The organism is Bradyrhizobium sp. BR 10289 (assembly GCF_019455385.1).
Classification (GTDB): domain Bacteria; phylum Pseudomonadota; class Alphaproteobacteria; order Rhizobiales; family Xanthobacteraceae; genus Bradyrhizobium.
In genome coordinates, this window is sequence record NZ_JACOFR010000022.1 from 56,185 (window position 1) to 112,339 (window position 56,155).

At 63.9% G+C, this 56,155-nt stretch carries 52 protein-coding genes and 1 tRNA gene (2 of these 53 running past the window's edge); 23 read left to right on the forward strand and 30 right to left on the reverse strand.

Going from position 1 to position 56,155, the window contains the following annotated elements; translation table 11 throughout:
- Positions 1-506: the 3' portion of an SRPBCC family protein gene (locus HYH08_RS28780; RefSeq protein WP_220013205.1), read on the forward strand. Its footprint begins 7 nt before the window's first position; 506 of the gene's 513 nt are visible here — the last part of the coding sequence; its start codon lies beyond the left edge, outside the window; the stop codon is at positions 504-506.
- Between the two features lie 137 nt (positions 507-643).
- Here HYH08_RS28780 and HYH08_RS28785 read toward each other — a convergent pair whose 3' ends face one another.
- The gene (locus HYH08_RS28785; protein ID WP_220013206.1) at positions 644-1,414 is read right to left on the reverse strand and encodes a DUF2189 domain-containing protein; all 771 of its coding nucleotides are present in this window, start codon (positions 1,412-1,414) and stop codon (positions 644-646) included.
- 227 nt (positions 1,415-1,641) lie between these two features.
- Between HYH08_RS28785 and HYH08_RS28790 the strand changes: the two genes are divergently transcribed.
- Complete coding sequence (locus HYH08_RS28790) at positions 1,642-3,873, forward strand: ATP-binding protein (protein ID WP_220013207.1); 2,232 nt, start codon at positions 1,642-1,644, stop codon at positions 3,871-3,873.
- A gap of 47 nt (positions 3,874-3,920) precedes the next feature.
- On the opposite strand, the gene HYH08_RS28795 is transcribed toward HYH08_RS28790, so the two are convergent.
- The 4 genes from HYH08_RS28795 to HYH08_RS28810 form a co-directional block, all read right to left on the reverse strand.
- The gene (locus tag HYH08_RS28795) at positions 3,921-5,531 is read right to left on the reverse strand and encodes an acyl-CoA synthetase (protein WP_220013208.1); all 1,611 of its coding nucleotides are present in this window, start codon (positions 5,529-5,531) and stop codon (positions 3,921-3,923) included.
- A gap of 10 nt (positions 5,532-5,541) precedes the next feature.
- Entirely contained in the window at positions 5,542-6,678 is a 1,137-nt protein-coding gene (locus HYH08_RS28800) for an epoxide hydrolase family protein (protein WP_220013209.1), read from the reverse strand.
- A gap of 131 nt (positions 6,679-6,809) precedes the next feature.
- Positions 6,810-7,265 carry a GatB/YqeY domain-containing protein gene (locus HYH08_RS28805; RefSeq protein WP_220013210.1) on the reverse strand — a complete coding sequence of 152 codons (456 nt, stop codon included), beginning with the start codon at positions 7,263-7,265 and terminating at the stop codon, positions 6,810-6,812.
- A 60-nt stretch (positions 7,266-7,325) separates the two neighbouring features.
- On the reverse strand, positions 7,326-8,027 hold the full coding sequence (locus tag HYH08_RS28810) for an alpha/beta fold hydrolase (protein ID WP_220013211.1): 702 nt from the start codon (positions 8,025-8,027) through the stop codon (positions 7,326-7,328).
- Between the two features lie 146 nt (positions 8,028-8,173).
- Between HYH08_RS28810 and carA the strand changes: the two genes are divergently transcribed.
- Positions 8,174-9,364 (forward strand): glutamine-hydrolyzing carbamoyl-phosphate synthase small subunit, encoded by a 1,191-nt coding sequence (gene carA / locus HYH08_RS28815; protein WP_220013212.1) that lies wholly within the window; start codon positions 8,174-8,176, stop codon positions 9,362-9,364.
- 37 nt (positions 9,365-9,401) lie between these two features.
- On the opposite strand, the gene HYH08_RS28820 is transcribed toward carA, so the two are convergent.
- Positions 9,402-9,617: a hypothetical protein gene (locus HYH08_RS28820; RefSeq protein ID WP_220013213.1), complete on the reverse strand. Its 216-nt coding sequence runs from the start codon at positions 9,615-9,617 to the stop codon at positions 9,402-9,404.
- Positions 9,618-9,764: 147 nt separating this feature from the next.
- Between HYH08_RS28820 and HYH08_RS28825 the strand changes: the two genes are divergently transcribed.
- Entirely contained in the window at positions 9,765-10,286 is a 522-nt protein-coding gene (locus HYH08_RS28825) for a cupin domain-containing protein (RefSeq protein ID WP_220013214.1), read from the forward strand.
- Positions 10,287-10,408: 122 nt separating this feature from the next.
- On the opposite strand, the gene HYH08_RS28830 is transcribed toward HYH08_RS28825, so the two are convergent.
- Entirely contained in the window at positions 10,409-10,933 is a 525-nt protein-coding gene (locus HYH08_RS28830) for a Dps family protein (protein ID WP_220013215.1), read from the reverse strand.
- Between the two features lie 104 nt (positions 10,934-11,037).
- Here HYH08_RS28830 and HYH08_RS28835 point away from each other — a divergent pair, with 104 nt between their 5' ends.
- The gene (locus HYH08_RS28835) at positions 11,038-11,739 is read left to right on the forward strand and encodes a class I SAM-dependent methyltransferase (protein ID WP_220013216.1); all 702 of its coding nucleotides are present in this window, start codon (positions 11,038-11,040) and stop codon (positions 11,737-11,739) included.
- Positions 11,740-11,982: 243 nt separating this feature from the next.
- Here the strand turns inward: HYH08_RS28835 and HYH08_RS28840 are convergent, their stop codons facing one another.
- Positions 11,983-12,354, reverse strand: coding sequence for an ArsR/SmtB family transcription factor (locus HYH08_RS28840; RefSeq protein WP_220013217.1), 372 nt, complete (start codon positions 12,352-12,354; stop codon positions 11,983-11,985).
- A gap of 113 nt (positions 12,355-12,467) precedes the next feature.
- Between HYH08_RS28840 and HYH08_RS28845 the strand changes: the two genes are divergently transcribed.
- From HYH08_RS28845 to greA, 3 genes are all read left to right on the forward strand, one after another.
- Complete coding sequence (locus tag HYH08_RS28845; protein WP_220013218.1) at positions 12,468-13,637, forward strand: MFS transporter; 1,170 nt, start codon at positions 12,468-12,470, stop codon at positions 13,635-13,637.
- 149 nt (positions 13,638-13,786) lie between these two features.
- Complete coding sequence (gene carB, locus HYH08_RS28850; protein WP_220013219.1) at positions 13,787-17,251, forward strand: carbamoyl-phosphate synthase large subunit; 3,465 nt, start codon at positions 13,787-13,789, stop codon at positions 17,249-17,251.
- A 207-nt stretch (positions 17,252-17,458) separates the two neighbouring features.
- Positions 17,459-17,932, forward strand: coding sequence for a transcription elongation factor GreA (gene greA, locus HYH08_RS28855; RefSeq protein WP_018643807.1), 474 nt, complete (start codon positions 17,459-17,461; stop codon positions 17,930-17,932).
- Between the two features lie 400 nt (positions 17,933-18,332).
- Here the strand turns inward: greA and HYH08_RS28860 are convergent, their stop codons facing one another.
- Positions 18,333-18,812 (reverse strand): Lrp/AsnC family transcriptional regulator, encoded by a 480-nt coding sequence (locus tag HYH08_RS28860; RefSeq protein ID WP_220013220.1) that lies wholly within the window; start codon positions 18,810-18,812, stop codon positions 18,333-18,335.
- A gap of 266 nt (positions 18,813-19,078) precedes the next feature.
- On the opposite strand from HYH08_RS28860, the gene trxB reads away from it, so the two are divergent.
- From trxB to HYH08_RS28885, 5 genes are all read left to right on the forward strand, one after another.
- Complete coding sequence (trxB, locus tag HYH08_RS28865; RefSeq protein ID WP_220013221.1) at positions 19,079-20,044, forward strand: thioredoxin-disulfide reductase; 966 nt, start codon at positions 19,079-19,081, stop codon at positions 20,042-20,044.
- A 5-nt stretch (positions 20,045-20,049) separates the two neighbouring features.
- Complete coding sequence (locus HYH08_RS28870) at positions 20,050-20,973, forward strand: LysR family transcriptional regulator (protein WP_026312114.1); 924 nt, start codon at positions 20,050-20,052, stop codon at positions 20,971-20,973.
- A gap of 447 nt (positions 20,974-21,420) precedes the next feature.
- A complete protein-coding gene (locus HYH08_RS28875) occupies positions 21,421-22,329 on the forward strand; it encodes a 4-hydroxy-tetrahydrodipicolinate synthase family protein (RefSeq protein WP_220013222.1) in 909 nt (302 codons plus the stop codon).
- Positions 22,330-22,500: 171 nt separating this feature from the next.
- Complete coding sequence (locus HYH08_RS28880; protein ID WP_220013223.1) at positions 22,501-22,647, forward strand: hypothetical protein; 147 nt, start codon at positions 22,501-22,503, stop codon at positions 22,645-22,647.
- A gap of 97 nt (positions 22,648-22,744) precedes the next feature.
- Positions 22,745-22,942 carry a hypothetical protein gene (locus tag HYH08_RS28885; protein WP_220013224.1) on the forward strand — a complete coding sequence of 66 codons (198 nt, stop codon included), beginning with the start codon at positions 22,745-22,747 and terminating at the stop codon, positions 22,940-22,942.
- Positions 22,943-23,076: 134 nt separating this feature from the next.
- Here the strand turns inward: HYH08_RS28885 and HYH08_RS28890 are convergent, their stop codons facing one another.
- Both HYH08_RS28890 and HYH08_RS28895 read right to left on the reverse strand, forming a co-directional pair.
- On the reverse strand, positions 23,077-23,754 hold the full coding sequence (locus HYH08_RS28890) for an AAA family ATPase (protein WP_220013275.1): 678 nt from the start codon (positions 23,752-23,754) through the stop codon (positions 23,077-23,079).
- Between the two features lie 391 nt (positions 23,755-24,145).
- Positions 24,146-24,496 carry a hypothetical protein gene (locus HYH08_RS28895; RefSeq protein ID WP_220013225.1) on the reverse strand — a complete coding sequence of 117 codons (351 nt, stop codon included), beginning with the start codon at positions 24,494-24,496 and terminating at the stop codon, positions 24,146-24,148.
- Positions 24,497-24,986: 490 nt separating this feature from the next.
- Between HYH08_RS28895 and HYH08_RS28900 the strand changes: the two genes are divergently transcribed.
- Together HYH08_RS28900 and HYH08_RS28905 are read left to right on the forward strand one after the other, a co-directional pair.
- Complete coding sequence (locus HYH08_RS28900; RefSeq protein ID WP_220013226.1) at positions 24,987-25,931, forward strand: AEC family transporter; 945 nt, start codon at positions 24,987-24,989, stop codon at positions 25,929-25,931.
- A gap of 199 nt (positions 25,932-26,130) precedes the next feature.
- The gene (locus HYH08_RS28905) at positions 26,131-26,943 is read left to right on the forward strand and encodes a class I SAM-dependent methyltransferase (RefSeq protein WP_220013227.1); all 813 of its coding nucleotides are present in this window, start codon (positions 26,131-26,133) and stop codon (positions 26,941-26,943) included.
- Between the two features lie 5 nt (positions 26,944-26,948).
- Here HYH08_RS28905 and HYH08_RS28910 read toward each other — a convergent pair whose 3' ends face one another.
- Together HYH08_RS28910 and HYH08_RS28915 are read right to left on the reverse strand one after the other, a co-directional pair.
- Positions 26,949-27,119 carry a hypothetical protein gene (locus HYH08_RS28910; RefSeq protein ID WP_220013228.1) on the reverse strand — a complete coding sequence of 57 codons (171 nt, stop codon included), beginning with the start codon at positions 27,117-27,119 and terminating at the stop codon, positions 26,949-26,951.
- A 281-nt stretch (positions 27,120-27,400) separates the two neighbouring features.
- Complete coding sequence (locus tag HYH08_RS28915) at positions 27,401-28,336, reverse strand: hypothetical protein (RefSeq protein WP_220013229.1); 936 nt, start codon at positions 28,334-28,336, stop codon at positions 27,401-27,403.
- A gap of 245 nt (positions 28,337-28,581) precedes the next feature.
- Between HYH08_RS28915 and HYH08_RS28920 the strand changes: the two genes are divergently transcribed.
- Positions 28,582-28,926: an AEC family transporter gene (locus tag HYH08_RS28920; RefSeq protein ID WP_220013230.1), complete on the forward strand. Its 345-nt coding sequence runs from the start codon at positions 28,582-28,584 to the stop codon at positions 28,924-28,926.
- Here the strand turns inward: HYH08_RS28920 and HYH08_RS28925 are convergent.
- The 4 genes from HYH08_RS28925 to HYH08_RS28940 form a co-directional block, all read right to left on the reverse strand.
- The gene (locus tag HYH08_RS28925) at positions 28,871-29,836 is read right to left on the reverse strand and encodes a right-handed parallel beta-helix repeat-containing protein (protein WP_228748128.1); all 966 of its coding nucleotides are present in this window, start codon (positions 29,834-29,836) and stop codon (positions 28,871-28,873) included. The two genes, HYH08_RS28920 and HYH08_RS28925, sit on opposite strands and share 56 nt — an antisense overlap.
- 353 nt (positions 29,837-30,189) lie before the next feature.
- Complete coding sequence (locus HYH08_RS28930; protein ID WP_220013231.1) at positions 30,190-31,155, reverse strand: right-handed parallel beta-helix repeat-containing protein; 966 nt, start codon at positions 31,153-31,155, stop codon at positions 30,190-30,192.
- A 281-nt stretch (positions 31,156-31,436) separates the two neighbouring features.
- A complete protein-coding gene (tenA, locus tag HYH08_RS28935) occupies positions 31,437-32,099 on the reverse strand; it encodes a thiaminase II (RefSeq protein ID WP_220013232.1) in 663 nt (220 codons plus the stop codon).
- A gap of 224 nt (positions 32,100-32,323) precedes the next feature.
- A complete protein-coding gene (locus HYH08_RS28940; RefSeq protein WP_228748129.1) occupies positions 32,324-33,082 on the reverse strand; it encodes an alpha/beta fold hydrolase in 759 nt (252 codons plus the stop codon).
- Between the two features lie 875 nt (positions 33,083-33,957).
- On the opposite strand from HYH08_RS28940, the gene HYH08_RS28945 reads away from it, so the two are divergent.
- Positions 33,958-34,713, forward strand: a complete 756-nt coding sequence (locus tag HYH08_RS28945; RefSeq protein ID WP_220013233.1) for a DUF5131 family protein — start codon at positions 33,958-33,960, stop codon at positions 34,711-34,713.
- Here HYH08_RS28945 and tcmP read toward each other — a convergent pair.
- The 3 genes from tcmP to HYH08_RS28960 all read right to left on the reverse strand — a co-directional run bounded on the left by tcmP (position 34,680) and on the right by HYH08_RS28960 (position 36,640).
- Positions 34,680-35,570 (reverse strand): three-Cys-motif partner protein TcmP, encoded by an 891-nt coding sequence (tcmP, locus tag HYH08_RS28950; RefSeq protein WP_220013234.1) that lies wholly within the window; start codon positions 35,568-35,570, stop codon positions 34,680-34,682. The two genes, HYH08_RS28945 and tcmP, sit on opposite strands and share 34 nt — an antisense overlap.
- Before the next feature lie 219 nt (positions 35,571-35,789).
- A tRNA-His gene (locus HYH08_RS28955) sits at positions 35,790-35,866 on the reverse strand.
- A 336-nt stretch (positions 35,867-36,202) separates the two neighbouring features.
- Positions 36,203-36,640 (reverse strand): phasin, encoded by a 438-nt coding sequence (locus HYH08_RS28960; protein WP_220013235.1) that lies wholly within the window; start codon positions 36,638-36,640, stop codon positions 36,203-36,205.
- Positions 36,641-37,162: 522 nt separating this feature from the next.
- On the opposite strand from HYH08_RS28960, the gene HYH08_RS28965 reads away from it, so the two are divergent.
- Positions 37,163-40,546 carry a PAS domain S-box protein gene (locus tag HYH08_RS28965; RefSeq protein ID WP_220013236.1) on the forward strand — a complete coding sequence of 1,128 codons (3,384 nt, stop codon included), beginning with the start codon at positions 37,163-37,165 and terminating at the stop codon, positions 40,544-40,546.
- Positions 40,547-40,695: 149 nt separating this feature from the next.
- Complete coding sequence (locus HYH08_RS28970; protein WP_220013237.1) at positions 40,696-41,847, forward strand: AI-2E family transporter; 1,152 nt, start codon at positions 40,696-40,698, stop codon at positions 41,845-41,847.
- 12 nt (positions 41,848-41,859) lie between these two features.
- Here HYH08_RS28970 and HYH08_RS28975 read toward each other — a convergent pair whose 3' ends face one another.
- From HYH08_RS28975 to HYH08_RS28985, 3 genes are all read right to left on the reverse strand, one after another.
- On the reverse strand, positions 41,860-43,389 hold the full coding sequence (locus HYH08_RS28975) for an FAD-dependent monooxygenase (RefSeq protein WP_220013238.1): 1,530 nt from the start codon (positions 43,387-43,389) through the stop codon (positions 41,860-41,862).
- A gap of 276 nt (positions 43,390-43,665) precedes the next feature.
- Complete coding sequence (locus HYH08_RS28980) at positions 43,666-44,838, reverse strand: thiolase family protein (protein WP_220013239.1); 1,173 nt, start codon at positions 44,836-44,838, stop codon at positions 43,666-43,668.
- A gap of 141 nt (positions 44,839-44,979) precedes the next feature.
- The gene (locus HYH08_RS28985) at positions 44,980-45,879 is read right to left on the reverse strand and encodes a LysR family transcriptional regulator (RefSeq protein ID WP_220013240.1); all 900 of its coding nucleotides are present in this window, start codon (positions 45,877-45,879) and stop codon (positions 44,980-44,982) included.
- 120 nt (positions 45,880-45,999) lie between these two features.
- Between HYH08_RS28985 and HYH08_RS28990 the strand changes: the two genes are divergently transcribed.
- Genes HYH08_RS28990 through HYH08_RS29005 form a run of 4 tightly spaced genes read left to right on the forward strand, consistent with a single transcriptional unit; the run spans position 46,000 to position 50,461 of the window.
- Complete coding sequence (locus HYH08_RS28990; RefSeq protein WP_228748130.1) at positions 46,000-47,373, forward strand: 2-hydroxycarboxylate transporter family protein; 1,374 nt, start codon at positions 46,000-46,002, stop codon at positions 47,371-47,373.
- A gap of 14 nt (positions 47,374-47,387) precedes the next feature.
- On the forward strand, positions 47,388-48,251 hold the full coding sequence (locus tag HYH08_RS28995; RefSeq protein ID WP_228748131.1) for an HpcH/HpaI aldolase/citrate lyase family protein: 864 nt from the start codon (positions 47,388-47,390) through the stop codon (positions 48,249-48,251).
- Positions 48,248-49,513, forward strand: a complete 1,266-nt coding sequence (locus HYH08_RS29000) for a CaiB/BaiF CoA transferase family protein (RefSeq protein ID WP_220013241.1) — start codon at positions 48,248-48,250, stop codon at positions 49,511-49,513. The genes HYH08_RS28995 and HYH08_RS29000 overlap by 4 nt, the downstream gene beginning before the upstream one ends.
- A 24-nt stretch (positions 49,514-49,537) precedes the next feature.
- Positions 49,538-50,461 carry an amidohydrolase family protein gene (locus HYH08_RS29005; RefSeq protein WP_228748132.1) on the forward strand — a complete coding sequence of 308 codons (924 nt, stop codon included), beginning with the start codon at positions 49,538-49,540 and terminating at the stop codon, positions 50,459-50,461.
- A 39-nt stretch (positions 50,462-50,500) separates the two neighbouring features.
- Here the strand turns inward: HYH08_RS29005 and serA are convergent, their stop codons facing one another.
- From serA to HYH08_RS29040, 7 genes are all read right to left on the reverse strand, one after another.
- Positions 50,501-52,090: a phosphoglycerate dehydrogenase gene (gene serA, locus HYH08_RS29010; RefSeq protein ID WP_220013243.1), complete on the reverse strand. Its 1,590-nt coding sequence runs from the start codon at positions 52,088-52,090 to the stop codon at positions 50,501-50,503.
- Positions 52,091-52,216: 126 nt separating this feature from the next.
- A complete protein-coding gene (locus tag HYH08_RS29015; RefSeq protein ID WP_220013244.1) occupies positions 52,217-53,389 on the reverse strand; it encodes a phosphoserine transaminase in 1,173 nt (390 codons plus the stop codon).
- A gap of 79 nt (positions 53,390-53,468) precedes the next feature.
- On the reverse strand, positions 53,469-53,660 hold the full coding sequence (locus HYH08_RS29020) for a hypothetical protein (RefSeq protein WP_228748133.1): 192 nt from the start codon (positions 53,658-53,660) through the stop codon (positions 53,469-53,471).
- A 174-nt stretch (positions 53,661-53,834) separates the two neighbouring features.
- On the reverse strand, positions 53,835-54,299 hold the full coding sequence (locus tag HYH08_RS29025) for a GNAT family N-acetyltransferase (RefSeq protein ID WP_220013246.1): 465 nt from the start codon (positions 54,297-54,299) through the stop codon (positions 53,835-53,837).
- Between the two features lie 19 nt (positions 54,300-54,318).
- On the reverse strand, positions 54,319-54,909 hold the full coding sequence (locus tag HYH08_RS29030; protein WP_220013247.1) for a glutathione S-transferase family protein: 591 nt from the start codon (positions 54,907-54,909) through the stop codon (positions 54,319-54,321).
- A 75-nt stretch (positions 54,910-54,984) separates the two neighbouring features.
- Positions 54,985-55,872, reverse strand: coding sequence for an outer membrane protein (locus HYH08_RS29035; RefSeq protein ID WP_220013248.1), 888 nt, complete (start codon positions 55,870-55,872; stop codon positions 54,985-54,987).
- A gap of 181 nt (positions 55,873-56,053) precedes the next feature.
- Positions 56,054-56,155, reverse strand: partial view of an outer membrane protein gene (locus HYH08_RS29040; RefSeq protein ID WP_220013249.1) — the 3' end only. It continues 732 nt past the right edge of the window; 102 of the gene's 834 nt are visible here — the last part of the coding sequence; its start codon lies off the right edge, out of view; its stop codon occupies positions 56,054-56,056.

Genomic DNA, 56,155 nt, shown 5'->3' on the forward strand with positions numbered 1-56,155 from the left:
TCGAACAATTCAAGCCGCTCACGGTCTACACCATCTACATCGCGGCGACGCCGGAGCAGGTGTGGGAGGCGCTGACCTCGGCCGAGTTCAGCAAGCATTATTTCTTCGGCAATGCCGTGGAGGTCGAGCCGCGTGTTGGCGGTGCTTTCATCGTCCGTACGCCCGATGGCGCGTTGCACATCAGCGGCGAGGTTCTCGCCTACGATCCGCCGCGAAAACTCTCCGTCACGTTCAACGTGAACTGGCCAGAGCTGATCGAAAAGCTCGGCCCGACGCTCGTGACCTACGAGATCGAAGCGGTCGGCGATGCGGCTCGCCTCACCATGAGCGAAGGCCATGACCGGCCGCTCAGCGACGACATTCTTGCCGGCGGACGGCAGGGTTGGCCCGCGATCCTGTCGGGACTGAAGAGCCTGCTGGAGACGGGCAAGGCGCCGCAGATCAAGATGGCGCCACCGGCGCAGATGCTGGCGGCGCTGAAGGCGATGGGGATCAAGACGCCGTAGGTGCTACAAACTCGGTATCGTAGGGTGGGCAAAGGCGCGTTTGCGCCGTGCCCACGACTTGGCCAACACAGCAACGGGCGCGTGGGCACGCGACGCTTTGCCCACCCTGCGGCACTCCCTACGTGAAGGCGTCGACTTCACACCGGCGTCACCAGCCGCCGGTACAGATGCCAGGTCGCATGCCCGAGCACGGGCAGGGTCACCACCAGCCCGAGAAAATACGGCAGGGCCGAGACGATCAGCAGCATCACGATCACCGCGGCCCACGAGATCATGGGCAGCGGGCTCGTCACCACCGCGCGCACGCTCGTCACCATCGCGGTGACGAAATCGACCTCGCGGTCGAGCAGCAGCGGAAACGACACCACGGTCAGCGAGAACAGGATCAGCGACAGCACTGCTCCGACCGCGTTGCCGATGGCGAGGAACAGCAGGCCCTCATTGGTCGTCAGCACCACCATGATGAATTCCTGCAAGCTCGAAAACGATGCGTGCAGGCCGAGCAGCAGCGCGATCAGCAGCCGCACCTGGTACATCCAGACCACGAACACGAACAACGTGACGAACGCCATCCAGCCGATCTCGCTGCGCGAGCGGATCGCCGACCAGATCGCGCCGAACGAGACCGGCTCGCCACGCTCGCGGCGGCGGCTGACCTCGTAGAGACCGATTGCCACGAACGGGCCGATCAGCGCGAAGCCCGCGGCCAGCGGATAGACGAGGTAAACCATCCCGAACGCGGTGAAGCACAGCATGATGGCGATGCCGCCGGCGGCGTAGAGTCCGCCGAAGCAAAGCCCATACAGCGGCAGCGCCTGGAAATCGCGCAGACCCTCGACCATCGCCTCGGCGATGTCGGTCGCCGCCACGGGCCGCACCACCGGATCGACCTTGCCCGAGATGGACATCAGCTTCCTCCGCACATCGGCGCGATCTCTCGTCGCGCTCAGAGCATGATATTAGCGCCGCCGCGTGCACGCGCAACTTAGTGGTTGTGGCGACATCGCAATGCACACGTCGCGAAATCTTAGCCATCGGTACGATTTTCCAGCCGATGCCTATGGACTGCGCAGACGATCGTGCCGCAAATTGTACCTCCGAACAAACACGCGCGAAGAGCGGACCCACCCGACACATGAGCTTGCGTACCCGGCTACTGATCCTCGTCGTCGCGGCCATGCTGGTGCCGGCGTGCCTCGTCGGCCTGCGCTTCGTGCAGAACCGCGCCAGCGAGATCGACGCGGCGCGTGCCAATCTGGCGGCATCCGCCGACGACATCGCGAGCGATCTGGACGAGAAGATCCAGGGCACGGCCCAGCTCCACTATGGCCTCGCGCGCGCCCGCGACCTCGACACGCGCGACAAGGCGGCATGCTCGGCGTTCCTGTCGGACGTCCGCGAGGAATACCCGCAGTTCACGGGCATCCTGACTATCGACCCCGACGGGATGCTGTTTTGCGATTCGCTACGGACCAACCGCACACTCGATCTGAACGATCGCGGCTATTTCAAGCAGGTCAAGGGACTGCAAGGCGTCGTCGCGGTGGAGCCGGTGTTCGGCCGCCTGACGGGCCTGTCAGTGCTCCAGATCGCCTATCCCGTGCGATCGGAGGCTGGCGAGCTGAAATTCGTGCTGCTCGCCTCGTTCAACCTGAACAAGTTTGCGGAATTTCACGACAAGCGGCTGCTCGCGGAGAAGGACATCCTGCTTGTCGACAGCAAGGGTACGGTGCTGGTCGCACCCAAGAGCGGTACCTGGAGCGAGCCTGTCGGCACGTCGATCGCGGGCTCCGATCTGCTCCGCTTCGCCGCGAGCCCCGATGGCGAGCCGTTTCGGGAGGTGACCGACCGCGAGGGCCGCACGCAGGTCTGGGCCGTCGCCCGCTCGCCCTCGATCCGCAAGGCGGGGCTCTACATCCTGGTCGGACGGTCCAAGGATGGCCTCGTCGCAGCGGCGAACCGCCGGCTTTACGAGGACATGGCAATCCTCGCAGTGGCGTCGCTGCTGCTGCTCGCCGGCGTCTGGATCCTTGCGACCGTGAGCGTCGGGCGCCAGGTCGGCCGGCTCGCCGCGATGGCGAAGCGGCTCGGGCTCGGCGATCTCAGCGCGCGCATTCCACCGCCCCATCCGCGTGGCGAACTCGGCGGGTTGATGACGCTGCTCAACGACACTGCGGAGTCCCTCCAGCAGCAGCGCGCTGCGATTGCAGAGCTCAGCCAGAAGCTCAGCCAGTCCCAGAAGATGGAGGCGATGGGCCAGCTCACCGGCGGCGTGGCGCACGATTTCAACAATTTGCTCACCGTCATTCTCGGCAATGCGGAGCATCTGGCCGACAGCCTCGCAGGCAACAAGGAACTGCACCGGATCGCCGGCGACATCGCCACCGCCGCCGAGCGCGGCTCCGACCTGACGCGCAGCCTGCTTGCCTTCGCGCGCAAGCAGCCCCTGAGGCCACGCGAGATCGACATCGCCGGCAAGCTGCTCGAGATGGAGCCACTGCTGCGCCGATCTGTGGGCGGGCACATCGAATGCAGCTTCGCGCTCGAGCCGGATCTGTGGATGACCAGCGTCGATCCCGGCCAGCTGGCGACGGCACTGCTCAACCTCGCGCTCAACGCGCGCGACGCGATGCCGGACGGCGGCCAACTGACGGTTGAAGCGCGCAACATGTCGCTCGGCGAATCCGACCTCGACGTCAACGGCGAACCGCGGCCCGGTGATTACGTCATGGTCGCCGTGACCGACACCGGCTGCGGCATGACGGCCGAGGTGGCGAGCCGCGCCTTCGAGCCGTTCTTCACCACCAAGGAGGTCGGCAAGGGGACGGGGCTGGGGCTGAGCATGGTCTACGGCTTCGTGCGGCAGTCCGGCGGGCTGGTGCAGATGCAGTCTGCGCCCGGCCGCGGCAGCGTCGTCAAACTGTTCTTTCCCCGCCTTGCCACGCAGCCGACCGCCGGTCCGTTACCGGCGGAGCGGACCACGACGCCTGATGGCAGCGAGACCATTCTCGTCGTCGAAGACGACGACATGGTGCGCACCTATGTCGAGAACGAGCTGAAGGCGCTCGGCTACAACGTCATCGCGCGGTCGAACGGCCCTGCGGCCCTGGAATTGCTGCGCCAGAGCGGGCCCGTCGACCTGCTGTTGACCGACGTGGTGATGCCCGGCGGCATGTTCGGGCCGGAGCTTGCGCGGCAAGCCGTCGAGCTGCGGCCAGGGCTGAAAGTGCTGTTCACCTCCGGCTACACCCAAAATCCCGTCAAGATGCCCGACGGCGTCGGCGATGCCCGCATCCTGACCAAGCCGTTCCGGCGGAAGGACCTTGCCGCGATGCTGCGGTCCGCGCTGTCGACGCCGGAGCGTTGAGCTCACGAGCCGAACGTGAGCCGGAGCGCCTTTGGCATTGTAGGAAGCTAACCCTTCGCCCGCAGCTCGCGTCGCAGCACCTTGCCGGTCGCCGTCATCGGCAGTGTCTCGGCGAACTCCACGAAGCGCGGATATTCGTGCGCGGCGAGCTGCACCTTGACGAACTCCTGGATCTCGCGCGCGAGCTTGTTGTCCGGCGCAAAGCCGGGACGCAGCACGATCCACGCCTTGATCGATTCCGTGCGGATCGGATCGGGGATGCCCACCACGGCCGCCATCGCCACCGACGGATGCTTCATCAGCGTATGCTCGATCTCGGAGGGGCCGACGCGATAGCCGGCGGTGGTGATGACGTCGTCCTCGCGGCTGACATACCAGAAATAGCCATCCTCATCCTGCACGCCGAGATCGCCGGTGAGCAGGAATTCACCGGCATGTTTCTTCGCCGTCGCCTCCGGATTGCGCCAGTATTCGAGCATGGTGACGGGGCATGGCTGACGGACGCCGATGATGCCGCGCTGGCCACGTGGCTGCTCTTCGCCCTTGTCGTTGACGATGCGGACATCAAAGCCCGGCGTCGCCTTGCCCATCGCGCCCGGGCGGATTGGAAACAGGTTTGAATTGCTGCCGATCACGAGATTGCACTCGGTCTGGCCGAACACTTCGTGCGCGTCTACGCCGAACGTCTCTCGCACCCAGCCCAAGAGTTCGCCGCCAAGGGACTCGCCGCCGGTGAAAATGCTGCGCAGCTTGACACCCGCATGTTTCACGCCGGCCTGCCGCATCAGTTTGAGCGCAGTCGGCGGCAGGAAGACGTTGCGGACGCCGAGATCGGCCATCATCTGCATCGCCGCCTGTGGCTCGAATTTTCGCGCGCGGTGCCCGACCAGCGGAATGCCGTGATACCAGAATGCGAGCAGGCCATTGATGAGACCGCCGATCCAGGCCCAGTCCGCCGGTGTCCACATGAGATCGCCGGGCCTGGGCAGGAAGTTGTGGCACATCTCGACATTGGGCAGATGACCGAGCACGACGCGGTGCGCATGCAACGCGCCCTTTGGATTGCCCGTGGTGCCCGAGGTGTAGATGATCAGCGCGGGATCATCGCAGGACGTGTCGACGCGGTCGAAATCGGGCGATGCGGCCTTCACCGCGTCCCAGAACGATCTGGTGCCCGCGGGCGTGCGCTCGCCGACGATGTAGATCGTCTTCAGATCCGGCAGGCGGTCGCGGATCTTTGCGAGCTTCTCCCAGCCGCCCTCGTCGGTGACAACAGCCTTGGCCTCGGAGTTCGACAGGCGGAATTCCAGCGCGTCCTCACCGAACAGCGCGAACAGCGGGATCGAGATCATCCCCGACCTGAAGGCGGCCATATGCGCGACTGGCAATTCCAGTGACTGCGACAAAAACACCGCGACGCGGTCGCCGCGTGCAAGACCGTCAGCCTTCAGCACATTGGCAAAGCGACGCGAGGCCTCCGCGACCTCATCGAAAGAGCTGCGCGTGGTGGCGCCGTTCTCGTCGACATAGACCAGCGCGAGACGGCCGGTGCCGTCGGCATGGCGGTCGCAACATGCCTCCGCGATGTTGAAACGATCAGGGACGTCCCAGCGGAAATTGCGATAGAGCTCGTCGTAGGTTGCGGCTTCGGTCAGCATGGGCTTGATCCTACCGCACCGTCGCGAAAAATTTCCTGACATCGCGCACGAACAGCTCCGGCTGCTCGAAGGCGGCAAAGTGCCCGCCCTTCTCCATCTCGCTCCAGTGGGTGATGTCAGAGAAGTTCGGCTCCATCCAGCGCCGGACCGGCGTGATGATCTCCTTGGGAAACACGGCGACGCCGGTCGGCACCGTCACCTTCGGCGTCGTCCGGCGCTTGCCAAAGCTCTCCCAATAGAGCCGCGCCGACGAGGTCGCCGTCTCGGTCGCCCAATAGAGCATGACGTTGTCGAGCAGCTCGTCCTTGCTGAAGATGTTTTCGGGGTGGCCGTCGCAATCGGTCCAGGCCCAGAACTTTTCAAGAATCCAGGCCGCCTGCCCGCTCGGCGAATCCGTCAGGCCATAGCCGAGCGTCTGCGGCCGCGTCGATTGCTGTTTTGAATAGCCGGAGTCGAGATCGACATAATGCTTCAGGCCGGCGAGCGCGCGCTTCTCCTCCGCCGTCGGCTCGCCCTCGACTTTCGGCGCCGCGTTAAAGGCGAGCGTGATGTGGATGCCGGCGCAATGCTCCGCGTCCTGTGCGCCGAGCGCGGTCGTCACCGCGGAGCCCCAGTCGCCGCCTTGCGCGCCGTAACGCGTGTAACCCAGCCGGTCCATCAGCTTCGCCCAGGTCGCAGCGATGCGGTCGACGCCCCATCCGGTGGTCGCTGGCTTTGTCGAGAAACCAAAGCCCGGCAGCGAGGGACAGATCACGTGGAAGGCATCGGCGGGACTGCCGCCATGCGCGGCGGGATCGGTCAGCGGCGCGATCACTTTCTGGAATTCGACGATCGATCCGGGCCAGCCATGGGTGATGATCAGCGGCAGTGCGTCGGGCTCCTTCGAGCGCGCATGAATGAAGTGGATGTCGAGCCCGTCGATCCCGGTGGTGAACTGGTCGAAGCGGTTGAGCTTGGCTTCACGGGCACGCCAGTCATAGCCATTCGCCCAGTAGGAACATATCTCCTGAATCCATTTCAGCGGCGCGCCCTGGCTCCAGTCGTCGACCAGCTCCGCGTCCGGCCAGCGCGTGCGAGCGAGGCGAGACTTCAGGTCGGAGAGGATGTCGTCGCTGATGGCGATGCGAAACGGTTTGATGGGACTCATTGGCGGCCTCCCCATTTTTTTGTTGTCATTCCGGGGCGCGCCTCTTGGCGCGAGCCCGGAATCCATTTCACAATAGAGCCGGAGGCACGATGGATTCCGGGCTCGTGCTCCGCACGCCCCGGAATGACGGCCTAGCCCGTCAGCGCGGCCTTCACGAGGCCGGACGCCTTACCAAAATCCATCTGGCCGGCGTATTTCGCGCGCAGCATGGCGATCACCTTGCCCATGTCCTTCATGCCGGCAGCGCCAGTCTCGCCGATCGCATCCGCGATCGCCTTCTTCACTTCGTCCTCGGACATCTGCTTCGGCAGATACGCCGAGATGACCGCGATCTCCTCGCGCTCCTGCGCGGCGAGCTCGGCGCGGCCGCCCTTGTCGTAGAGCTCGACCGATTCCTGGCGCTGCTTGATCATCTTCTGCAGCACGGCGAGCAGGTCGGCATCGGTCAGCGGCGGCTTGCCCTGCCCGCGCGCGTCGATGTCGGCGTTCTTGATGGTCGAGTTGACCATGCGCAGCGTGGACAGCTTGCGCTCGTCCTTGGCCTTCATGGCCTCCTTGACTGCATTGTTGATGTCGTCGCGCAGCATGGTCGTGATCCCCTGGAATATCCGCTGACTGATCTAGGCCGTTCGCGGCCGCCGCACAACCTAGCTCTCGAGCCATTCGACCAGCGCCCGCGCCGTCGCCTCGGGCTGTTCCGGTTGCGGCAGATGTCCGCAGCGCTCGAGGACCACCAGCTTCGCGCCGGCAATGCCTTCCGCCATCTCCTTCGAGAAGGCGTTCGGAATGGTGTTGTCCTGATCGCCGGTTAGCACCAGCGTCGGACATTTGATCGTCGCCAGCGTGGGCCGCGAATCCACCCGCGCGATGATCGCGGCCTGCTGCCGCAGATATCCCTCAACGCCGACGTCCTCATCCTGCGCATGCACGAGCTTGAGAATATCGGCATCCCCGCGCCGCGAGGGATGCACGAGTTCCGGAAAACTCTCTTCACGGATGGCGCGGAGCTCGCCGCGCCTGGCCCGCTCCATCAATCCGCGGCGGCGCGCGGTCGCCTCCGGCGTATCGGGCCGGGCCTGGGTGTTGATCAGCGCGAGCCTCTCCACCCGCTCGGGCGCTTGGCGCATGATCTCGAGCGCGATGTAGCCGCCCATGGAATGGCCGGCGAGCGCGAACCGCGGCGGCGCCTCGCGCAGCACGCGGGCAGCGATATCAGCCATGCTGTCATCCCGGATATGGTTGGCCACCATCACCGGACCGCACCGCCACAGCGCCGGGATAACGGGGGCATAGATCCGGGCCGAGGACGCCAGCCCCGGAACCAGCAAAATCGGGGTGGTCTGGTCCATTATTGCCTCGCAAGCCCGGGAAATTGCCGGAAATTGTGCGGCCGAGCTTAAGTGCTGGAGACGGGCTGTCAAATATGCAAAAACGCATGTGAATCGGCCACTTCCCGCTTTGACGGGGGCACTCGGCAGGCTTATGAAGCGGGCTCATGACACAATATGACAACGATCCCGCCTGGCCGGACCATAAACCGACCGCGCTCCTCGTGCTTGCCGATGGCACGGTGCTCGAAGGCTTTGGTCTCGGTGCCGAAGGCCACGCCGTCGGCGAGGTCTGCTTCAACACCGCGATGACCGGCTATGAAGAGATCCTCACCGATCCCTCCTATGCCGGCCAGCTCATCACCTTCACCTTCCCGCATATCGGCAATGTCGGTACCAACGAGGAAGACATCGAGACGGTGAACATGGCCGCGACGCCGGGCGCGCGCGGCGTGATCCTGCGCACCGCCATCACCGATCCCTCGAACTACCGCGCCACCAAGCATCTCGACGCCTGGCTGAAGGCACGCGGCATCATCGGCCTCTCCGGCATCGACACCCGTGCGCTGACCGCGCTGATCCGCAGCAAGGGCATGCCCAACGCCGTGATCGCGCATGCCAGGAACGGCGAGTTCGACCTGCATGGCCTGAAGGAAGAAGCGCGCGAATGGCCCGGCCTCGAGGGCATGGACCTCGTGCCGATGGTCACCAGCGGCCAGCGCTTCACCTGGGACGAGACGCCCTGGCTGTGGGACAAGGGTTTTGGCCACCAGGACAAGACCGAGTTCAACGTCGTCGCCATCGACTACGGCATCAAGCGCAACATTCTGCGCCTGCTCGCCGGCGTCGGCTGCAAGGTGACGGTGGTGCCGGCGACGACCTCGTCCGAAGACATCCTGGCGATGAAGCCGGACGGCGTGTTCCTCTCGAACGGTCCGGGCGATCCGGCCGCGACCGGCAAATACGCCGTGCCCGTGATCCAGGACGTCATCAAATCGGGCACGCCGACCTTCGGCATTTGCCTCGGCCACCAGATGCTCGGCCTCGCCGTCGGCGCGAAGACCAAGAAAATGCATCAGGGCCATCACGGCGCCAATCATCCGGTGAAGGACGAGACCACGGGCAAGGTCGAGATCACCTCGATGAACCACGGCTTTGCGGTGGACGAGACCACGCTGCCGAAGGGCGCGACGCAGACCCACATCTCGCTGTTCGACGGATCCAATTGCGGCATCCAGCTCGACGGCAAACCGGTGTTCTCGGTGCAGTACCATCCCGAGGCTTCGCCCGGTCCACGCGACTCGCACTATCTGTTCCAGCGCTTCGCCGATTTGATGCGGCAGAAGAAGAGCGCGTAAGGCCAAGACGCCGGCGGAGGAGTCCGCCGGCTATGCGTCACGGACGCATGAACATGAAGTCCGTGTCGGGGTCGCAGTTCTCGGCGATGAAACGCAGCTCCGCCTGGATGTCGGCGACCGACCGCGTTTCCAGATATTTCGAGATCACAAGATTGAGCAAGGCGCGACAGACGGCTTCGTGACCGAGGCCGGTCGTCTCCGCCTCGTCAACTGCCGCGGAAAAATGACGCTGTGCAACATCGGATGCGTACATGGCGTTCCTTCCCTTTGCCCTGAAAATTGCGTGCCCGTGAACCGCCGGCTACGCCTTGATCTCCGTCAAACCGCGGTATGGACTGGCGTCGGGAACAAGGGCGCCGTTGCTGTCTTGAATCCTGGTCAATTGCTGCCGGAGCCCGCCATGTCCGTCGTTCGCGACAATGCCGAGCCGCTCGCCATCGTGTTCGAGGATGACGGGCTCGTGCCGAACAACATCCTCCCCTTCCTGGTCTACCAGGCCGCAGTGAAGCTCGATCCCGGGCATCCCGAAGAGACGATCGAAAACCTGTTCGAGGCGAACGGCTGGGGCGGCACCTGGCGCAATGGCATCTTCGACTATCTACACTACCACGCGACGGTGCATGAGGTGCTTGGCGTCGCGCGCGGCAGCGCGCGCGTCCGCTTCGGCGGCGATCACGGCCGGGAGCTCGAGATCAAGGCCGGCGATGTCGCGATCCTCCCCGCAGGGACGGGGCACCAGTGCATCAAGGCAAGCGATGATTTCTGCGTGATCGGCGCCTATCCGCCGGGCGCGAAGATGGAGATCACGCGGGCGACGGCGGAGAACCACGCCAAGGCGCTGAAGACGATTCCGAAAGTTGCGATGCCGCCGGCCGATCCGGTGACGGGCAAGGATGGGGCGTTGATGCGGCTGTGGCGGTAGCGACAAGCACGGTGCAGTAGGGTGGGCAAAGGCGCGCACTTGCGCGCTGTGCCCACCAAACCTATCGGCAACATGCAGTTCGTGGGCACGCTCCGCTTTGCCCACCCTACGGCAGCTCGGCCTTACGCCTCGTTGCCGCCCTCCTGCCGTGTCGCCTCGAACAGGAACCACGTCCGCCGCTCGGTCTCGTCGATGAAGTTTTCCAAGATGCTGGCGCTGGCGACGTCGCCGGCATCGTCGCAGACGTCGTGCGCCTTGCGCATCGCGGCCGCGACGTGCTTGTTGTCCTGCATCAGCTCGCGCAACATCTCGCGCGGCGGGACGTAGTCCTCGTCGTTGTCCTTGATGGTCTGGAGCTTGGCGACCTGGCCGATCGACTTCAGCGTGGTGCCGCCGATCTTGCGCACGCGCTCGGCGAGCTGGTCGGTGGTGGCGAAAATCTGGTCGGACTGCTCGTCGAGCAGCAGATGATAATCGCGAAAGTGCCGGCCGCTGATATGCCAGTGGAAATTCTTGGTCTTCAGGTACAGCGCGAACGCGTCGGCCAGAAGCACGTTGAGCGCCTCCGAAACCTTTTTGGTCGCCTGGGGCGACAGATCGGTGGGGGTGTCGAGCTCGGGCGAGACCTTGCTGGGGGCTTTGCTCACGGTAAACCTTCCTGTTAGGACGCGGACATTGACGGCGCGCCGTCGCACCCCTAACGCAAGGCGGGCAGCGCGGTTCCGAGATAGGAACCCCCGGGCGGGATATCATGGAAGACTGGATCGATTATTACGACTCCACGCATACGATCTATGTCAGCAAGCTGCATCGCGACTTGCACTTCCAGATCATCGCGCGGGACATCATCGGCTACATCTCCTCGCCGGAGGCGACAGTGCTCGACTATGCCTGCGGCGAGGCGCTGTCGGCGAACCAGGTCGCGGCCGCATGCGGCAAGCTGATCCTGGCCGAACCGGCGCCGGGGGTGCGCGGCCGGCTGATCGCGCGGTTTGCGCCGAACACGAAAATCCGCGTCCGCTCGCTCGACGACGTCCGCAAGATGCAGGACCAGTCGATCGACCTCGTCGTGATGAACTCGGTCGCGCAATACATGACGCCCGAGGAGCTCGATGCTGCGCTCGTCAATATCCGCCGCATCCTGACGCCGTCAGGCAAGCTGGTGCTCGGCGATATCCTGCAGCCCAATGTCGGCATGGTCAGGGACGTAATGGCGCTGCTCGGCTTCGGCCTGCGTCACGGCTTCCTGAAGGATGCGCTGATCGGACTGATCAGCACCGCGCTGTCGGATTACCGTCACTTGCGCTCGCGGATCGGGCTGCAGCGCTACAGCGAGGACGAGATCACCGCGAAGCTGAAGGCGGCCGGCTTTGCGTCCCAGCGCGCCCACACCAATATCGGCCATAATCGCTGGCGCATGACCTTCATCGCGCGGCCGCCCCTCGTCCGTTAAGCATAACGACCACCTGAGGTGGCTTGTCGCACCTCGATCGGACATGATCCGCGCGGCCCGGTGGCGGAAGCGTCTACGCGAGAACGGTGCATCGTTCTTCATCCTGGTTCAAATCCAGGCCGGGTCTCCACGCTTCGCCCCTTCGGGGCTACGCGTGGCGCGGCCACGCTAGACCCGAAGGGGCGAAGCGTGTCCGGCGTAGCTGGAGCGAAGCGAAAGCGAAGACGGACTGGATCCGCAAAATCACTCCGCCTTCACCACTTCACACTCCGCAACCAGCTGCAGCCTGTCCGCGTCCCTCGCAGCCGAGCTGATCACCGCATCGAGCAGGCCCGGAAACCGCGCATCCAGATCCTCACGACGCAGCCGCATGAAGCGGTTGGTGCCGGCGACACGCGTCAGCATCAGGCCGCATTCGCGCAGCTTGGCGAAGTGATAGGTCAGGTTCGACTTGCCGCTGAGGCCATTGAAGTCGCCGCAGCAGAGCTCGCTGCTGACACGTTCCTGCTGGGCCAGCTGATACACGATCGCGAGCCGGATCGGATCGCTCAGGCAATCCAGAACCATCGGCAGCTCGATCTGCTCGCGGGTGGGGTGGTGGGGTGTGCGGCTCATGACCTCGGAATCATAGCGAAGCGGCCGTAATGTTCAATAGTTCTTGAACCAATTGACTCCTCACCCCTCGCATTCAATAGTTCAATAAACGTTGAACATAGGGATTTGGTCCAATGAGCGTGTTCTGGCTGGCCCTGGCGGCCTTTTCGATCGGCACCGAAGGCTTTGTCATCGCAGGGCTTTTGCCCGCGATCTCGACCGACCTGTCGATTTCCGTCTCAGCCGCCGGCCAATTGGTCACCGCCTACGCCCTCACCTACGCCGTGGGCTCCCCCATCCTGGCGGTGGCGCTCGACAACATCGACCGCCGCACCGTGCTGGCCTTGGCGCTGACCACCTTCATCGCCGGCAACCTCGCCGCCATGGTGGCCTCCAACTACGCCCTGCTGCTGGCCTCGCGGATGCTGATGGCGCTGGGTTCCGGCCTGTGCATGCCGACGGCACTGGCGGTGTCCGTGGCGGTCGCCTCCCCTGAACGGCGCGGCCGCGCCGTGGCGCTGGTGACTTCGGGCCTCACGGTTGCGACCGTCATCGGCGTTCCCCTCGGCAATCTTGTGGGCAGCTGGCTCGGCTGGCGCGCCACCTTCGCGATGGTCGCAATGATCGGCGCCGTTGCGCTCGCCGGCCTCCTCCTCGGCCTGCCCCGCGGATTGCCGCGCAACACCGCCTCGCTCAGTGAGCGGCTGGCGGTGGCGCGTCACAGCAACGTGCTGATCGCGCTGATCATCACGGTTTTATGGGCCCTCGGCGGCTTCACCGTCTTCACCTATTTCGCGGTTCCGCTGCACGGGCTCGGCTTCGATGCCTCGCAGATCAGCCTGGCGCTGCTGGTGTTCGGCGGGGCGGCCGCGATCGGGAACATGCTCGGCGGCGTTCTGGCCGACCGGCTGGGAACGATGACCACCGCTGCCCTCGGGCTTGCCGGCATGGCGAGCGCCCTGATCCTGCATTCGCTGGTGCTCAAATGGATGCCTGGACAGGCCCATTACGCCGTGCTGGGCGCGATCTTCCTCTGGGGCATCTCCGGCTGGGCGTTCTATCCGGCCCAGATCGCCAGCATCATCCGGATCGAGCCGCAGGCCTCGATGATCGCGCTCTCGCTCAATGCCTCCTCGATGTATCTGGGCTTCGCCATCGGCGGGGCCGCAGGAGGCGCGGTGCTGGCGACCATGTCGCCAAACGACCTCGGCTGGATCGGTGGAGCGAGCGTTGCGGTCTCGCTTCTGGTGCACCTCGCCCGTGGCTGGCAGGCGCGGCCAAAACCCGTCAAAATTGCCGGTTGATGGGCGTTTTTCGGGGTTTCGCCGCCCCGAAAACTGGTCTAAGACCCACCCGCGCGCGAGGGAAGACCCCGCGCTCTCGCACAAGGGGACGCGCGGCAAGCGCGCCCTTTTTTTGTGCCCAGATTCCACTTCGACTTCGGCGAGAGTTGATGCCCAAACGTACAGACATCACCACCATCCTGATCATCGGCGCCGGCCCCATCGTGATCGGCCAGGCCTGCGAGTTCGACTATTCGGGCACGCAAGCGGTGAAGACGCTGAAGGAGGAGGGCTACCGCATCGTCCTCGTCAATTCCAACCCGGCCACCATCATGACCGATCCGGAATTGGCCGATGCGACCTATATCGAGCCGATCACGCCCGAGATCGTCGCCAAGATCATCGAGAAAGAACGTCACGTCATTCCCGGCGGGTTCGCGCTGCTGCCGACCATGGGCGGCCAGACCGCGCTGAACTGCGCGCTGTCGCTTCGCCGGCAGGGCACGCTGGAAAAATTCGACGTCGAGATGATCGGCGCGACCGCCGACGCCATCGACAAGGCCGAGGACCGCCAGCTGTTCCGCGAGGCCATGACCAAGATCGGCCTCGAGACGCCGAAGTCGCGGCTCGCCAATGCGTCCGAGTTGAAGAAGTCCTTCCGCGACAAATACCACGCCGAACGCGAGAAGCTGTCGGGCGCAGCGCTCGAAGAACTCGACCGGCAATGGGCGCTCGGCGAGAGCGAACGCCGCAAGCGCTACCAGGAATACGCCTTCGGCCAGGCCATGATGGCGCTGTCCGAGATCGGCCTGCCCGCGATCATCCGCCCGTCCTTCACGATGGGCGGCACCGGCGGCGGCATCGCCTACAACAAGGAAGAGTTCCTCGACATCATCGAGCGCGGCCTGGACGCGTCTCCGACCAACGAAGTGCTGATCGAAGAATCCGTGCTCGGCTGGAAAGAGTACGAGATGGAGGTCGTGCGCGACAAGAACGACAATTGCATCATCGTCTGCTCGATCGAGAACCTCGATCCGATGGGCGTGCACACCGGCGACTCCATCACGGTGGCGCCGGCGCTGACGCTGACCGACAAGGAATACCAGATCATGCGCGACGCCTCGCTGGCGGTGCTGCGCGAGATCGGCGTCGAGACCGGCGGCTCCAACGTGCAGTTTGGCGTCAATCCGGAAGACGGCCGCATGGTCGTGATCGAGATGAACCCGCGCGTGTCGCGCTCCTCCGCGCTGGCGTCGAAGGCCACCGGCTTCCCGATCGCCAAGGTCGCCGCAAAGCTCGCCGTCGGCTACACGCTCGATGAGATCGCCAACGACATCACGGGTGGCGCGACGCCGGCCTCGTTCGAGCCGACCATCGACTATGTCGTCACCAAGGTGCCGCGTTTCGCCTTCGAGAAATTCCCCGGCGCCTCCACCACGCTGACGACGTCGATGAAGTCGGTCGGCGAGGTCATGGCGATCGGCCGCACCTTCCAGGAAAGCCTCCAGAAGGCGCTGCGCGGTCTCGAGACCGGCCTCACCGGCCTCGACGAGATCGAGATTGAAGGTTTGGGTCGCGACGACGACAAGAATGCGATCCGCGCCGCGCTCGGCACGCCGACGCCGAACCGCATCCTCCAGGTCGCCCAGGCGATGCGGCTCGGCTGGTCGAACGAGGACATCTTCAACTCCTGCAAGATCGATCCGTGGTTCCTCGGCGAGATGCGCGGCATCGTCGACATGGAGGAGAAGGTTCGCAAGAGCGGCCTGCCGGGCCATGCCTTCGGCATGCGCACGCTCAAGGCTATGGGCTTCTCCGATGCGCGGCTCGCCGTGCTGGCCCAGACTACCGAAGCCGAGGTGACCGCAAAGCGCCACGCACTCGGCGTCCGCCCGGTCTACAAGCGCATCGACACCTGCGCGGCCGAGTTCGCCTCGCCCACCGCCTACATGTATTCGACCTATGAGGCGCCGTTTGCGGGTGCCCCCGCGGACGAGAGCACGCCGTCCGACAAGAAGAAGGTCATCATTCTCGGCGGCGGCCCGAACCGCATCGGCCAGGGCATCGAGTTCGACTATTGCTGTTGTCACGCCTGCTTCGCGCTGCATGACGCCGGCTACGAATCCATCATGGTCAACTGCAACCCGGAAACGGTGTCGACCGACTACGACACCGCCGACCGGCTCTATTTCGAGCCGCTCACCGCCGAGGACGTGCTGGAGATCATCGCCAAGGAGCGCAGCAACGGCACGCTGCATGGCGTGATCGTGCAGTTCGGCGGCCAGACCCCGCTGAAGCTGGCGCGGGCGCTGGAAGCTGCCGAAGTGCCAATTCTCGGCACCTCGCCCGACGCCATCGACCTTGCCGAAGACCGCGACCGCTTCAAGCGCGTGCTCGACAAGCTGCGCCTGAAGCAGCCGAAGAACGGCATCGCCTATTCGGTCGAGCAGGCGCGGCTCGTCTCCGCCGATCTCGGACTGCCGCTGGTGGTGCGCCCGTCCTACGTACTCGGCGGCCGCGCCATGCAGATCATCCGCGAGGAGAACCAGCTCAACGATTACCTGCTCGGCACGCTGCCGGAGCTGGTGCCGGCCGACGTCAAGGCCCGCTACCCCAACGACAAGACCGGGCAGATCAACACCGTGCTCGGCAAGAACCCGCTGCTGTTCGACCGCTATCTGTCCGACGCCACCGAGATCGACGTCGACTGTCTCAGCGACGGCAAGGACACGTTCATCGTCGGCATCATGGAGCACATCGAGGAAGCCGGCATCCACTCCGGCGACTCTGCCTGCTCGCTGCCGCCGCACTCGCTCGATGCGAAGATGATTGAAGAGCTGGAGCGCCAGACCCGTGAGCTCGCGCTCGGCCTCGACGTCGTCGGACTGATGAACGTGCAATACGCCATCAAGGACGGCGAGATCTACGTGCTCGAAGTCAACCCGCGCGCCTCGCGCACGGTGCCGTTCGTCGCCAAGGTGATCGGCACACCCGTCGCCAAGATCGCCGCGCGCATCATGGCCGGCGAGAAGCTCGCCGACTTCAAACTGAAGAAGGCCGACTTCAAGCATGTCGGCGTCAAGGAATCGGTGTTTCCATTCGCCCGCTTCCCCGGCGTCGACACGGTGCTCGGCCCCGAGATGCGCTCGACCGGCGAGGTGATGGGCATCGACCGCTCCTTCGCGGTGGCCTTCGCCAAGAGCCAGCTTGGCGGCGGCACGCGGGTGCCGCGCAAGGGCACGGTGTTCGTCTCGGTACGCGAGAGCGACAAGGTGCGCATCGCCGATGCCGTGCGCCAACTGCATTCGCTCGGCTTCAAGGTGCTGGCGACATCGGGCACGGCGCGCTTCCTGAGCGACCAGGGCATCCCGGCGGAGAAGGTGAACAAGGTGCTGGAGGGACGGCCGCATATCGTCGACGCCATCACCAATGGCGACGTCCAGCTGGTCCTCAACACCACCGAAGGCCCGCAGGCGCTCGCCGACAGCCGTTCGCTGCGTCGCGCGGCCCTCTTGCATAAAGTGCCGTATTACACCACTCTTTCCGGGGCCGTGGCGGCCGCGCAGGGCATCCGCGCCTATCTGGGCGGGGACCTTGAGGTTCGGACCCTGCAGAGCTACTTTTCGGAAACCTGATCGCTAGTGGCGGGCTGGCCCGCCGCTAAGTGATTGGCAATGAAGCCACAATGGCCGGAGGAACTGTCCGGCCATGTGGTTGTTCTGTTCCGGCGCCAGACCCACATAACGCTCCGGCGGCGGCGTGTTCAGCCCCCGGATAGACGAATCAAGGTTACCGCGCCCTCCATTTGTCGTGGGGCGCGGGATCGAAGGACGAGAGAAGAGATGGAAAAGGTTCCGATGACCCAGGCCGGCTTTGTCGCGCTTGGGGAAGAATTGAAGAAGCGCCAGTCGGAAGACCGTCCGCGGATCATCGAGCACATTGCGGAAGCACGCTCGCACGGAGACCTGTCGGAAAACGCGGAATATCACGCCGCGAAGGAAGAGCAGTCCCACAATGAGGGCCGCATTGCCGAGCTCGAGGACAAGCTCGCGCGCGCCGACATCATCGACATCTCGAAACTCTCCGGCGACACCATCAAGTTCGGCGCCACCGTGACGCTGGTCGACGAGGACACCGAGAAGAAGACGGTGTGGCAGATCGTCGGCGAGGTCGAGGCCGACGCCAAGAAGGGCCGCATCTCCATCACCTCGCCGCTGGCGCGCGCGCTGATCGGCAAGAAGAAAGGCTCGACCGTCGAGGTCAACGCCCCCGGCGGCGCCAAGGCGTACGAGATCACCAAGGTGGAGTGGCGGTAGGGATTTGCCGCTGCTTCGTCTGGCGATGTTGAAAAGGCCGCGCGATGCGCGGCCTTTTTGTTGCGGCGTGTTGATTGTGTGCCGGCAGCGTGAGCGGAGCACGCTCTCTCCACTCGTCATTGCGAGCGCAGCGAAGCAATCCAGGAATCCTCTGCAAAGACAGTCTGGATTGCTTCGTCGCAAGAGCTCCTCGCAATGACGATGTTGATACAGCGCCCCCTCGCTCCATCACCGTCACCCTGAGGTGCTCGCCTCTTGGGCGAGCCTCGCAGGGCGACGGCCCGGCTGTTGCCGCGCGTTGATGCAGGTGGGCCGTTCATCCTTCGAGGCTCCTCACACGGCGCGCTGCGCCGTGTGCCTCGCACCTCAGGATGACGGGACTGATACGGCGTTCGTCGAGTTACCTCCGTCCCTTCACATCCAGCGGCACGGCCGCTTCATACTTCGAATTGTGCAGCACCAATGACGTCCGCACATTCCGCACATGCGGCGCCGCGGTCAGGTGCGTCACGAAATCCTGGAACGTCGCCATGTCGGGCGCGACGCATTTGAGGATGAAGTCGACCTCGCCCGACAGCATCCAGCATTCCCGGACCAATGGCTCGGCACGAACGAACTCCTCGAAGGCGCGCAAATCCGCCTCGGCCTGGCTGGACAGGTGCACCGAGGCAAACACCGTGACGTCGAAACCGAGCTTTCGCGCGTCCAGCAGCCCGCGGTAGCCGTGGATGTAGCCCTCCTCCTCGAGCGCCCGGACCCGGCGCAGGCAGGGGGGCGGCGAGATGCCGACGCGCTTGGCCAGCTCGACATTGGTGATTCGACCGTCGGCCTGAATCTCGGTGAGAATTTTCAGGTCGATCTCGTCTAGGTTCCGCGACACGTGATTGGAACTCCTGGCCTTTGCGGCGGTATTGGGTGGTTTGTCGCAATCCTCATAGCCCAGTCCGAGCGGTTAGCGCAATTTTATTGCGCGTGCAGCGCAATCGACTTTTGTTCCTTGTTGGAAAAATCCGCTGACAGGGAATGCAATTCTTGCATAGCTCACCAGAAGGCTTAGATTAGCTCTGATATTTCAGCGCCTCCGCGAGGCCTCCCGGCCCGTTCCGCGCCCGCGCTGCAAATCCCCCGTGAAAGGCGTCCATCGAAATGTCCGCTCCTGTTCATGCAAAGGTCGTCATTATTGGCTCCGGCCCCGCCGGCTATACCGCCGCGATCTACGCCGCGCGCGCGATGCTCGAGCCGATCCTGATCCAGGGCATCCAGGCCGGCGGCCAGCTTACCATCACCACCGACGTCGAGAACTATCCGGGCTTCGCCGACGTGATCCAGGGTCCCTGGCTGATGGAGCAGATGGAGAAGCAGGCGGTCCATGTCGGCACCCAGATCGTCTCCGACCTCGTCATCAAGCTCGACACATCGCAGCGGCCGTTCCGCCTGACCTGCGACTCCGGCGACGTCTATCTCGCCGACACCGTGATCCTCGCCACCGGCGCGCAGGCGCGCTGGCTCGGGCTGCCGTCGGAAGCGAAATTCCAGGGCGGCGGCGTGTCGGCCTGCGCCACCTGCGACGGCTTCTTCTACCGCAACAAGGAGGTCGTGGTGGTCGGCGGCGGCAATACCGCGGTCGAGGAAGCGCTGTATCTCACCAACCATGCCTCGCAGGTCACCATCGTGCATCGCCGCGATCATTTCCGTGCCGAGCGCATCCTGCAGGAGCGCCTGTTCAAGCACCCAAAGATCAAGGTGGTCTGGGACTCCGCCGTGGACGAGATCTGCGGCACCGAGAACCCGAACAAGGTCACCCATGTCCGCCTGAAGAACGTCAAGACCGGCGCGCTCACGGATCTGAAGACCGACGGCGTCTTCATCGCCATCGGCCACGCGCCGGCGACTGAGCTGGTGAAGGACCAGATCAAGCTGAAACCCTCGGGCTATGTCGAGGTCGCCCCCAACTCGACCGCGACCTCGGTGCCCGGCCTGTTCGCCGCCGGCGACGTCGCCGACGAGACCTATCGTCAAGCGGTCACAGCGGCCGGCCTCGGCTGCATGGCAGCGTTAGAGGCCGAACGCTTCCTGGCCCTGCGCGCCAGCGAGCGCGCGGCAGCGGAATAAAGATCATGCCTCGAACACGCGACGGATTTACGGATATGGACTGGGACAAGCTGAAGGTGTTTCACGCGGCGGCGGAAGCGGGCAGCTTCACGCATGCGGGCGAGCAGCTCGGCCTGTCGCAATCGGCGGTATCACGCCAGGTCTCGGCACTGGAGCAGGAGCTGTCGGTCTCGCTGTTTCACCGCCACGCCCGCGGCCTGATCCTGACCGAGCAGGGCGACCTCTTGTTCCGCACCGCCCATGACGTGTTCATGCAGCTGCAGGCGGCCCGCGCAAAACTCACCGACAGCCGCGAGCGGCCGAGCGGCGATCTCAAGATCACCACCACGCCCGGCGTCGGCATCAACTGGCTGATCCCGCGGCTCGGCGAATTCACCGCGCTCTATCCCGAAATTCGCATCTCGCTGATCGTCACCGACGAAGAGCTCGATCTCTCCATGCGCGAGGCGGACGTTGCGATCCGCACCCGCAAGCCGACGCAGCCGGATCTCATCCAGCGCAAGCTGTTCGCGATGGGCTTCCACGCCTATTGCTCGCCGGAATACATCAAGCGCTTCGGCACGCCGCGCACGCTGGAGGAGCTCGACTCCCACCGCATCATCACGCTGTCCGACGGCAACTTCGCGCCGCATCTTCAGAACCGCAACTGGCTGGTCGAAGCAGCGCGCAACGGCTCGGGTCCGCGCGAAGCCTATTTCAAGGTCAACAACATTCTCGGCCTCGTGCGCGCCTGTCAGCAGGGCCTCGGGATCGCGGCACTCCCCGACTATCTCGTCGAGGAGCAGAGCAAGCTTGTGCAGCTGTTCGGCGAGTCGGACTCGATCCAGCTCGACACCTATTTCGTCTATCCCGAGGAGTTGAAGACGGTCGCACGCGTGCAGGTGTTCCGCGATTTCGTGGTGAGCAAGGCGCAGCGCTGGCCGTCCTGATTTCCGCATGACTGACATGCGGCCTCGGCTGTTGCTGCATGGCGCTCGTCAAGCTCATACTGTTTGCACGCTGAGCCTTCGCGTTGCGCATTTGTCCCCCTCCTCCAGTGGCGCGGGAGTTCAGTAATCCCTCTTGGAAGGTGATTGTGTCGGCCTCACGTGGCCAATACCTAAGCCGGGCCCTTCGGGTCCGGCTTTTTTTCTGCCGATTCAGGCCTTCGCCTTCCGCGTGTGTTGACAGTTCCACCTATCGCCCGCATCATTTGCAAATGATCACGAAGTCGTGCGCACTCGTTTCGAAAAAAGGCCCCCACAGGGGGACCTCGGATTTTTGCGCGCGCTAAGCTGACTTCGTCATCGCGAGCCAATCCCGAAAACCCCGCCACCTGGACGGGGTTTTTTCATGTGCCCTCCGTCTCAGGTTTTTCCCGAGAAGGAGACACGAACATGACCGGACTACAGGAGCATTTGCACGGACTCTGGCTGCCGCTGGTGACGCCGTTCCGCGACGGCCGCCTCGACGAGACCTCGCTGCGGCGGCTGACGCGGCATTACAGCGGACAGGCCATCGACGGCCTCATTCTGGGGGCGACCTCGGGAGAAGGCATGACGCTGCGCGAGGTCGAGCTCGAGCGGCTCGTCGCCATCGTGCGCGACGAGATGGCGGGCGGGCGCCGCAGCATCCCGGTCTGCCTCGGCCTGTCGGGCGCGGACACCTCGCGGCTGAAGGAGCGGCTCGACGAGAGCGCGGACTGGCCGATCGACGGCTACTTGATCGCAAGCCCCTATTACGTACGCCCGTCGCAACGCGGCTTGCTCGCGCATTTCGAGGCACTGGCCGATCACGCCGCCTGGCCGCTGGCGCTTTACAACATTCCCTATCGGACCTCGGTTAACATCACCAACCAGACCATGCTGCGGCTCGCCGAGCATCCCAACATCGTCGGCCTGAAGGATTGCGGCGCCAGCCGCGAGCAGTCGATCGCGCTGCTGCGCGACCGGCCGAAGAATTTTCGCGTGCTGACCGGAGAGGACGCCAACTATCTCGAGGCGCTCACCGACGGTGCCGATGGCGGCATCGTGCTATCCGCCCATGTCGAGACCGCGACGTTCGCAGCGATCTATGCCGAGCACAAGCGCGGCAAGCATGAAGCCGCACAGGCGCGGTGGCACGAGGTCGCCGGGCTGACGCGGATGTTGTTCGCCGAGCCGAGCCCTGCGCCGGCAAAGTACTGGCTGTGGCGCTCCGGCCTCATCGACAGCCCCGAAGTGCGCCTGCCGATGGTGGAGGTGAGCAGCGAGCTCGCTGCCACGATCGACCGCGAGATCGCGCGACGGATGAAGGTCGCGGCGTAGTTCTTCCTCTCGACGCACGCCGCTCTTCCTTGTCTCTTGCAGGAAAAGGAAGAGCGGCCGTGGTTAACGGCATGCGAACACCGTTCGCAGCCGCCGCATGGGGCATCCACGTCTCGTTTACGCATTCGCCCCTATCGTTTTCTCAAAGGTTTTCACAAGGGGGAATATCCAATGGGGCATCGCACCCGGCCTACGGCCGCGAGTCAGTTCGCGCCCGCCGATCTGTTGCAGGGCATTCTGGTCGTTTCGTCATTCGGGTTCTGGGCGGTGGTGCTCGGCCTGATGCCGGTGCTGCTGTTTCGGGTCTGGCTCGCCTGAGACGGCCGCCTCACGATGGTTAAGCACGAGTCACAAATGCGTTCGAAATGCGAGCGGGATCGCGAACCGGAATTTTAAAACATCCCGTGTAGCTTCGATGCCCATAAGCGAAGAAATCGCGGGGGCGTTTGTGAATAGTCAGAACGAAATGGCGTCGCATTTCGGCGCCGGTCGGCAAATCATTGCCAGCGAGGAAAGCTTCACCACCGAGGACATCCTCTGGGCCATCGGCATCTGGTCGGTGATCCTGACGCTGTCACCGGTCATCGTGTTCTACATGCTGATGGTGGCGTGACTCTCATCGTCTTTTTTCGAGCACGATCTATTCGGAAAACCGCTTCACTCTTTTCCGGATCGTGCTCGTCCAAAACGCGAAACGCGCGGGGATAATCCGCGCGTTTGTCGTCCGGGGAAATGATTGATGAAAAATTAAGCCGCCTGCTTGTGCATTGCGCCGGATGCCGACGCCGTGCCGCGAATAGCCTTGACTGAACGCTCGATCGCCGCCCACAGCCTTGCAATTTCCTGAGCCGCGCGGCTCTCGGCCTGATACTCGCGCGCGCCTTCGCCGTGGCTCAGTGCCATCAACAAATCCGAACGATTGGTGATCTGACCGCCCCACACCGGAGCGCGGAACTTGGCCAGCGCCTCGCGGGCGATGGTGACGATCGGGCTTTCGGCTTCGTCACGCTTGGCCGGCGCACCGTTGAGCACGACCGCGTAGGGCTTGCGCGCCGCGCGGCACATCTGAATCGTTTCCTGCACCGCGTTGACGTCGAACACGCCGGGCCGCGCCGGAATGACGACCATGGTGGCGTTCTTGATCGCGTCGTCGACGACGGCCGACAGGTTCGGCGGCGTGTCGATCAACACCCATTCATAACCGTCCCGCTTGGCGGCGGAGACGATGCCGCTGACGGAGTTCACGGCCGCCTTGATCGGCGGTTCGTTGGTGCCACGCAGCTTGTGCCACAGCGTGAGCGAGCCTTGCGGATCTGCATCGACGAGCAGGACAGGCTTGGTCGCCTTGATCTGCGCGGCGAGATGTGCGGCCAGGGTACTCTTGCCCGAGCCGCCTTTACGCGATGCGAAAACAATAACGTTCATACCCTTGGCCTCCAGATTGACCCCAGGCCGCGAAAATGAATCACCACGCTGATTCGTGAAAGAAAAAATTGTCGGCAGTTGTCTTGCCGCCACGAAATATCAAAGCGGGCTGGCTTTTGAGTCACACTGCTTCGTACGACACCGAAACGAACTGCAATGAGGCGCCTCGAAAGCAGGCAATCGTACTTTTCCAGGCAACGAGAAGGAGAAAGCGGACTACAACCCTGCCGCGCAAACCGTCGTGTGACTCTTTTCGACCGCGCCTGCGCGCAATCGCCACAAGCCTGCGCGCGAGATGGCGAACAAAAGGAGTCCGGTGGCTGTCGTCGGGCTGATGCGGCAAATCGCGCAAGCGGAAAGCGGCCGGGTTTCAGAAAAGGAACGCCGGCCCTCAGCTCGGCTCGGTCTTTTTCTTCTTCGCCGGCTTCGTGCTCTTCTTCGCCGTATGGGGCGCGATGTTGGTCGGCTTGCCGGCGCGCGGCGCCGCGGCTTCGCCCGGCTCGGGCCCCTGGCGGAAGAACACCTTGCATGGCGGCGACAGCTGCGCTTTTTTCTGGATCATGCAGGCGGTGATGGCATCGACGTTCGGCACGAACTCGCCGCACAGCCGCATCGCATCGGGCGTGCAGGCCTGCTGCTGTTCGGGCGTGTAGGCGAACCCGGCGTCCGGCCGGACCAGCACGGCCAGGGCAAGCCCGGCCGCCGCAGCGAGAATGGACTTTCTGAAGCGAAACGCCGGCATCGATCCCCCCAAATCTAGAGTCGGGCCGGAGTGTGGGTGAACGGCCGTTCGTTGGCAACGAGGGCGGAGGCGAAAGCTGGGACGTGTGCGGTCTCGGCAACAGGGCGGAGCGGCGCCTGCCACGTCCACAGCTGTCGTCACCCGGCTTGACCGGGTGACCCAGTATTCCAGAGACGCCGGACGTCCCCCGAGAAGCCGCGGCGTACTGGATCCCCCGCCTGCGCGGGGGATGACCGCGGTGGGTGGGAAAGCGCTGCAACCCGGTGGCGGAATTGGCGGAGCAGCGTCGGCCCAGCCCGTCGCCCCTTCCAACCAAAAATTCGAAAACAACCCCATGCACAGTAGCCATGGCTCGGACGGGCCTGCGGTTTTTCAAAATTTACGGATTTTTCGAAATGTAGCTTGACACGTCGGGCAAAACAGGGGCATACTGTCATCATCGGAAGTTGCGTGGGGTGGTGAGCCGATCCCCGTGAGACCAAAGGGGCGCATGGCCACCGTTCTGATCGTCGCGCCGGTGTTCGCCCTGATCGCCGCCGGCTATGCCGCGGTGCTGTTTCGCTTCGTCTCGGAGGGCGCGCACAAGGGCATCTCCGAATTCGCCTTCAGCATCGCGATCCCTGCGCTGCTGTTCCGCACCATCGTCGTGTCGGAATTCCCCGACGTCAGCCCTTACAGGATGTGGGGCAGCTATTACGGCGCGCTTGCGATCACCTGGATCGCAGCGCTCGCACTCTCGGCATGTTTGCGCGAACGGCGCGAGGATCGCGAAGACGGCGTCGTGTTCGCGATCGGCTCGGTCTACGGCAACATCGTGATGCTCGGTATTCCCCTGGTGCTCTCGGCGCTCGGCAATGAGGCCGCAGGCCCGATGTCGCTGATCCTGTCGGTGAACACGCCGCTGCTCTGGCTCTGCGGCATCCTGCAGATGGAGCTGGTCAGCCACGAGCGCGCCGGCTCGCCGCTGTCCGTCATCGGCCCCGTGTTCGCCGACCTTGCGCGCAACCCGCTGATGCTGGGAATCATCTTCGGCGTGATCTGGCGCTTCACCGGCCTCGGCCTCAATCCGGTCGTCGACAAAACGATCGAGCTGCTCGCGCAGGCGGGATCGCCGGCCGCGCTGATCGCGCTCGGCATCAATCTGTTTCGCTTCGAGGTGAAGGGCGAGCTGCTGAGCGTCGTCGTGATGTGCGCGCTCAAGCTGCTGGCGATGCCGGCCGCAGCGTATCTGCTCGCCAGGCTGCTGGGCCTGCCACCGGTCGCCAGCGGCGTGATCGTGCTGTTCGCGGCGATGCCGACCGGCGCCAATGCGTATATCTTCGCGGCCCAGTATCAGCGGCTGGTGAACCCGGTGTCGGGTGCGGTAGCGCTGGGCACGCTGCTGGCGGCGGCGACGTTGCCGGTGGTGGTGATGATCGTGGCGGGGGCGAGGTAGTTCGGCCCGCCCCGTCCGAATAATTCGAGGGATTGCGGCGGCTACTGAAACTTGTAGCTGAACCTCCCACGCGCAACATAGGTCGTGAGTCAGCCGCGGGTGCTGCAATTGGCAGTGTCGAAATTGGTGGTAGTGACGCCGATGCGCGGGTGAGGTAATTCAGACGCAAGCGTCCGCCTCATCCCGGACGGAGCAGGTCATGGCGCAGAACATCTACGACAATCCGGATTTCCTTTCAGGTTACAGCCAGCTTCCACGGCAGGTGCTCGGCCTTGCCGGCGCACCCGAATGGCCGGCGCTACGCGCGATGTTTCCCGACATGGAAGGCAAACGCGCCATCGACCTCGGCTGCGGCTTCGGCTGGGTTTCACGCTGGCTGCGCGAGAATGGCGCCAGGACGGTTCTCGGCGTCGACCTCTCCGAGAGCATGATTGCGCGGGCGCGAGAGGCCACGGGCGATCCTGCCATCGACTACCGCATTGCCGATCTCGAGACGATCGAGCTTCCCGAAGCGGCCTTCGATTTCGCCTTCAGCTCGCTGACGTTCCACTATGTCAGCGACTTCGACCGGCTCGCGCGCATGATCCATCGCTCGCTCACGGTGGGGAGCCATTTCGTTTTCTCGATCGAGCATCCGGTTTTCATGGCAGCTACTCATCCCGCCTGGATCGAGGACGAGGACGGGCGAAAGACATGGCCGGTCAATCGCTATGCGATCGAGGGGGAGCGCCGCACCGATTGGTTCGCGAAAGACGTGGTGAAGTATCACCGCAGGATCGCAACGACACTGAACGTGCTGATCCGGGCCGGGTTCATCATCGAAGCCGTCGACGAGTTCGCGCCCTCGGCGCAACAGATCAGCGAGAAGCCGGCGCTGGAGGAGGAGCTGGAACGGCCGATGATGCTGCTGGTGTCGGTGCGACGACAGGAGCATCCAGCACGTCCGGATCGCACATCCATTCCCAGCGGTGGCTCGACTCCAAAAAGTCGCCGGCACGAGGACGACGCGTGATCGGCTCAGGCTGCCCAATCCATGATCGCGTCGATGAAGGTTTGAGCCTGGCGGATCGCATCCAGCCTGGTGGCGCAGACACCGACCGACACGGTTCGGCCCTTCCCCACGGTCCACTTCCAACCGGACAAATAGCGCATTTCAACAATTGAAAAGCTGACGCCGCGATGTTCCACGGAGATCCTCCGCTGACATTGTTGCTATGCGGAAAGACTACGCCAAAGGCGGGATGTGGTCCAGCGGACACGGCGGCGGACGTGGTTTCGGCCAAGCCTCCTCGACGGGTCGAACCCAGCGGAATTTTATGCACTGTCACCGTAACTGGATGCTGAGTTTCGTCGTGATGTGCGCGCTCAAGCTGCTGGCAATGCCGGCGGCGGGCAAGAACCAATCGGCCTGAGACCTCTGGAGCGTCAGCCCCAGAGGTTGGTCGCTTCATCCGGCCAGCTTCCTGTTATCAGTGGGATCCGCCGGGCACCGGAGCCGGAATGGCATCGACGCCATTGCCGTTGATCTGGTTGTCCCCGAACGACAGAACATTCCCGCTGACCGACGTGCCGTTGCCCGTGATGATCGACGCCCCCACTCTGATGGTGGTCCCGGGAGAAGCAGAGAGGCCGGTCCCGCTTGCGGTCGCGGCACTCTCTTTCACCAGCATTCCGATGTTGCTGCCTGTCGTCAGAAAAGCAGTGTTGGCAAAGCCGTTGGCAACCGTATCCCGGACGACGATATTGATACCCGTTGCGCCACCCGAGGAGTCGCCGACAACGCCAAAGTTTCCGCGATGGAGGTGGCTCTTGCTGATGAGAGCAAAGGCCGAAGCGCCAGCGCCCGGATTCACGAGGATTGCGGCACCCCCGGCGCCTGCCCCAGTATTTGTTATTGTCACGTTCTCAACGATCAGTTTTGCACTGTTGGTGGGCGTGAAGGCGATACCGTGGCCACTCGGAGAACCCGTCTGATCGTGAATCCTGGTATTTTTGACATGCAGCGAGGCGCCTTGCAGGAAGCTGATGCCGATCAAGCCGGGCGCGGTGGGCGGTGCACCATTGATATCCAGCCCTTCGAGATAGACGCTGTCTGTGGCGGAGGCGTTGATGACGATGCCATTGGTGGCTGAGTGAAGAACGCCTGCGGTGCCGATGTCGCAATAGATGCTCATGGATTTCGTGATCGTCACGGATCCATAGGCGCCAGGGTCCAGGCAATTGATCTCACCGCCGGCCGCGGTCTTCGAGATCGCCCCGGCGAAGGTCTTGCATGGCGCTGTTCGGCTGCAGGGATTGACGTCATCACCTACCCCGGAAACCCAGGTTCGGGTTGCCTGTGCGTTGGCATGATTTGCAGTCAGCAGAGTAAGGACACAGACAAGGGCAAAGTATATGCGACGCATTGTTGGCTCCAAAAATATAAAAAATCCACCCACGCAAATGATAGAGGTCCGCGCGCGGATTGGCTACATCGTGAAGACAACATCGAATTTGTTGCGGAGCATCGACATTTGATGGTTGCACGCCGGGCGCCTACCGCTCGCAGTCACGGGGAACTCAATCCTGCCGTTGCGGCCCGACGCTCGAGATTCTCGATGACGTGGAGTTTCGTGCACTGGCACTGTAATTCCTCCCGCGCAATCCGCTGATGCTGAGAATCATCTTCGGTGTGATCTGGCGCTTCACCGGCCTCGGCCTCAATCGGGTGATCGACAGGACCATCGAGCAGCTCGCGGAGGCGGGATCGCCGGCGGCGCTGATCGCGCTCGGCATCGATCTGTTCGGCTTCGAGGTGAAAGGCGAGATGCTGAGTTTGGTCGTGACGTGCGCGCTCGAGCCGCTGGCAATGCCGGCGGCAGCGCAAGAGCCAGTCGGGCTGAGGCCTCTGGAGCGTCAGCCCCAGAGGCCTATCGCTTCATCCGGCAAGCTTCCCGTTATCAGTGGGATCCGCCGGGCACCGCAGCAGGAATGGCATCGACGCCATTGCCGTTGATCCGGTTGTCCCCGTAAGACAGAACATTCCCGCTGACTGACGTGCTGTTGGCTGTGATGATCGACGAGCCAACTCTGATCGTGGTTCCGGCAGAAGCAGAGAAGCCGGTCCCGCTTGCGGTCGCGGCGCTATCATTCACCAACATTCCGATGTTGCTGCCTGTGGTCAGGAAGCCGGTGTTGGTGAACCCGTTGGCAACCGTATCCTTGACAACGATATTGAGACCCGTTGCGCCACCCGAGGAGTCGCCGACAACGCCAAAGTTGCCCCGATGGAAATGGCTCTTGCTGATGAGAGCAGTCGCCGAAACTGCCGCGCCCGGATTCACGGAGATGGCGGCACCGGAAGCGCCGGAGCCGGTGTTGGAGATTGTCACGTTCTCAACGATCAGTCTTGCGGTCGTGGTGGGCACGAAGGCGATCCCGTGGCCCGGCGCACTGAGCTGGTCGCGAATCCTGGTATTTTTGACATGCAGCGAGGCGCCTGACATGAAGCGAATGCCTGAGAGGCCCGGTGTGGTGCCTGCACCATTAATGTCCAATCCTTCGAGATAGACGACGGCGGTGCCGGGGGCCCCCGATGCGGAGTCGTTGATGACGATGCCGTTGGTGCCGGAGTTAAGAATGCCTGCGACACCACCCTCGCAATAGATGGCGATGGATTTCGTGATCGTCACGGTTCCATAGGCGCCAGAGTCGAGACAATTGATCTCACCGCCGGCCGCGGTCTTCGAGATCGCACCCGCGAAGGTCTTGCATGGTGCTGTTCGGCTGCAGGGATTGACGTCATCGCCTACGCCGGAAACCCAGGTTCTGGTTACCTGAGCGTGAGCCAGCGACGGCCCAAGCAGAACGAACGCGAATGCGAGATACAATAATCCTGAAAAAAAGCGATGCATGAAATGCTCCATGATGTAGCGGATCTTTCCTGGTTCCGACCACGGAGCAGCTCGTTCCCGAAAGAACGCTCAAGCGAAACGTCTACAACCAAAGATTTACGCTAATGGCTGACCGCAATCGATAGACATGAGTGTCTTGCCGGCCATGAAGCGCGCTGCGACAAATTGACCACCATGAGCTCAGGGGGAATGCGGTGGCGCGCGCGGCAGTAGGAATGTCGCTTGCGGCGGTGACGTTGCCGTTGATGGTGATGATGGTGGCGGGCGCGAGGTAGCCGAGTCGAAGACCCCGCCAGCACAGGAGCCCGTCGGGCTGAGACCTCTGGAGCGTCGGCCCCAGAGGTCATCTGGCCAGATTCCCGTTATCAGTGGGATCCGCCGGGCACCGGAGCCGGAATGGTATCGGCGCCATTGCCGTTGATCCGATTGTCCCCGAAAGACAAAACATTCCCGCTGACTGACGCGCCGTTGCCTGTGATGATCGACGAGCCAACTCTGATTGTGGTCCCGGCAGAAGCAGAGAGGCCGGTCCCGCTAGCGGTCGCGGCACTCTGATCCACCATCATTCCGATGTTGCTGCCTGTGGTCAGAAACGCGGTGTTGGCAAAGCCGTTGGCGACCGTATCCCGGACGACGATATTGATACCCGATGCGCCACCCGAGGAGTCGCCGACAACACCAAAGTTTCCGCGATGGAGGTGGCTCTTGCTGATGAGAGCAAAAGCCGCAACGCCAGGACCTGGATTTACGAGGATTGCGGCACCCCCAGCCCCTCCCGCTGCCCCAGTGTTTGTGATTGTCACGTTCTCGACGATCAATTTTGCATTGTTGTTAGGCACGAAGGAGATACCGTGGCCTGCTCCGGTCCCGTTCTGGTCACGGATGGTTACATTTTTTACATGCAGCGAGGCGCCTGAAATGAAGCGGATGCCCGACGCGCCAGGGGTGGTGCCCGCACCTTCAATTTCCAACCCTTCGAGAGTGACGACGACGGTGCCTGGGGTGCCCGTCGCGGAGTCGTTGATGACGAAGCCGTTGATGCCACCTGAGTTAAGAGTGCTCCCGAGAGTGCCGGTGCAATTAACGCTGATCGATTTCGTGATTGTCAGCGTTCCATAGCCGCCAGGGTCGAGACAATTGATCTCACCTCCGGCCGCGGTCTTCGAAATCGCTCCGGCGAAAGTCTTGCATGGCGCTGTTCGGCTGCAGGGATTGACGTCATCACCGACGCCGGAAACCCAGGTCCGGGTTGCCTGAGCGTGAGCCACCGACGGCCCAAGCAGAACGAACGCGAATGCGAGATACAACAATCCCAAAGAAAAGCGGTGCATGAACTACTCCATCGACTTGGCGGATATTTCCTCGTTCCGACCACGGAGCAGCTCGTTCCCGAAGGAACGCTCGAGCGAAATGTGTACAAAAAAGGATTTGCGCTAATGGCTGACCGCAATCGACAGGCATGATGTTGGCACGCCGTCGCGCTCGCTGCAACAAATTGACCATCAGAAACCGGGGAACCCGGCGTCGCGCGCGGCAGGGGGGACGTCGCTTGCGGCGGTGACGTTGCAGTTGATAGCGGGTGATGCAGGGGCGGCTGACGATTGCCGAACGGCTATTTCGCGCGCCAGGCCATCTCCCAAAACTCCGCCTCGAGCCGGGTGGCTTCCTTGAAGATCGCAATCAACTCGGCCTCGCGGGCCGGCGTGGCGTAGAGTCCTGCGAGATGCTCCAGATGCGCCCGCGCCTTGGCCGCGACCTCCTGGTACGGCGCGCCGGCATATTCGGCGATCCAGACGCGGTAGGCGTTCGTCGCAGCCGCCGCATCGGGGCGCGCGGCGAGCCGCGTTGCGATCTCCGCGTAGCCGATCACGCAAGGCGCAAGCGCGACCTTGAGGGCCAGCAGATCGCCGCGCATGCCCGCATCGAGCACGTAGCGCGTATAGGCCAGCATCTCGGCCGCCGGAGGCGCCTGTTCGAGATCGGCCGGAGACAGACCCCAATCGGCACAGAGTTTGACATGCAGGTTCATCTCGACATCGAGGATCGCCGACAGGCCGGCCGCGGCCTCACGCATGTCGGCAAGCCCAGGCGACTTGTAGACTGCGAGCGCGTAGGCGCGGGCAAACTCGATCAGGAACAGATAGTCCTGAACGAGGTAGTAACGAAACGCAGCTTCAGGGAGCGAGCCGTCCGCCAATCCGTTGGTGAAGGGATGCTCGGTATAGGCCCGCCACTCGACGGACGCTGCTGTCTTGAGACGCTCGAAGAAGGTCACGATGTTGCCGCCCGGGTTGGCTGCCCATCAATGGATTGGGCTCGCTACCGATAGCGCATCGCGGGCCGAGGAGCTATGCCCGGCAAGAGCCGCCGGCAAAAGCGTCATGACCAAGAACGATAGTTCTGATTGCCATGATCCTGCGCGTTTTGCCGACAGCTGTTTCAAGACAGGCCGACGCAATTGGCTGTCGTCCGTGCCGGGCACGATCTCTTGTGGCGGCGTTAGTTCGCCGCCTTGATGATCAGCTCGGAGACCTCTTTCGGGTGCGACAGCATCGCGACGTGGCTCGAGGGCAGCTCGACGGCCGTCGCCTTGGCCGCCTTCACCTGGTCGCGCTCCATTTGCGGCGGAATGATCGCATCCTTCGCCGCGACGACCATGAAAGTCGGCTTCTCCCGCCACGCAGCCCGGCTGATCGGAGCGGTCAGCGTCCTGATGTGGAAGGGTCCCTGGGTCGCCGCGACGACGGCCTGCTCCTTCGGCGGGAGGTCGGCCGCGAAATATTTCCTGATGCCTTCATCGCTGATCGTGAGATAGCCGTCGGGGTCCTTGACGAAGGCTTTCAGGCTCTCGGGATCAGGATATTTCGAGGTGGCGCTCTTCACTGACTCGCCCTTGTCGGGCGCGTAGGCCGCCACATACACGAGCGATTTGACCTTGTCGTCATTTCCCGCCTCGGTGATGACGGCACCGGCCCAGGAATGGCCGACAAGGACGACAGGGCCTTCTGCATTCCGGATCGCCCGCTTGGTCGCGGCAACGTCGTTGTCCAAGGAGTCGAGCGGGTTCTGGACCGCGACGACCTTGAGCCCGGCCTTTTCGAGATACGGAATGACCCTCTCCCAACTCGACCCGTCCGCGAAAGCGCCATGGACGAGGACTGCGGTCTTGGCTTTCGGCTCGGCAGCCAACACCGGCTGGCCGACTGCAATCATCGCGGTCAGGACGCCCAGGCCGATAGTGCTCTTATAAGATTTCATAGTGACGTTCCTTCATTTGGCGGAGGTCTCGGTCTTGCCGCTTCCGCAAACGGCACGAGAAAATCGAGCGCTGCATGCGATCGCCCAACCATCAACGCACGGCCGCCGCGCAGATGTCAGGGCACACGCAGACCGGCCGTTGCGAGCATCGCCTGGGATTCGCATTGCCGCGAAACATTGGCCACGAAGGAGATCATTGTCGTGATCTTCCCGTCGAGCCGCAGTCTGTGCGGACAGTAGATGCGGCTGGTCGGGATAAGGCCAGTTAAAAGAGGTAAAAGGGCTGGCGCGAATGAATTGTGCCGGTCGCCACTGCGTCGGTAGCCATAGAAGGGATGCCTGAATCAATTACGCTGGAGCTGGTCGCGCAGCTCGCACTCGGCCGCCTCACGACTGTGCCTGTTAAGATGCCGGAAGTAGGTCGCGCACGGCAAGCCCGCGAAGCGGCATAAGCGCTGTACGTCGGCGTTGGCGTCGATTTCTCTCTGATGTCATCCAAGCCATCTGGCCCATTGGCGCTCTAAGCCATGATCCAGTCACGGAGACTCATGCGGGAGATCCCAAGCTCGCGACCCACAGAGAGAACGTCTTCGCCCTGCTCAACCCAGCTTGATCGCCTTCAATTTGCACGCCGTCGGAAGCTGACGCTTCTTTCTTCGTCTTGCCACAGGTCATCCTCGAAACGCCTGTCACTACAATTATCGTGTATCACTTCAGGGGTGCGGCCCAACACTGTCACTGTGATCCGCCGGGGCGGATAGGTGGCCGGATATCGCGGACCAGCTAATGGGACCCAGTACTGAAACGCGCCGATGATTGGCCGCCAACTTCAAATTTTGATTCCCATCTCCGCGGTCTTCTGATTCAGTGTTTCAATGGCGGAAACTTCAATCGAATGGACCGACGCAACTTGGAATCCCGTTGCCGGGTGCACCGTGCTGACGGCCGGCTGCACCAATTGCTATGCCATGCGAATGGCGGCCAGGCTCGATGCAATGGGGCTCGACAAATACGCCGGGTTGACCCGCAAGAGCGGCGGCCGAGCAGTTTGGACCGGAAGGGTCCGGTTGGACGCCAAATCTCTCGAAGCGCCGCAGGCTTGGAAGAAGCCGCGGAAGGTGTTCGTCAACTCAATGTCCGACCTTTTTCATCCGAAGGTCCCGAAAACGTTCGTTTTGCAGGTGTGGAGGGTGATGAAAGAAACACCGCGGCACACCTACCAAATTCTGACTAAGCGTCCTGAGACCATGGTGGAGATGCTTTCAGATTCCCGGTTCAGTGTTTTGCCGAACGTCTGGCTGGGCACAAGCGTTGAAGACTCGCGGGTACTCTCACGACTAGACGCGCTACGAGCCGTGCCAGCGGCGGTACGCTTCGTCTCCTTTGAGCCCCTAATCGGCTCTGTCGCCGCTGGAGATTTATCCAGCATCGATTGGGCAATCGTCGGTGGAGAAAGCGGACCGCGAGCACGTGAGATGAAGCCTGAATGGGTGGAGGAGATCGAAGCCATGTGCCAGCGCGCTGGAACGGCATTCTTCTTCAAACAATGGGGAGGCAAAAACAAGAAAGCTGCCGGCCGCCTGCTCCACGGCCGCACTTACGACGCCATGCCGCCGGCTTTGAGGATGTGATTCCCGACGCGGCTGGCCAGCCCTATCGCTTTCGGATCATCATTCGAAACGCAGAAGAACAACGAGAAGCGCTGCGGGCGATCGTGTAGAGGTAATGGCAGTGGCTTGAGTACCGCCGAGAAGATAGTTTCCAGCCGCTTTTTGGCGTACGCCTCAAGGCCGGCGACGTCCGCCGATCGCTGCCGCGGCTCCTCTACGATCCCCTCAAACAAATCTTCTCGGACCGTCTTTGGGTAGAGTTCCTCTTCCCATGCATCGGACCCAAACATGCGAGTGAGGGCGGCTCGTTTGTGCTGGTCAACGTCGGTCAGATCGCGCGTCGCCTGACGGTACAGTCCGGACAGCGGAAATAGAAACCAAACATCGATGGCCTTTGTTGCCGCCACCCTTTCGAGAGTCGACCAATCCAACTGCATTCCGTACGGATCGAGAAACAGGACGGCGCGCTTAGAATGCCAGCTGTTGCCAGCGATGAGCGATTGGAGTGCATCGTTAGCGTCGTCCTTGATCACCGCGATGCGCCTGCCCGAATGGATCGCTCTCAATTCTTCCAGAGCCGCGAAATACGTCGGCTTGTTTTCGATGAAGACGATAAAGTCAAAGGCCGGCCGCACGTCGATAGCGATTTTGGCTGAGCCGCGGCGGCGCTCCACTCTTTCCGGCTCGCCACCGTCTAAGAGGCCAGCCGGCCGTTCTTCATGCCGAACAGTTCGCGAGCCAGTGCCTGCGAAGGCGTCGATATACCAAAGCTCTCCGAACTTTCCTCTTAGCGCTGTGGTGAAGAAGTGCAGGTATTTTTCGACAATGGAGAGCTTTAGCTCTGTGTGTTGATCGCCGAACTCGTGATCGACTGGCATTGCGGCAAACTCATTTGGGGCGAAAGGATCATTTCAACCACGAGTCGCGGCCTACTAGCAATGCGCCCCTATTTTGGACTTACCGCAAATTAGCGGTAGGGCATGTCGCGACTAGCTGCCGGCGTGCTGGGGCCACCGGCGCAACTAGCAGAGTGGTAGCTGTTTCGTATCTGGGCCCGCCAGGAAATATGGCTGCCACGTCTAATTGATTGATCTAATTGGTACAGTTGGGTGGGCTCGAACCACCGACCTCCTGTTCCACAGACAGGCGCTCTAACCAACTGAGCTACAACTGCATCCTTGCGAGCCGCCCTTGCGGGGCGCCCTTGAGAGGGCCGACAACCGAGGGGGCTGGACGGGGCGGAAACTAGGTGCAACGGCCCGGTTTGGCAAGGCCGCAATGGTGCGAAAAACCGGCGGAAATCACAGCTCGTACGATGAAAATCGCCAATTCCGGTGTCTATGCGTGATTGAGAGGGCGCCCTCCGCTCGTGAGACCTGAGCCCCTCACCCGGATCGGTCCGGACGATGCTTCGCATCGCCGGGGCGATCCGACCTCTCCCTGCTGGAGAGGTAAGAAAAACCCGGGCCTTTCGGCCCGGGTTTCTGAAGTCGACAGACCTGCCGAAAGATCAGGCGGCGGGCTGCTGGTAGAACTTCGAGGCGCTGGCCTTGATCGGCTCGGCGGTCTCGGAGGCGATGCGCTGGGTGAGCTCGACCAGCTCCTTGGCCTGGGCCTGGAAGGTCTCGAGCTGGGTCTTGGCGTGGCCAGTCCAGAGCGCGAAGGCGTCCGAGGGCGACTTCACGCTGAGCAGCTCCTGGGCGAAGTCCAATGAGGCCGACGAGTTGGCCTTCATGAACTCGACCAGCTTGGCGGTGTACTCGCTCGCGCCCTTGCTGGCGGTGGTGAATACGGCCTCGACGGTGCCGTTGTGGGTCTCGGCCGCGTCCTTGAACTTGGCGTAGTTTTCGCGGGCCTGCGACACGCCCTTTTCGGCGAACGCACGCACCTGCTCGGGAACCTCGAACGGAATGATCGAGGCAGAAAACGGATCAGTCGCACCTGTCATGGTTGTCCCTCACGCTTAAAGAAAAAATCGAGTGAGCCCTCCGGCGCGCCCGCCGGGCCCCGAAAGCCTGACATTCAGCGGGTACGAAGACTGGAAACACGAACAAGCTGGCTCGCCCAATGGCCCAGTCGTATGGCTGCCTAACATGTCAACATTGTGCAACGCAATGCGGCGGCGGGGTGCGATGCAAAATTTAATCTCGGAGAGAGCGAGGTTCCTTCGCATGGGAACCCGGGGTTGAGGTAGCGAGATGCCCCGCGCCGTCATTCCCGGGCGCGCCGCTTGCGCGAGCCCGGAATGACGGCGGAGGGTCCCCTGTCCGTCACGCTGAATCCTGCGGATGCCACCGGCTTGCTGCTTGCGGGTTCAGCCACATTAAGGTTATCGCGGCTTAAGGCCGCTTTTGGCGGGTGCGGGACGTGGACCTGCCCGCCGCCGCAGGCGATACTAACCCTTTCTTAAGGCTGTCATTCCCGGCAGCCTCGTGACGTGACGCCACAAGCGGGACTTGAAGCCGGTCGGATGAATAGTTCGGATTTCCAGTTGCGAGGCGTGGGCGATCCGAGGCTGGCCGTGCACGCAACGTCGCAGCTTCCCACCTGGCTCTGGTCGATCGACGGCACGCGCGTGCTCTGGGCCAATCCGGTCGGCGCAAAACTGTTTGGCGCGGCGAATTCCAGCGCGCTTGCAGAGAAGATGTTTGGACCGGCCGATGGCCATCGTCGCCAGGTGGCCCGGCTCGCCCGCCAGCTGCCGGCGGGCGGCACTGTGCGGCTGGAGCGGCTGCGCGGCTTCGGCGCCCGGCTCGGCACACTGATGACCTGCGCCTGCGCGCGGCTCGACTTCGCCGACGGCGGCCACGGCGTGCTCGTCACGGCGATGGATCCGGTGGGCCGCACCATGCCGCTGGTCGAGCGGCTGCACCGTCTCGTCGACGGCGCCAAGGTGCCGATGGCGGCGTTCGCGCCCGACGGACTGTTCGCGGGCGCCAGCGAAGCCGCGCGCTCCTTGCTCGGTTTCCGCGATCTCACCGAAGCCGGCCTCGAACAGGCACGCAGCGATGCGCTTGAGACAGGCCGCGCCGAGATGCCTGTCGGCATCGGTCAGATGGTGCTGCAGCGGGTCGGCACTGGCGAGGATGTCGCTTTGGTCGCGCTGATCGAGCCGGCCGTGCGGGCGGCGGCGGAAGAAGTTGCGACGAAAGAAGTCGCTCGGCCTGCTGGTGCTGATACTCCGCCGCGAGCGGTGCCGGAAGATGTGCAAGCCGCGCCGCCGAACGAAGCGCCAGTCGACATCGCGTTGTTCGATGCTTTCGCCGAGCCGGTCGAGGCGCCCGCGCAAGAGGCGCAGGCGAGCGCGCCGGCGACGGAGATCGTGACGATCCAGGACGCCGTGAAGGAAGCCGCCGAAGGGCCGGCTGAAGCCGCGCCAGAGACTCCGGTTGATAACCCAGATGAGGCCATTGTGCCGCCGCAGGCTGCGCCCATCACATCAGGCATGGTCGAGCCGCCGTCAGCAGAGCCGCCCGCACCGCGCCAGCATCCGCTGCGCTTCCTCTGGCAGATGGATGAGGACGGCCGCTTTGTGCTCGCCTCGGACGAATTCATCCGCCTGATCGGCGCGCACACCGCCGCAGGCTTCGGCCGGCCCTGGCGCGAGATCGCCGAGCAATTCTCGCTCGATCCGGAGGGCCGCGTCGCGCAGGCGCTCGATAGCCACGACACCTGGGCCGGCATCACCGTGAACTGGCCGGCCGATGGCGGCGAGCATCTGCCGGTCGAGTTGGCGGGCCTGCCGATCTACGACGGGAATCGCAACTTTGCGGGCTTCAAGGGCTTCGGCGTCTGCCGCGATCTCGACGCGCTCAACCGGCTCGATGCGCTCCGGCGGTTCGAGCTGTTGGCCGCGCAGCCGGCACACCTGTCCGCGGACATCGTGGAGCCCGAACCGGAGCCCGTCGCGGAGGCGCCGCCCCCGGTCATCGTGCCGCCCGAGCCTGAGCCCACACCCGAGCCTGTCGCCGAACCACCCGAACCCGTCACCGAAGCGCATTCACATCGAACCGATCCGGAAACGCCAGTGGAAACGCCTCCCAATGTCGTGCCGTTCCGCCCCGCCGGCGATGTCAAATCACCCGGCGATCAGAGATCGCCGACGCTGACGCCTGTCGAGAACAGCGCGTTCAACGAGCTCGCGCGGCAATTGTCCGAGCGGCTCGAACGCGAGCGCGAGACGATCGCGTCCAATGCGTCGGAGCCGCCGGCGGCGGAGCTCACGCCCGAGCCGCCGATGCCCGAGCCTGAGCTGGAAGCACCGCAAGCCGCGGCGGAATGGCTGACCGAGCCGGCGCCGCCCGCGCAAGGCCACAGCGTGCGCGACCGCGCGCTGCTCGACCTCGTACCCACGGGCATGCTGATCTATCGCCTCGACCGCCTGCTCTACGCCAACCCGGCGTTCCTCGCGCGCATGGGCTATGCCAGCCTCGCCGCGCTGGAAGATGCCGGCGGGCTGGATGCGCTCTATGTCGAGCCGGGCGTGTCCTCTGCCAGCAGCACGTCGCAAGGAGGAACGCCCGTCACGATCAGCGCGACGCTTGCCAATGGCGAGGTGCCGCTGCCGACCACGGAAGCGCATCTGCACACCATCGACTGGGACGGCGACAGCGCGCATGCGCTGATCTGCGCGCTGCCGCAGGCTGCACCTGTCGTTGCTGCGCCCGCGGTGCCGCCCGTCGCGGCCGAGCCGATCGTCCCGGAGACCGTTCCCTTCGCGCCGGAGCCCGAGGCCCAGGCCGGCGATGCCGACGCCGAGGATCTCGCCGCGATCCTCGACACCACGGCCGAGGGCATCGTGATGTTCGATGCCGAAGGCAACATCCACGCCTGCAACCGCAGCGCCGAGGCGCTGTTCGGCTATGACGGCGCCGCCCTGATGCAGCAGAACCTGGTGACGCTGTTCGCGCCCGAGAGCCAGCATGTCGTGCTCGACTATCTCGACAACCTCAAGAGCCAGGACATTGCGAGCCTGCTCGACCACGGCCGCGAGGTGCTGGGCCGCGAGAAGAAGGGCGGCGTCATTCCGCTCGCCATGATCATGGGCCGCACGCGTCCCGATGGCCCGAACTTCTTCGCCGTGTTCCGCGATCTCTCCCACGCCAAGAAGGACGAGAGCGAGCTGACGCAAGCGCGGCGCCTGGTCGATGGCGCGGCCAATGCGAAAGCCGACATGCTGGCGCGGATCAGCCACGAGATCCGCACGCCGCTCAACGCCATCATCGGCTTCGCCGAGGTGATGATCTCCGAACGCTTCGGTTCGCTCGGCAACGAGCGCTACGGCGAATACATGAAGGACATTCGCGCCTCCGGCGAGCGCGTCATCGCGATCATCAACGATCTGCTGGAGCTGTCGCGGATCGAGACCGGCAAGCTCGATCTCAATTTCGCCAACCTCAACCTCAACGACCTGGTCGAAGCCTGCGTCGTGGTGATGCAGCCTCAGGCCAACCGCGAGCGCATCATCATCCGCACCTCGCTCGCGCATGCGCTGCCGCAGGTCACCGCGGACACGCGCGCGATGCGGCAGATCACCATGAACCTGATCTCGAACTCGATCCGGCTCGCCAGCGCCGGCGGCCAGGTCATCGTGTCCACGGCCGTGACCGACCGCGGCGAGGTCGCGCTGCGCATCCGCGACACCGGCCACGGCCTCACCGAGCGCGAGGTCGCAGCCGCAATGGAGCCGTTCCGCACCCCGCCGCCCGGCGATGCCGCGGACAATTCCGCGCTGAGCCTGTCGCTCACCAAGGCCCTGGTCGAAGCCAACCGCGCCCGGTTCAACATCAAGAGCGGCGCGAGCTCGGGCACGCTGATCGAAGTGGTGTTCACGCCTGTCGTGGCGGGGGCGTAAGGCGCAAGAGTCCCGTCGTGCGGCCCTCGCGGCGGGCGCCGGCCTTGCAACTTCTTCCCGATCGGGAACCGAGGGCGTGCTCGGGGCTTGTGTAACGTACTGGTCCCGTTGCTTTTCCCCTGCAGCCCTCGCATCTCGTGTGATCGCACATGGCCGAACGCCTGAAATCCGCGGCAGCGAAGAAGGCTCCGCTCAAACGGAACGACGGCCCGACGGCCAACGAACGAAAGCCGCTGCCGACAGGCGCGACGGCGCGCATGAATGCGCGGGTCGTGCTCGCCCTCATTCTCGTCGCCCTCGCCTTGTGGACCGCAGCCGGCTTTCTGCCGGCATTGATCTGGGCCGCAATTCTGGCAACCTCGTTGTGGCCGCTCTACGTCAAGTTCGCCGCGCGCATGAGCTCCGGCCCGTCCGGCCTGTCCGCATTCGTCTTCACCCTCCTGGTCGCGCTCATCCTGTTCACGCCCATGTCGCTTGCGATCTATCAGATCGCGCAGCAGGGCGATCTCTTGGTCGGCTGGTTGAAGAAGGCCGGAGAGAGCGGGATCGAAGTCCCGGAATGGCTTGCCCGCCTGCCGATCGCCGCAGAGAACGTGCAGCAGTGGTGGCGCAGCAATCTGTCGGACCCCAAGGCCGCGGCGGAATGGCTGAAATCGGTCAATGCCGACAACGCGTCGGATCTGTTTCGCACCTTCGGTGGGCAGCTGTTGCATCGGTTTTTCCTGCTGCTGTTCTCGCTGCTGGCGCTGTTCGTCCTGCTGCGCAACGGCCGGTCGATCGCCGATCGCATTCTGGAGACCTGCGATCGGCTCCTCGGTGAGGCTGGAGAAGGTCTCGCCGAGAAGATGGTCGATGCGACCCGCGGCACGGTCAACGGCACGGTCCTGGTCGCGGCAGGGGAAGGGTTGTTGATCGGCGTCGGCTATCTCGTCGCGGGAGTGCCGAATGCCATCGTCTTCACGATCCTCACGACGGCCTTCGCCATGCTGCCGTTCGGCGCCTGGCTCGCCTTCACGGTAGCGGCGCTGGTCCTGCTCGCGGGCGGCGGCAGCGGGATCGCAGCCGCCGGGGTGTTCTTCTGGGGCGCCATCGTCATGTTCGCCGGGGATCATTTTGTATGGCCGACCTTGGTCGGCGATTCCGCGCGGCTGCCGTTTCTCTTCGCGTTCGTCGGAATCTTCGGCGGCCTTGCCGCCTTCGGTCTGCTCGGACTGTTCTTGGGTCCGGTGATCATGGCCGCCTTGCTGGTGGTCTGGCGCGAGTGGATCTTCCGCCCGACCATTTGCGATACCGCGGCGTGATCAGGCAGCGCCTTAGTCCCCGAACCAACGCGACGCGGCCTCGGCTGCTGCGTCATGATCGGGCGGGCCGTCGCTTGCCCACGCGACGAAACCATCGGGGCGCACCAGCACGGCGCTCAAGCCCAGCGCATCCTTCGGCTCACTTCCGACATACGCGATCCGGTCACTCCAGCGGCGCGCAAGCATCCGAAGCGATGCGCGCGCGTCAAAGTCCAGCAGGAGGCCCTTCGCGTCTCTGAGACGTTCTCCGATCCTCGTACCGTCAGAGAGTTCAAAATCGGGAACAGAGCGGCCCACCAGCGGATGGCGGCCGCCGAGATCGTAGCGCAGCGAGACGCCGCGCACGCGCTCGGCGAAATAGGTCGCGCCGTCGCGCGTGTCGATGAGGTCGCGGATGATGGCCTGGAGCGCGCGACTGCCCGGCTCCGGCCGCATGATCGCGACTTGCGCGCGCGACCAGTCGAGGATTTGTGCTCCCACCGGATGGCGCTCCTGCGTGTAGCTGTCGAGCAGATCGTCCGGCGCGTGGCCCTGGATCGTCGCGGCCAGCTTCCAGCCGAGGTTCATGGCATCGCCGAGGCCGAGATTGAGGCCCTGGCCGCCGAGCGGCGAATGGGTGTGGGCGGCGTCGCCGGCGAGCAGGACGCGGCCTCGGCGATAGGTGGAGGCTTGACGCGCGCGGTCCGTCCAGGTCGTGGCAAGGCGGAGCGCGCTGATGGTGACATCCGTGCACGAAACATGGCGCAATACGGCCTTCACATGTTCGATCGTGATCGGCGCGCTGCGGTGGAAAGCGCCGCCGTCAAAATCGACCAACGCAATCGTGCCGGGCTCTGCAAACGTATACATGCCCGTGGGCGTAAAGTTGCGGCCCGGGCTGAGCTTCTCGGGATCGGCCAGCTCCGCCGCAACGGAATATCCGGTGAATTCGGGGTCGGTGCCGACGAAATCGAAGCCGCACAGCTTGCGCACCGTGCTGCGGCCGCCGTCGCAGCCGACAAGCCAGCCTCCGCGAAAAATCTCGCCGGCCGCCTGCACGACGACGTCCTGCTCCGACGCTGTGATGGCGGTGACGCCGAAGCCGCGCCGGATCTCGACGCCGAGGCGCGCTGCGCGTGCGGCCAGAACGGTTTCGAGGGTTTCCATATCGACGGCGACATGGGCATCGGCCGGCGTCGGCAAACGCCAGGACCATTTCGCGACGTCGATGTCGTCCTGAAAGAACTGAATGCCGGCGAAGTGACCTGCGGGCTTCCGCGCCCGCTGCATCCAGTGCGCAGCGCTCTTGATCGCACCCGATCTCGCGCGCTGCGCGGCGACGATCTCGTCCAGCAGGCCGCGCCGGTAAAGGGCCTCGGTCGTCGGGATCGTCAAGCCGCGCAGGCCGAACGGCAGCTGCTTCAACGGCGAATGCGGATCCTGCGCTTGCTCCAGCACCAGCACCGCAACGCCGGCGAACCGCAGCTCGCAGGCGAGAAACAGGCCGACGGGACCGGCACCCGCAATGATGACGTCATAAGTAACAGTGGATTGGGTTTGCATGAGACGCTCCTGTGGCCGATGTTCGACCGGAGCGTTCCCGATGCTTGCGAGGATCACACGGACGAACGGTTGAGCGCCAAAATGGCGCCCGATGTTCGTCGTGGGGATCTCGTGCACAAGGCCAAAGACCAGAGCTTCCGTTACCAGAAGGATTTGGGCTTACCAGACCAAATCTGCCTTTTCCGACGCGAGCGATATAGCTCCGCGGCCATGGATGCGCAACGAAAAAGGCACGGCGCTTGCGGCGCCGTGCCTTTCACATTCGAGTGGTGTGGATCAGCTGTAGATCTCGAACAGCCCCGCGCCGCCCTGGCCGCCGCCGATGCACATGGTCACGACGCCCCACTTCGCCTTGCGGCGAGCGCCTTCCTGCAGCAGGTGGCCGGTGAGACGGGCGCCGGTCATGCCGAAGGGATGGCCGATCGCGATCGAGCCGCCGTTGACATTGTACTTCTCGGGATCGATGCCGAGCTTGTCGCGCGAATAGAGGCACTGGCTGGCAAAGGCCTCGTTGAGCTCCCAGAGATCGATGTCGTCGATCTTGAGGCCGTGGCGCTTCAGGAGCTTCGGCACGGCGAAGATCGGGCCGATGCCCATTTCGTCCGGCTCGCAGCCCGCCGCGGCCCAGGCGACGAAGCGGCCGAGCGGCTTGATGCCGCGCTTCTCGGCATCCTTGGCTTCCATCAGCACCACGGCGGCCGCGCCGTCCGAGAGCTGACTGGCATTGCCGGCGGTGACGAACTTGCCGGGGCCCTTGACCGGCTCGAGTTTTGCCAATCCTTCCAGCGTGGTCTCGGGGCGATTGCATTCGTCGCGATCGACCACGTAGTCGACGATGCTCTCCGCTTTCGTCGCCTTGTCGACGACCTTCATCTTGGTCTTCATCGGGACGATCTCGTCCTTGAACTTGCCGGCCTGCTGCGCCGCGGCCATGCGGCGCTGCGATTCCAGCGAATATTCGTCCTGGTATTCTCGGCTGAGCTTGTAGCGCTCGGCGACGATGTCGGCGGTGTCGATCATCGCCATGAAGATGTCGGGCGCGGTCTTGAGCAGGTCCGGATCGACAGCTTCCTTGGGCAGAGGACCGCCGGGAATCGAGATGCTCTCGACGCCGCCGGCGACGATGCAGTCGGCGCCGTCGGAACGGATCGAGTTGGCGGCCATCGCGATGGTCTGGAGCCCCGAGGAGCAGAAGCGGTTCACCGAGACGCCGCCGGTCGACTTCGGCAGGCCGGCAAGCAGCGCGGCCTGACGGCCGATGTTCGGCGCGCCATGGGCGCAATTGCCGAGATAGCAATCCTCGACATAATCCTTCTCGACACCGGCGCGGTCGACCGCATGATGGATGGCGTGCGCCGCGAGCGACATCGGCGGCGTGATGTTGAATCCGCCGCGGCCGGATTTGGCGAGGCCGGTGCGCGCGTAGGAAACGATGACGGCTTCACGCATTGTTTTCTCCCTTTCAGATCGTCGATTGTGGCTCTTCAGACGCTATTCGTACAGATATCCGGCCAAGGCAACAGAAAAGGCAACAGAAATAGTTGCCGTCGGATTTCCGGCGCGCGGAACGACCGGTGTCCCGTTCGGGCCTCACCGCTTGTCACTGCAAAGCCTTGCCTTGATGATTCCGTAGAGCGCGCTGGCGGCGGGCGACAATGTCTCGTTGCGCCGCCGCACCAGGGCGATCGCGCGGTACAGGACCGGGTCGACCAGCGGCACCTCGACGAGGCCGCTCGCGACCGTGGTCGCATTCATCGCTGCCGGCAGGATCGCGGCCCCGACATTCTCCCGCGCCAGCGCGATCGCGCTCGGCGTGCTCTCGACCACGAAGCGGCCGCGCGTCTGAAGGCCCGCCTTGACGAGCTGCGTCTCGACGATGCGACGGTTGCCACTCGCACCGCCGAGCGTGATCAGATCGATCCCCCCCAGGTTCGACCACCCCACCCGCTTCAGCTTCGAGGCCGGATGCGAGCGGCTGCAAACCAGAACGAAGGGATCGCGCATCAGCATCTCCTCGGTGAGATCCGGATTGGCATCCTGCTGGATATGAATGCCGAAATCGGCCTGGCCTTCGCGCACCGCATCGGTGACCAGCGCGCCGGACCGCTCCAAAAGCTGAATGCGATTGTGCGGATACTTCCTGGCATAGCTGCGCAACGCCAGCGGCAATTGCCGGAAGGCGACCGACTGCAACGTCGCCAGCGTGACGTCGCCGACACCGAGCCGCGATGTCGTGCGCAGCCGGTCCAGGCCGTGGACGAGGTCGTCGACGATGCGCCGCGCCAGCGGCAGGAAATCCTTTCCCATCGGGCTCAGCGCCGTCGAGCGCGTGGTACGGTCGATCAGGCGGAGCCCGACAAAGCTCTCCAGCCGCTGGATGCGGCGCGTCAACGCGGTCTGGGTGATGGAGAGATGCTCCGCCGCCCGATTGAAGCTGCCGAGCTCGGCGACATGGACGAAGGCCTGCACGCCGTCGATGGGGATTTTCATGCATATCCCTCATGAAAAATTGCAATTAATGCATTTTACGCAAAGGACGTCCTCCCGCAAGATCGCCGCCGGCGACGGACGGAGAACCGCCGCCCCAATCGAACATCCAGGGAGGGAACGATGACGACCAACGCGGCGGCAAGGCCCGTGCATCGAGCGACCGAGAGCGTAGCCGCGATCGACGGAGCCAGCCCCAATCTGCTCCAGCGCGCGATGGATGTGCGGATCGGCATCATTCCGCTGCCGATCTATCTGCTGCTGCTCGGGCTAATCGCGGTCTTCTCCTTCAAAGGCAAGATTTCCGGCGAGGTCACCGTGATGATCGCCGTGCTCGTCGCCGGCGGCTTCACCTGTGCCGAGATCGGGCGCCGCGTGCCGATCCTAAACGTGATCGGCGGCTCCTCGCTGGTGACGATCTTCCTGCCCTCGTTCCTGGTCGCGCATCAGCTCCTGCCGGCGCCCCTGGTGCAGCAGGTCACGACCTTCACCAAGTCCACCAACTTCATCTATCTTTTCATCACCGCCGTCGTCGTCGGCTCGATCCTGAGCATGGACCGGCGCGTGCTGATCCAGGGGTTCGTCAAAATCTTCGTTCCGCTCGCGACCGGCTCCATTCTCGCGCTCGGCGTCGGCGGCATGGTCGGCTGGCTGTGCGGGATCGGCTTCTGGCGTTCGATCCTCTATGTGGTCGTTCCGGTGATGGCAGGCGGCGTCGGCGAAGGCGCGATCCCGCTCTCGGTCGGGTATGCGGAAGCGCTGGGCCTCGACCAGGGCGCCATGCTCGGCCAGATTCTGCCGTTGGTGTTCTTCGGCAATCTGGTCGCCATCATCTGCTGCGGGGCGTTGAACTCGTTCGGCAAGCGGCGGCCGGAGCTCACCGGCAATGGCCAGCTCCAGCCGGGCGCCGGCGATACGGCGGATGCGGGCGGCGACCACGCGCATACCGGCGTCACTCCGATCGACGTCGCAACCGTCGCCGCCGGCGGAATCACCGGCATCGCCATCTATGTGTTCGGCACGCTGATCCACAGCCTGATCGGCCTGCCGGCGCCGGTCGCGATGCTGTTCCTGGTCGTGCTGGTCAAGCTTTTCCGCGCGGTACCGGCCTCGCTGGAGGAAGGCGCCCGTGTGGTGTTCCGCTTCTTCGTCACCGCGGTGACCTATCCACTGCTGTTCTCCACCGCCGTGGCCCTGACGCCGTGGCATGAATTGGTGGAAGCGTTCCATCCGGCCAATCTGGTCACCATCATCGCGACCGTCGTGACGCTGACGGCGACGGGCTTCTATGTCGGCCGCCTGCTGAGGATGTATCCGATCGAGACCGCGATCGTGAATGCCTGCCACAGCGGCCTCGGCGGCACCGGCGACGTCATGATCCTGACCGCGGCCGAACGGATGGAGCTGATGCCGTTCGCGCAAGTCGCGACCCGGATCGGCGGCGCGATCACCGTGACGCTCGCGATCATCGCGATGGCCCACTTCAAGATCATCTGAGCGGAGGCAATGACATGCTGATGCGAAGCAAGCTGTTCGTCCCGGCCTCGCGGCCCGAGCTGTTCGACAAGGCGTTGAACTCGGCCGCCGACGCGCTGTCGTTCGATCTCGAGGACGCGGTTGCTCAAAGCCAGAAATCGCTAGCGCGCGCGCTGCTCGCCAAATTCCTGCGCGAGCTGCCGGCCACCCGCAAATCCATCCTGGTCCGGGTGAACGCGTTCGGCACCGCCGAATTCGACGCCGACATCGAAGCGCTCGCCGGACTGGCGGTCGATATCATCAACCTGCCGATGGCAGAGGACGCGAATGCGGTGATCCAGGCGATCGCGCGCATCGAAAGGCTGCAGACCCCGTCCCGACAGGTCGGCGTACTGCTCAACGTCGAGACGCCCAAAGGCCTGCGCAACGCCGCCGCACTCGCCACCTCGCATCAGGGGGTGGTGGGGCTGCAGATCGGCTATGCCGATCTGCTCGAACCCTGCGGCATCAGCAGGTCAGATCGCGACGCGCTCGCCCATATCCGCCTTGCCGTCCGCTTTGCTGCCGCCGAGGCCGGCATCGCCGCCTATGACGGCGCCTTCGCTGCGGTGAAGGATACCGACGGCTACCGCGCCGAATGCCTGTCGGCGAAGGCGCACGGTTTTTCCGGCAAGAGCTGCATCCATCCAAGCCAGATCGCGATCGCCAACGAGACATTCATGCCCGACGCAGCCGAGATCGATTGGGCACGCAAGGTGGTGGCCGCCGCCACCGCCGCCGACGCAAGCGGCGTCGGCGCTTATCTGGTCGACGGCCATATGATCGACAAGCCATTCGTCGAACGCGCCCGCGCCATCGTGGCGCTGGCCGACACGATCACAACCGAGGCCACGCCATGAGCCAATTGCACGCCCGCGATTATGAGCCCGGTCGCAGCGGCACGCTGGATGGTGTCCGTATCCTCGACCTGTCGCGGCTGTTCGCCGGCAATGTGCTGACCCAGATCCTGGGCGACTTCGGTGCCGAGGTGATCAAGGTCGAGCCGCCCGAGGGCGACACGTTGCGCGCCTGGAAAACCGAGGGCGTCGAGACCCACTGGAAGGTCTATTCGCGCAACAAGAAGAGCCTGTGCCTGTCGCTGCGCGATCCGCGCGCGATCGAGATCATCCGGAAGCTGGTGCCGTCGACCCAGATCTTCATCGAGAGCTTCCGCCCCGGCGTGCTGGAAAAGATGGGATTGTCGCCGCAGGTGCTGCTGGCGCTCAATCCATCGCTGGTCATCATCCGGATTTCCGGCTGGGGGCAGGACGGTCCCTATGCGCAGCGTCCCGGCTTCGGCACCGTGATCGAGGGCGCGTCAGGATTCGCCGCGATCAACGGCTTTGCAGACCGGGAACCGGTATTGCCTCCGATGTATCTCGCCGACGGCGTCGCCGGCATCTATGGCGCTTCCGCCGCGATGATCGCGCTGCGCGAGGTCGAGGTGAAGGGGGGACGCGGCCAGGTCGTCGATCTACCACTGCTCGACCCGCTCTTCGCGATCCTCAGCCCGCAGGCCGCGAACTACCGGCTCACCGGCAAGGTCAAGCCGCGCACCGGCAGCCGCTCCACCAATTCGGCTCCGCGCAACGCCTATAAATGCAGCGACGGACACTATGTGAGCCTCTCCGGCTCGATCCAGAAGATGGCCGAGCGACTGTTCCGCGCCATCGGCCGTCCCGAGCTGGTCGACGACCCGCGCTTCCGCACCAACGCCGACCGCCTGCGTCATGCCGACGAGCTCGACGCCATCATCGGCGAGTTCATCGGCGCACGGACACAGGCCGAGAACGTCGCCTTCTTCGAGCGAGCCGAAGTCACGATCGGCCCGATCTACGACACCCCGCAGATCATGGCCGATCCGCACGTCATCGCCCGCGAGCTGATCGCCGACTATCCGGACCCGGACATGGGGCAGCTGCCGATGCACCACGTGGTGCCGCGGCTGTCTCAGACGCCGGGCGCGATCCGCACGCCTGCCCCCGCGCTCGGCCAGCACAATCGCGAGCTGCTCGGCGAGATCGGCATCGGCGAGGACGGCTACGCAGCGTTGCGCCAAGCCAACGTGGTCTGCGAAGCCCCGAACAAGGCGGCGCCGGCCAAACCCAGTTCCAGTCCTTAACGGAGAGCTTCGATGATTCCCCAGATGACACGAAGGACCTTCGTCACGGCGGCCGCCGCGACGACCGCCGGACTTGGTCAATCACGTCATGCGGCAGCCGACGCGAGCCCCAGTTCTTCCGGCACCGAGGCGCCGAAGACGAAAGCCCCGGCAAATGCCTGCGACGCGCATTTCCACATCATCGATCCCCGCTTTCCGACGCCGGAAAGCACCAAGCCGGCGGGCTCGACCTTCGATGACTATGTGCTGCATCAGCGCCGCATCGGCACGACGCGCGCGGTTCCGGTGCAGCCGAAATATCACCGCACCGACCATGCCTGCATTCTAGATGCGCTCAGCCGGCTCGGCAAGAACGGACGGGGCGTCGGCGTCTGTCATCCCGACGTGACCGATACGGAGCTGAAGCGGCTCGATGCCGGCGGCATCCGCGGACTGCGCTTCAGCGTCTGGAATCCGAGCGACACGGTGACCACGATCGACATGATCGAACCACTGGCCCGGCGCATCGCCGATCTCGGCTGGCACGTCCAGCTTCACATGTCCGGCGATCAGATCGTCGAGACGGCGGCGATGCTTGGCCGACTGCCCTGCGGAATCGTATTCGACCACATGGGACGGCTGCCGCCGAAACAGGGACCGGACCATCCGGCCTTCGGCGTGATTGCCGATCTCGCGGGCAAGGGCCGCGCCTGGGTGAAGCTCGCCGGCGCTTATCTCAACACCGAGCAGGGGCCGCCCTATGCCGACGCGACGCGCATCGCGCAGGCGTTCGTCAAGGTCGCGCCCGATCGCCTGGTCTGGGGGAGCGACTGGCCCCATGTCACTGAAAAGCACAAGCCTGACGACGCGGAGCTATTCGACCTGCTCGCAGCCTGGGCCGGCAATGAAAATACCCGCAACACTATCCTGGTCGACAATCCGACGCGGCTTTATGGGTTCGACCGCTGACGCTACCGCAGGAGCGCCAGCGCGTTCCGCCGATAGGCCTCAGAACGTCAGCGCCTTGGCCTGCTTGACCTGCGGCAGAGCCTGGACCTTGGCGAGCAGGTCGGCCGGCACAGGACCGTCGACCTCGACCAGCGCGATGGCGTCGCTGCCGGGCGCGACGCGGCCGAGATGGAAGGTCGCGATGTTGATCTTGGCATCGCCCAGGAGGCTTGCGAACTTGCCGATGAAGCCCGGCTTGTCCTCGTTGGTGACGTAGATCATCGACTTGCCGAACTCGGCATCGACGCGGATGCCCTTGATGTCGACGAGGCGCGGCTTGCCGTCGGCATAGACGGTGCCCGAGACCGACCGTTCCTGCCGCTCGGTGGTGACGGTAACGGTGATCAGGCTCTCATAGTCGCTCTGGGCGGCGCGGACGATCTCATCCACCACCATGCCGCGCTCCTTGGCGACGACGGGCGCGGACACCACGTTGACCTCGCCCAGCATCGGCCGGAGCAGGCCCGACAGCACGGCTGACGTGATCGCCTTGATCTTCATCTCCGCGACGTGGCCCTCATAGGTGATCTCGACCTTGAGGATGCCGCTCTCGGTGAGCTGGCCCGCGAACGAGCCGAGCTTCTCGGCGAGCGCGATGAAGGGCTTCAGCTTCGGCGCTTCTTCCGCGGTGATCGAGGGGAAGTTGACCGCATTCGAGATCGCGCCTGTCAGCAGATAGTCCGACATCTGCTCGGCGACCTGGAGCGCGACGTTCTCCTGCGCTTCCGTGGTGGAGGCGCCGAGATGCGGCGTGCAGATCACGTTGGGATGGCCGAACAGCACGTTCGAGGTCGCGGGCTCCTCGACGAAGACGTCGAAGGCGGCGCCCGCGATGTGCTTGGAATTGAGCGCGTCGACCACGGCCTGCTCGTCGACGAGGCCGCCGCGGGCGCAGTTGATCAGGCGCACGCCCTTCTTCATCTTAGCGATCGCGGATGCGTCGATGATGTTCTTCGTCTTCTCGGTCAGCGGCGTGTGCAGCGTGATGAAGTCGGCGCGCTTCAAGAGGTCGTCGAGCTCGACCTTCTCGACGCCGATGTCCTTGGCGCGCTCCGGCGACAGGAACGGATCGAACGCGACCACCTTCATGCGCAGGCCGAGCGCGCGGTCGGCGACGATCGAGCCGATATTGCCGCAGCCGACGACGCCGAGCACCTTGCCGGTGATCTCGACGCCCATGAAGCGGTTCTTCTCCCACTTGCCGGCCTGGGTCGAGGCGTCGGCCTGCGGGATCTCGCGGGCCAGCGCCAGCATCAGCGTGATCGCGTGCTCGGCGGTCGTGATCGAATTGCCGAACGGCGTGTTCATCACGATGATGCCCTTGGCGGTGGCTGCGGGAAGCTCGACATTGTCGACGCCGATGCCGGCGCGGCCGATCACCTTGAGGTTGGTCGCTTTCTCCAGGATTTTTGCGGTCGCTTTCGTCGCAGAACGGATCGCAAGGCCGTCGTAATTGCCGATGATCTCGGCGAGCTTGTCCTTGTCCTTGCCGAGGTTGGGCTGGAAGTCGACCTCGACGCCGCGGTCTTTGAAGATCTGCACGGCGGCGGGCGAGAGCGCGTCGGAGATGAGAACTTTGGGTTTGGTCATGGGATGATCCGTGGTGCGAGCTGCATTTACGGAACGTCACCCGCGGGCTTGCCCCGCGGGTCCATCTCTCTTGATTGATGGATGGCCGGGTCAAGCCCGGCCATGACGACTGTGATCAGGAATTGCTCAGGCCGCCTTGGCGAGCGTGGCCTTGGTCTCAGCAAAAGCCCAGTCGATCCACTGGGTCAGGATCTCGACGTCCCTGGCTTCGACGGTGGCGCCGCACCAGATGCGCAGGCCGGCCGGCGCATCGCGGTAATATGCGAAGTCGTAGCCGGCGCCTTCCTTCTCGACCAGCGCGACCAGCTTCTTGGAGAACTCGGCTTGCGCGTCGTCCGAGAGTGAGGTGATCGCGGGATCGGTGAACTTCAGGCACACCGAGGTGTTGGAGCGGATCGAGGCGTCCTTGGCCAGGAAGTCGATCCACGGCGTCTTCGCCTTCCAGTCGGCCAGCACCTTAGTGTTGGCGTCGGCGCGCGCGATCAGCGCCTTGAGGCCGCCGATCGACTTGGCCCAGTTCAGCGCATCGAGATAGTCCTCGACGCAGAGCATCGACGGCGTGTTGATGGTCTCGCCGACGAAGATGCCTTCGTTGATCTTGCCGCCCTTGGTCATGCGGAAGATCTTCGGCAGCGGCCAGGCCGGCTTGTAGGTCTCGAGCCGTTCCACCGCACGCGGCGACAGGATCAGCATGCCGTGCGCGGCCTCGCCGCCGAGCGCCTTCTGCCAGGAGAAGGTGACGACATCGAGCTTTGCGAAATCGAGCGGCTGTGCGAAGGCGGCAGACGTCGCGTCGCAGATCGTCAGACCTTCGCGGGCAGAGCTGATCCAGTCGGCGTTCGGCACGCGCACGCCCGAGGTGGTGCCGTTCCAGGTGAAGATGACGTCGCTCTTGGGATCGACCTTGGAAAGGTCGGGGATCTCACCGTAAGCAGCGTTCAGCTTGGTGACGTCCTTGAGCTTCAATTCCTTGACGATGTCGCTGACCCAGCCTTCGCCGAAGGATTCCCAGGCGAGCGTGGTGACGGGCCGTGCGCCGAGCAGCGACCACAGCGCCATCTCGACCGCGCCGGTATCGGAGGCCGGCACGATGCCGATGCGATAATCGGCGGGCACTTCAAGCACTTCGCGCGTCAGATCGATCGCGAGCTTGAGCTTGGCCTTGCCGACCTTCGCGCGATGCGAACGGCCGAGCGCTGCGTCCTTGAGATTTTGGGCGTTCCAGCCGGGGCGCTTGGCGCAGGGGCCGGAGGAGAAATGCGGCACGTTCGGCCGCGAAGCGGGCTTCGCTACGGTCATGATCTACCCTTCCAGATAGTAAGCCTCCCGTTGGGGGGAGGTGTCCCGCCGCGGCTGATACGGGAAACAGGAAGAGTCGTCAAGGAAGTTCCGGCACCTCACGGGCGAGTGATGGCGCCTCCGGGGCGATATCAGGAGCTTCGATCACGGCGAGCGCGTTCAGCAAGTCCGTGGCATCGCTGATCAATTGCGCGGCCTTGCGGCGGCTACCGACCTTCAAAATGCATTTGTCATTGGCCTGCACAACGTAGTCGTTGCCGACCTTGATCATGGAATAACTTGTCATCGCAATCCCCGAACCGACCGAGCTCGGTGTCCTTGACGCTGCGTAGCACCATTCGTTCCTGGTTCCACGTGAACGACGGACGGTTAGTTTATCAGCTCTTAAGATGAACGCATGCGCGATCCGATTTCGCTGATCATGCAACGCTCGCAAAGAGCTGCGTCAAAAGCGGACAGTCATGCCGACATGACTGGCTGTGAATCCGAGCCGCTTGTAGAAGCGCTGTGCATCAACTCTGCTCGTGTGCGTCAGTAATTCGACCAGAGTGCAACCGCGCGCCTTCGCTTCGCCCACCGCCCATTGCACCAATTGCTCACCGATGCCGCGGCTGCGGCAATCCGCGGCTACGCGGACGTCTTCAAGCAGGCCGCGGATGCCCCCTTGCGAGCTGATACCCGAGAGCACCGCGAGCTGCAGGCAGCCGACCACCCTGCCCTCGCTCTCGGCAACGACGAGCGTGAGGTTGGGATCGCGCTCGACGCGCTCGAACGCCGCGTCATAGAACGCCGGCAGCGGATCCTCCACGCGCTCGCGGGCGCGTCCGAGATGATCGTCGGCGAGCATCGCCACGATCGCAGGGACGTCCTCGCGGCGCGCGGGACGAATGGACACGGACCTGTCGTTCATATTGGGGAAGCTCCGAAACCTAGCGCGCAGCGGGAAGACCGAGATGCGCCTCTAGCTCCCCGATCCAGCGGCGGATGGCTGTGTAGCGGCCGAGATCGAAACCGCCTTCATGCGCCACGCGCGTATAGGCGAGCAGCGAGACGTCGGCGAGCGAGACAGTGTCTCCGGCGAAGAAGCGGCTTGGGGCGAGATGCTGCTCCATGCGGTCGAGTGCTGCATAGCCGCGCTTGACCTTGTCAGGGTCGAGCTCGGAGGCGTGCTTGCCGAGATAGACCAGCTGGAAGCGGCACACCGCAATATAGGGCTCGTGGCTGTACTGCTCCCAGAACAGCCATTCGTCCATCTTGGCCGCCGTGAACGGATCGCGCGGGATCAGCGCGCTGTCGCGGGCGAGATAGCGGATGATGGCATTGGACTGCGCCAGCGTGCGGCCATCGTCGAAGGCGACGGTCGGCACCTGGCCGGCGCCGTTCATCGCCAGAAATTGCGGCGTGCGCGTTTCGCCCTTGCGCGTGTCGATCTCGATCCAGTGATAGGGCAGCGCGAGCTTGTCGCAGACCCACTTCACCTTGAGACAATTTCCGGAATTGCTGTCGCCGTAGATCTTCATCGCTGCCGCCCCATCAAGGAGCGACAGAGCATCAGGACGATGCAGTCCTGTCAACCGCGGCGAGACGAAGCGCTGTCAGAACTTGTAGCCGAGGCCGAGGCGCGCGTTGTTGAGCGTCACCTGCGTGTTCATGACGGGCGAAAATCTCACATATTCGTATTCGACGCGCGCGAACAGCCCGTTCCAAATGCAATATTCCAGTCCGATGCCGGCGGTCCAGCCGGCCACGAAAGCATTGCCCTTGTGCTGGCCTTGCGTCTGCGACTGCGCGTCGATGTGCTGGGGCGTTCCCGGGATGGTGATGGCGTTTCCGTTTCCGTCCGATACCGTCGCGTCCTGACGCAGCCACACGTCGCTGGTCACGGTGCGGGAAACGTCCATTCGGCCCACAGCAGCGCCGGCGAACATGTAAGGCATGAAATCGCCGCCGTCCCATCCCACACGCCCGCGGAGCGTGATCATGTCCTTCACTTGCGCTGCAGCGCTGCCGGTCAGCGTCGTGAGGTAATGATCGGTCACGCCGGTGGGATGAACGTCACCGGGCGGATTGACGATATCGAGCGAGTTGTAGCCGGATGACGACGCTTTGATATTGTTGAAGTAAGTGTAGGTGCCTTCGAGACCGACGACGGCATCATACCATTGCCAGTTGCGGCCGACGAAGCCGCCGAAATTGGTCCCTTGCGCCGTGTTCGTGTTGAGCAGCGACCAGGTCGACGTCGGCCCTTGCAGCACGCTGTCGCGGAAGATGTAGTTGGTCAGGCCGGCCACGCTCCGGGTGAAGTCGGTCGAGTCGGTCGTGTAGCCGAAATTGCCGCCGACATAGAAGCCATCCCAGTTGTGGGTGGTCTTCGACAAGCCGTCCGTGACGCTGCCGCGCAGGATGGGCAGGTCCGGCATGTCGGCCGCCTGCGCGGCCGAAACCGTCCCCAACATCGCCGCCGCCAACAAAAGCCCACGCATCGCAACGCTCCATCGAACTCGAACTTTCGAGCGTGATCATGGCTCGTTAACCTTAACCAATGGTTGCGTCCGGCGATTTCGTCGCTGACGGTCCATGAAAAATACGCAAAGCAAAACGGCGCGGGATGATCCCGCGCCGTTAAGAAAGTTTAACCGGCGTGTTAGCCGAGCGGACTTGCGATCAGCCCTTGGTGACGAGCGGCGGCGGCACGTAAGCCGGCGGGCTGTTGAGATCCCAGCGCACGCCGAGCTTGACGTCATGCGAGGTGATGTCCTTGATCTT

Excerpts from the sequence above, each read along its gene's own strand:
- tcmP (WP_220013234.1), bottom strand. The coding sequence starts at position 35,570 with ATGCCAGTCGATCACGAGTTCGGCGATCAACACACAGAGCTAAAGCTC.
- HYH08_RS28870 (WP_026312114.1), top strand. The coding sequence starts at position 20,050 with ATGCCTCGAACACGCGACGGATTTACGGATATGGACTGGGACAAGCTG.
- HYH08_RS28900 (WP_220013226.1), top strand. The coding sequence starts at position 24,987 with ATGGCCACCGTTCTGATCGTCGCGCCGGTGTTCGCCCTGATCGCCGCC.
- HYH08_RS28880 (WP_220013223.1), top strand. The coding sequence starts at position 22,501 with ATGGGGCATCGCACCCGGCCTACGGCCGCGAGTCAGTTCGCGCCCGCC.
- HYH08_RS29020 (WP_228748133.1), bottom strand. The coding sequence starts at position 53,660 with ATGATCAAGGTCGGCAACGACTACGTTGTGCAGGCCAATGACAAATGC.
- serA (WP_220013243.1), bottom strand. The coding sequence starts at position 52,090 with ATGACCAAACCCAAAGTTCTCATCTCCGACGCGCTCTCGCCCGCCGCC.
- HYH08_RS28930 (WP_220013231.1), bottom strand. The coding sequence starts at position 31,155 with ATGCACCGCTTTTCTTTGGGATTGTTGTATCTCGCATTCGCGTTCGTT.
- HYH08_RS28975 (WP_220013238.1), bottom strand. The coding sequence starts at position 43,389 with ATGCAAACCCAATCCACTGTTACTTATGACGTCATCATTGCGGGTGCC.
- greA (WP_018643807.1), top strand. The coding sequence starts at position 17,459 with ATGGAAAAGGTTCCGATGACCCAGGCCGGCTTTGTCGCGCTTGGGGAA.
- HYH08_RS28820 (WP_220013213.1), bottom strand. The coding sequence starts at position 9,617 with ATGTACGCATCCGATGTTGCACAGCGTCATTTTTCCGCGGCAGTTGAC.
- HYH08_RS29030 (WP_220013247.1), bottom strand. The coding sequence starts at position 54,909 with ATGAAGATCTACGGCGACAGCAATTCCGGAAATTGTCTCAAGGTGAAG.
- HYH08_RS29025 (WP_220013246.1), bottom strand. The coding sequence starts at position 54,299 with ATGAACGACAGGTCCGTGTCCATTCGTCCCGCGCGCCGCGAGGACGTC.
- HYH08_RS28905 (WP_220013227.1), top strand. The coding sequence starts at position 26,131 with ATGGCGCAGAACATCTACGACAATCCGGATTTCCTTTCAGGTTACAGC.
- HYH08_RS28795 (WP_220013208.1), bottom strand. The coding sequence starts at position 5,531 with ATGCTGACCGAAGCCGCAACCTACGACGAGCTCTATCGCAATTTCCGC.
- HYH08_RS29035 (WP_220013248.1), bottom strand. The coding sequence starts at position 55,872 with ATGCGTGGGCTTTTGTTGGCGGCGGCGATGTTGGGGACGGTTTCGGCC.
- HYH08_RS28835 (WP_220013216.1), top strand. The coding sequence starts at position 11,038 with ATGGAAGACTGGATCGATTATTACGACTCCACGCATACGATCTATGTC.
- HYH08_RS28800 (WP_220013209.1), bottom strand. The coding sequence starts at position 6,678 with ATGAGTCCCATCAAACCGTTTCGCATCGCCATCAGCGACGACATCCTC.
- HYH08_RS28825 (WP_220013214.1), top strand. The coding sequence starts at position 9,765 with ATGTCCGTCGTTCGCGACAATGCCGAGCCGCTCGCCATCGTGTTCGAG.
- HYH08_RS28915 (WP_220013229.1), bottom strand. The coding sequence starts at position 28,336 with ATGCGTCGCATATACTTTGCCCTTGTCTGTGTCCTTACTCTGCTGACT.
- HYH08_RS28985 (WP_220013240.1), bottom strand. The coding sequence starts at position 45,879 with ATGAAAATCCCCATCGACGGCGTGCAGGCCTTCGTCCATGTCGCCGAG.
- HYH08_RS28960 (WP_220013235.1), bottom strand. The coding sequence starts at position 36,640 with ATGACAGGTGCGACTGATCCGTTTTCTGCCTCGATCATTCCGTTCGAG.
- HYH08_RS28875 (WP_220013222.1), top strand. The coding sequence starts at position 21,421 with ATGACCGGACTACAGGAGCATTTGCACGGACTCTGGCTGCCGCTGGTG.
- HYH08_RS29005 (WP_228748132.1), top strand. The coding sequence starts at position 49,538 with ATGACACGAAGGACCTTCGTCACGGCGGCCGCCGCGACGACCGCCGGA.
- HYH08_RS28810 (WP_220013211.1), bottom strand. The coding sequence starts at position 8,027 with ATGGACCAGACCACCCCGATTTTGCTGGTTCCGGGGCTGGCGTCCTCG.
- HYH08_RS28925 (WP_228748128.1), bottom strand. The coding sequence starts at position 29,836 with ATGGAGCATTTCATGCATCGCTTTTTTTCAGGATTATTGTATCTCGCA.
- HYH08_RS28840 (WP_220013217.1), bottom strand. The coding sequence starts at position 12,354 with ATGAGCCGCACACCCCACCACCCCACCCGCGAGCAGATCGAGCTGCCG.
- HYH08_RS28945 (WP_220013233.1), top strand. The coding sequence starts at position 33,958 with ATGGCGGAAACTTCAATCGAATGGACCGACGCAACTTGGAATCCCGTT.
- HYH08_RS29000 (WP_220013241.1), top strand. The coding sequence starts at position 48,248 with ATGAGCCAATTGCACGCCCGCGATTATGAGCCCGGTCGCAGCGGCACG.
- HYH08_RS28940 (WP_228748129.1), bottom strand. The coding sequence starts at position 33,082 with ATGAAATCTTATAAGAGCACTATCGGCCTGGGCGTCCTGACCGCGATG.
- HYH08_RS28980 (WP_220013239.1), bottom strand. The coding sequence starts at position 44,838 with ATGCGTGAAGCCGTCATCGTTTCCTACGCGCGCACCGGCCTCGCCAAA.
- HYH08_RS28885 (WP_220013224.1), top strand. The coding sequence starts at position 22,745 with ATGCCCATAAGCGAAGAAATCGCGGGGGCGTTTGTGAATAGTCAGAAC.
- HYH08_RS28920 (WP_220013230.1), top strand. The coding sequence starts at position 28,582 with ATGCTGAGAATCATCTTCGGTGTGATCTGGCGCTTCACCGGCCTCGGC.
- HYH08_RS28965 (WP_220013236.1), top strand. The coding sequence starts at position 37,163 with ATGAATAGTTCGGATTTCCAGTTGCGAGGCGTGGGCGATCCGAGGCTG.
- HYH08_RS28990 (WP_228748130.1), top strand. The coding sequence starts at position 46,000 with ATGACGACCAACGCGGCGGCAAGGCCCGTGCATCGAGCGACCGAGAGC.
- HYH08_RS28790 (WP_220013207.1), top strand. The coding sequence starts at position 1,642 with ATGAGCTTGCGTACCCGGCTACTGATCCTCGTCGTCGCGGCCATGCTG.
- carB (WP_220013219.1), top strand. The coding sequence starts at position 13,787 with ATGCCCAAACGTACAGACATCACCACCATCCTGATCATCGGCGCCGGC.
- HYH08_RS28805 (WP_220013210.1), bottom strand. The coding sequence starts at position 7,265 with ATGCTGCGCGACGACATCAACAATGCAGTCAAGGAGGCCATGAAGGCC.
- HYH08_RS28785 (WP_220013206.1), bottom strand. The coding sequence starts at position 1,414 with ATGTCCATCTCGGGCAAGGTCGATCCGGTGGTGCGGCCCGTGGCGGCG.
- carA (WP_220013212.1), top strand. The coding sequence starts at position 8,174 with ATGACACAATATGACAACGATCCCGCCTGGCCGGACCATAAACCGACC.
- HYH08_RS28995 (WP_228748131.1), top strand. The coding sequence starts at position 47,388 with ATGCTGATGCGAAGCAAGCTGTTCGTCCCGGCCTCGCGGCCCGAGCTG.
- trxB (WP_220013221.1), top strand. The coding sequence starts at position 19,079 with ATGTCCGCTCCTGTTCATGCAAAGGTCGTCATTATTGGCTCCGGCCCC.
- HYH08_RS28890 (WP_220013275.1), bottom strand. The coding sequence starts at position 23,754 with ATGAACGTTATTGTTTTCGCATCGCGTAAAGGCGGCTCGGGCAAGAGT.
- HYH08_RS29015 (WP_220013244.1), bottom strand. The coding sequence starts at position 53,389 with ATGACCGTAGCGAAGCCCGCTTCGCGGCCGAACGTGCCGCATTTCTCC.
- HYH08_RS28895 (WP_220013225.1), bottom strand. The coding sequence starts at position 24,496 with ATGCCGGCGTTTCGCTTCAGAAAGTCCATTCTCGCTGCGGCGGCCGGG.
- HYH08_RS28970 (WP_220013237.1), top strand. The coding sequence starts at position 40,696 with ATGGCCGAACGCCTGAAATCCGCGGCAGCGAAGAAGGCTCCGCTCAAA.
- HYH08_RS28845 (WP_220013218.1), top strand. The coding sequence starts at position 12,468 with ATGAGCGTGTTCTGGCTGGCCCTGGCGGCCTTTTCGATCGGCACCGAA.